The sequence below is a fragment of the Streptomyces albus subsp. albus genome, from assembly GCF_000719865.1.
GTDB classification, from domain to species: Bacteria; Actinomycetota; Actinomycetes; order Streptomycetales; family Streptomycetaceae; genus Streptomyces; species Streptomyces albus_E.
In genome coordinates this window covers 1-57,671 of sequence record NZ_JOID01000022.1, presented here as the reverse complement: position 1 = coordinate 57,671, position 57,671 = coordinate 1, and the positions used below count along the sequence as shown (strand labels likewise).

Genomic DNA, 57,671 nt, shown 5'->3' with positions numbered 1-57,671 from the left:
CGGCGCGGCGGGTCCGCGGTTCGGCGCGGCCGCTCTGCCTGCCCACGCAGACCCGTCGTTCCGCGCGGAAGCCCTTCATCCCCACCCCGGGCCGCGCGGGACCGCCGAGTGCGCGCAGGGCGGGGCGGAGTGTCACCGGCGCGCGGGCAGGGGAAGGGAAGACGCCGCACGGCGGGTGAGGACCGTTGTGCCAGGACCAGGCAGGGCCGGCGCCGGCCATCGCCCTCGCGCCGGGACCGGGCACCGACCCGGGTCTTGCCTCTGAGGGCTGTTCAAGGCTTCCGGCCTCCGGTGCGACCGGCGCTCCTGCGGCCGGCCGGCGGGGCCGCGGGCGTTCCCGGCAGACCAGGCGTGCCGGGACGCGTCGGCGGACACCCCCGGGCGGACGGCAGCCGGACGCCGTCCGCTCACACCCCGCCGGCGGCGAACCCCGCGTCGGGGCCTATGCGGCTGCGGACCGCCGTCTGGACCTCCGCCTCCTCGGCGGGGTCGGCGGCGAGCCGGCGCAGTTGCTCGACGACCCGGGTGTCCCCGATCGCGGCGTGCCGGGCGGCCAGTTCGCGGGTGGACTCCTCGCAGTCCCAGAGGCATTCGACGGCGAAGCCCGCCGCGAAGGAGGGGTCGGTGGCGGCGAGGGCCCGGGCGGCCCGGCCGCGGAGCTGGGAGGAGGAGGTCTCGCGGTAGACGTGCCGGAGGACGGGGGCGGCGCTGTCGATCCGCAGCCGGCCGGTGCCGTCCACGAGGTTCCACAGCTCGCGGGCGTCCGCTCCCCCGCTCCGCACCGTGCGGCGGAGCGCGGCCAGGACGAGCCCGGCGTCCCGCGCGCCTCCGCGGCAGGCGAGCATTCCGGCCGCGGCGTTGCCCACGGCGTCGTCGCGGTGCGCCCAGAGCCGGGCGCGTTCGAGGGCGGCGACGCTCCGCATCCGTTCGAAGGAGGCGAGGGCGGTCTCGGCGACGAGGCCGGACGGGCCGGCCGTGCCGGACAGGCCGGGCGGCTCGGAGGCGGCGAGGTCCAGCAGATCGAGGACGCCCGGGTCCTGCCGGTCGGCGAGGTGGTGGAGCGCGGCGCTGCGGGCGGCCTCGGGGCCGCTGCGGGCCGCTTCGAGGAGGAGCGGGCGGTCCTCGGGGCCGGCGACGGCGGCGAGACAGCGGGCGGCGGCCTCGTGCCGCGGCTGCCCGGGCTCCTCCTCGTAGCGGCGCTGGGCCCACTCCAGGACCTCGGGGACGCTCCAGCCGGGGCTGGGCCCGGCGGGCCTGAGCTGCCGCTGCCAGCGGTCGAAGGAGCCCCGTTCCCGCGCGGCGCGGACGCGGCCGGCGGTCCGGGGGCCCGCGGCGCCGTCCGCCCACAGCTGCCAGGGCCGGGGTTCCCAGGCGTCGCGCACGGCGGCGGTGAGGGCGGCGTCGCCCTCCGGGCCTTCGGGGAAGCGGGCGAGGACGGGGGCGCCCAGCGAGCGGAGCACGGCGTCGTCGGCGCGCAGGGCGAGTTCGTCCAGCGCCCAGCGCCAGTTGGTGCCGGCGGCGGTGTAGCGGCGGAGGAGGTCCACGGCGTCGGTGCGGCCGTAGCCGGCGAGGTGGCCGAGGAAGGCGAGGGCGAGGCCGGTGCGTTCCTCGGCGGTGTCCATCACGTCGTCGGCGTCGAAGAGGTGGTGTTCGATCTCGTCCAGGCCGCCGTCGAGCGCGAGGTGGAGCCGGGCGTAATAGAGGGAGCGGTTCTCCAGCTGCCAGTCGTGACGGGGGTCACGCACCACGCAGTGGTGCAGTGCGGCGAGCGCCTCGCCCCGGGGGGCCGCGAGGGCGTGCAGGGTCCCGTCGCCGCGGCCTCGCTGCAGGAGGCCGAGCAGGGTGCCGCTGGGCGCTATGTCTGGATCGAACATGAGGTCAGCATCCGGTGCGGGAGGTTCGCTGGCAACGGGATATTTCCGCTGACCGGCATTCTTGCCGGTGACCGCGGCCCCCATGCCCGGCGGGAGTGGGGTTTCCCGGCCCCGGGCGCACGCAGCTTACCCGGACGCGGCCGTTCCGCCGAGTCCGCGCCCGGGGAGGCACCGCGGCACCGGTGTCATATGCCGTCCGCACCACCGGGCCGGGTATCGCCGAATCCCTTACGGACCGTCGCTCGCTGTGCAACAGTCGTAACCGGCCCTCCCGGCAGATCCCAGACCTGTCCGTGCCGCGCCTGTATCGGAGTCCTTCATGCCGTCCCATGTGTCCGCGGAGCACCCGGCCGCCCAGCCGCCCGAGCCCGGCACGGTCGAGGCCCTGATCGCGCAGGCCCGGCGCCTGCGGGGAGAGGTCGACGCCGTACGGCGCACCACGGCCGCCGAGCCGGAGGACGAGCACCTGCGCTGGCAGCGCGCGCTGTGCGAACTCGCCGTCCACCATCTGGACGATCTGGGACGGCAGTTGGGACAGCTGCGGGACGGCCCGGCCCCGGAACCCGATGGCGCGGCCGCCGGCGCCGGGGCGACGGCCGGCCGCGTGGCGCTGCCGGCCGCGCCGCCCGAGGAGCCGGCTCACCGTCCGGCCGGCCGGGCGGGCAGCGCGGAGTGGAACCTCCTCACCGACGAGGCCGACTGGTCGGGCGAGCTGTACGAGCTCTTCGCCCGCTCCCCGGCGGAGGGTCCGCTCTCCCTGGACGAACTGCCCTCCTGGCTGGTGGAGGACGACCAGCCGCTGCTGACGGCGATGGTCACCGACTGCCTGGTGGACGGCCGTCCGATCGACGGCGAGTTCCGCATCGTGCGCGCCGACGGAGCGGTGCGCGCGGTCCACATGATGGGCAGCCCCGTCCTCGACGCCGACGGCCGCACCGCCTCCATGTGGGCGGTCCTCCGCGACGTCACCGAACTGCGCCGGAGCGAGCGCGAGGTGCGCGAGACGCGGGAGGCGCTGCTGCGCCGGCGGCAGATCGCACGCACCGAGCACCGCATGGCGGTGGAGCTGCAGGAGGCCGTGCTGCCGCCCTGGCGCGAGACCCAGCGCTTCCCGCCGGCCGCCGCCGGGGCACCGGATCTCGCCGCCCACTACCTCCCCTCGGCCACCAGCGCCCTGATCGGCGGCGACTGGTACGACGCCCTCCATCTGCCGGACGGCGGCGAGCTGTTGAGCGTCGGGGACCTCACCGGCCACGGCATCGCCGCGACCTCCGGCGTGGCCATGCTGCTCGGCGCGCTCCGCGGCATGGCGCTCGCCGGGGCCGGACCCGGCGCGCTGATGGAGCGGCTCAACCAGCTGCTGGACACCGCCGCCCAGCCTGCCCTGGGCAGCGCGCTGTGCTGCCGCTACGACCCGGCCGGCCGCACCCTGGAGTGGGCGCAGGCCGGCCACCCGGCGCCGCTGCTCTTCCGCGGCGGCACCGGCCGCGCGCTCCCCCGGCCGGAGGGCGTGCTCCTCGGGGCGACCAGCGGAGCCGTCTACGGGCAGGCGCGGGAGCCGCTGGAGCCCGGCGACGTGGTCGTCCTCCACACCGACGGACTGGCCCGGCGGGCCGACGGCCTGACCGACTCCCCCGACGGCGAACCGGGCGGCGCCCGGCGCCTGCTGGAGCTGGCGCCCCGGTTCTGCGCGGCGCGCAGCGCACGGGAGTGCGTACGCGTCGTGGTCGAGGAGTTCGGCGGCACGGAGCGCGAGGACGACGCCTGCGTCCTCGTGGCCAGGATCGGCGACGAGGAGGGGGAGCGGCGCGAGCCGTCCCCGGGCAGGCCGTAACGGCGGTCCCGGCGAGCCGGTGCGCCGTCACGCCGCGCCCCGTGAGCACCGTCCGCGGCGCGCGTCCCGTCAGGCCGCGGGGAGGGGTCGTACGGGCAGCGGTGTCAGACGCCCGCCGCCCGCCCGACGGCCCCGCGTGCCGACGCGCGGGACGACGGTGCCTTCGGCAGGGCCGCCTGGATCTCCGCGCGGAGGTCGTCGACCGTGGAGTGCCCGGCGTACTGCCCCGTCAGCCGGTACATCTCGCGCAGCCGGTCCCACGTCCGGTGCGAGGAGGTCTCCCCGATGCTGACCAGCGCCAACCGGGCGTAGCGGTCGGCCTGTTCGGGGTCGTCGGCGATGAAGCAGGCCGAGGCGAGCGAGATGTAGTCGAAGATCTGCGAGCGCTGGTGGCCCTTGCCGCGCAGCCGCAGGGCCTCCTTGGCGTGGCGCTTGGCGGTGACGGCGGCCGACGGGTCGTGATCGGCGAGGGTGCGGAACGCCAGGGCCTGCATGCCGTGCAGATCCGCCTCGTCGAACATCTGCATCCAGCTCGGCGGGGGCACGTCGCCCCGGTCGGAGGCGAACAGGTCCTCGGCCCGGCCGAGGGTGCGGCGCATCGCCTGCCCGCGGCCCATCGAGGCCTGTGCCCACGCCTCGATCGTGCAGAGCATGGCGCGGGTGCGCGGCAGGTTCTCCTCACCGGAGCCGGATCCGGCGAGCTTCATCAGGTCCAGCGCCTCGTCGGGCCGGCCGAGGTGGACCATCTGCCGGGCGGCCCGCGACAGCGCCTCCCCGGCGCGCGGCCGGTCGCCGCCCTCGCGTGCCGCGTGCGCGGCGATGACGAAGTACTTCTGCGCGGTGGGCTCCAGGCCGACGTCGTGGGACATCCAGCCGGCGAGCACCGCGAGGTTGGCCGCGACGCCCCACAGCCGGCGCTGGAGGTGTTCCGGGTGGCGGTAGGCGAGCATGCCGCCGACCTCGTTGAGCTGGCCGACCACGGCCTTGCGCTGCAGCCCGCCGCCGCGGGCCGCGTCCCAGGCGCGGAACACCTCGACCGAGCGCTCCAGCGCCTCGACCTCCTGTCTTCCGACGGGGGCCGCGTCGAACCGGTCGAAGCCGGCCGTCGCGGCGGTCGCCGGGCCGCCGGTGCGGGGCCCGGGGAGGGCCCTCGCGGGGTCGGTGTGCAGCCAGTCGCGCATGGCGACGGCGAGTGCTGATCCTGTGGTGAGCGCGGCGCCCGCGCCCACCAAGCCGCGTCGGTTGAGCATGAGGTCCATTCCCGTGAATTCGGTGAGAACCTCGGCGGTCCGCTCGGGCGCCCAGGGGAGTCCGTCGTCGGACTGCCGCTTCCTCCCCGCACGCCCGCGCCGGCCGAGTCCGAGGTCCTCGATGGTCACGACACGGCCGAGACGCTCGGTGAACAGGGTCGCCAGCACCTTCGGCACGGGATCGCGCGGCACCTCGCCGGTGTCGATCCAACGCCGCACCCGCGAGGTGTCGGTTGCCAGCTGGGGGTGGCCCATGGCCGCCGCCTGCCGGTTGACCAGCCTCGCGAGTTCGCCCTTGGACCAGCCGGTGAGGCCGAACAGGTCCGCGAGTCGGGTGTTGGGTTCCTTGGTCACGTCAAGCCCCCAGGTTCCTCGGCTGATCCGACACTAACGGCCCGTCAGGGGGTGGCGGGGCATTCGCCAGGCTTCGCCAGGGTCCGCCAGGTGGTGTGCCACCCGCGGTCGGGTGTCGGGTAGGAACCGCGCCACCCGTCCCGGTGGCCGGACCGCATTTCCCCAGGGTGCGGAGACCGGGCCCGGGCGGGCGGCGCAGGCTTGCCGTCGGCCCACGAAGGGATCCGTTCCGCCCATGTACGCAGCGCCGTCCTCCGTGTCCGCCCCGCCTCCGCCGTACCGCCCGCAGGCGGGTGGCGGCAGGCCGTACGCCGCCGGTGCCGTACCCGCCGGGGCCCTGCCGGCGGGGGGGCGGCCGCAGCGCGCGATGGGCGGGGGCGGCCGGACCCTCAGCGGGAGGATCGACTTGTCCGGCCCCCAGGGCACCCAGCTGCGCACCGCCATCGCGGCGGTGCACCGGATCTGCCCGGAGTTCCACCCGGTGCAGGTGCTGCGCCGCAGCGGGCGCTCGGTGCTGATCGTCGGCACGACGGGCCGTGCCACGGCGGTGGCGAAGTGCCTGCTGGACCACTCCCCCGCCTGGACGGAGCGGGCCCGGCAGGAAATAGCGGCATACCGGGCGTTCGTCCGGCACCGCCCGCCCGTGCGGGTGCCCCGGCTGGTCGCGGCGGACCCGGACAACTGCACGCTGGTCGTGGAGCGGATGGCGGGGCGGCCGGCGGCCCTGCAGCGGCACCCCGTGGAGGCCCCGCCGCGCGCCGACATCAAGACGGTGCTGCAGGCCGTCTGCCGGGTCAACCAGTGGCGCCCGCCGGCCGGGCTGTTCGGCGTTCCGCTGGACTACGCGGGCCGGCTGAACCGGTACCACGAACTGGGGCTGCTCACCGACCGGGACACCAGCGACCTGCAGAAGCTGCTGCACGGCCTGGCGCACGCGGCCGGCCGCCAGGGCGGCCAGGGGCAGGGCCAGTTCTGCCACGGCGACGCGCTGCTCTCCAACTTCCTGCTCTCACCGGCCGGTCCGGTGCTGCTCGACTGGGACCACGCCGGCTGGTACCTCCCCGGCTACGACCTGGCGACGCTGTGGACCGTCCTCGGTGAGGCGCCCGCGGCGCGCCGCCGGATCAGCAGGCTGGCGCAGGCCGCGGGGCCGGCCGCGCGGGACGCCTTCCTCGTCAATCTGATGCTGGTGCTCACCCGGGAGATCCGCACCTGCGAGACGGCCGTGCAGCGGATGATGCGCGATCCGGGACCGGTCCTGCCCGGGGCGACGGGCTCCCCCGGCGAGGCGCAGCGGCTGCTGCTGCGGCGCCTCCACGACGACTGCGGAATGGCCCGGCGGGCGGTACGGGCAGCGGTGGGCACCCGCTGAGGGGCGCCGTGCGGGGCGCGCCCCAGGGGGTGGGGCGCCCCGCACGGTGGGGACACGGACGCGGCCCGCGCGGTCCGCGCTCCCGTACGGTGCTCGTTGGTCACGGGAGCCCCGGTGACCGCCGCCCCTCCGCCCGGAGCCACGGGTCACTGGTCGCGGTGGTGCACCGCCGCGACGGCGAGGGCGGCCCCGGCGAGCGCCCAGGCGGCGTAAACGGTCCACGCCCCGCTCGTCGTCCAGGGGTACGGCCCCGGCGGAAAGCCCTCCACGGCGACCAGCCGGTTCCAGGCGCCGAGGGGCAGCGCGTGATCGAGAACGGCCGCCCAGCGGCGGTTCTCCTGGACGGCCGCGGGGAGCAGCAGAAGCACTGCGAAACAGGCGACCGCGGTGGCGGCTCCGTGCCGGATGAGAGCACCGAGCGCCAGACCCGCGAGCGCGGCCACCGGTGCCAGCAGCGCGGAGGCCGCGACGACGCGCGTCGCGCCCGGATGGCCGAGGGAGACCCCGGCGTCCCGGGCGTCCAGGATCGCCTGGGTCAGGAGGAACGAGCCTCCCGCGACGACCACTCCGAACAGAGTGGCCACCGCCGTGACGACGCACGCCTTGGCCGCCATGAGCGAGCGGCGGGCCGGGACCGCCGCGAAGGTGGCGCGGATCATTCCGGTGCCGTATTCGCCGGTGACCGCGGCGGCGCCGATGGCGCCGAGGGCGAGAAGCAGCACCAGGGCGGCGTTGGCGGTGAAGGCGTCGCGCAGCGGCATGCCGTCGGTCACGAAGCCCGCGCGGGCGTCCGGACCGGACGCGTCCCAGTAGCGGTAGTGGTCCCAGGCGGCGCCCGCGTTGAACGCCATGACGGCCACCGCGCCGGCCAACAGGCTCCAGGGGGTGGAGCGGAGCGACCACAGCTTGAGCCACTCGGCGGCCAAGAGGTCGCGGAACCGTCCCCGGGGCCCGGTCTCCGGCGTTCGGGCGGCTGCTGTGCTCGTCACCGTGGTCACCGGCTCTCCTCCGCGGGGTATTCGACGCTGCCGGCGGTGAGTTCCATGAACGCGTCCTCCAACGAGGGTTGCCGGGGAGTCAGTTCACTCAGCGGGATGCCGTGGCGGCAGGCGATCCCGCCGATTTGCTCCGCGGTCAGCCCGGTCACGCCGAGCACGCCGTCCTCCGGGCGCACGGCTGCTCCCTCGGCGGTCAGCAGGGCCTCCAGCCCGTGGGGGTCCGGAGTCCGGACGGCCACACCCCGGCGGGTGCCGCGTGCGGCGAACTCCCGCAGGCTCTCCGCCGCGATCAGCTCGCCCCGGCCGATGACGATCAGTTCATCGGCCGTGTGTTCCATCTCGGACATCAGGTGGCTGGAGACGAACACGGTGCGGCCTTCGGCGGCCAGTTCGCGGAACAGCCCGCGCACCCACGCCACCCCTTCCGGGTCGAGCCCGTTGAGCGGTTCGTCGAACAGCAGCACCGGTGGATCGCCGAGCAGCGCGGCGGCGATCCCGAGCCGCTGCCGCATGCCGAGGGAGAACCCGCCGATGCGGCGCCGGGCCGCGCCGGCGAGTCCGACCTGCTCCAGTACAGCCTCCACCCGGCGGCGCGGGATGCCGTTGCTCCGGGCCAGGACGGCGAGGTGCGCCCGCGCGCGGCGGCCGCCGTGCGCGTCGCCCGCGTCCAGCAGCGCCCCGGCCTGGCGCAGCCCGCGCGGGTGGTCCCGGAAGGGCCGGCCGCCGACGGTCACGGTTCCGCCGGTCGGCTCGTGCAGTCCCAGGATCATCCGGAGCGTGGTGCTCTTACCGGCGCCGTTCGGGCCCAGGAACCCGGTGACCCGTCCCGGTCTCACCGTGAAACTCAGGCCCTCCACGGCGGGGGTCCGGCCGTAGCGCTTCGTCAGTTCATTGGCTTCGATCACCCGCCCACCGTGCCGGGGCGCGCCCGCGCCTGTCGTCGGCCCCGGGCAGGCAGTCACCGCGGCGGATGCCGGCCACGGGTGTACGACCACGGGCCGATGACCGGCCGGGGCTCCGTCGTTAGCATCGCCCGTATGCCGGCCTCACCTTCCCGCACCGCCCGTGCCCGGACGCTCCTCTCCCCGGTTCTCCGGCGGTGGGGATGCCTGCCGTCCGGCGCCTGGGCGGGTCTGGCCTGGTGCGCGGGGACGGTCTTCGCGTTCCTGTCCCGCGTGCGGCTGCCCGGGGAGGCGGAGCCCACCGTCCTCCCCGGGGTCTACCTCTACCGCTGGGACGGCCTGACGGTGATGGCGCTGGCCACCGCCGTGACGCTGGCCGGTGCCGGTCTGCTACGCCGCCGGCCCACGGCGGCGCTCGTGCTGATGCTCGCCGGTGCCGTCATCGCGTCCACGGCGCTGAGCGTGGGGGAGATTCCCCTGGCACAGTTCCTCGCGGTGGATGTCGCGCTGTACGCCATCGCCGCGACCCGGCCGCGCCGGACCGGCATCGCGGCCACCGGCACGGCCCTCGGTGTGCTGGCCGGCTACCTGGCCGCCCGTGTGTCGTTCGGCTGGCCGGTGGGCACCTCGGCGGAGCTGTCCGTGGCGCTGACGGCCGTCGTGGCCTGGCTGCTCGGCGACGCGGCGCACCAGTCCCGGGAGCACGCGGACCGGGCCCGCGCCCAGGCCGCCGAGCAGGCCATCACGGCCGAACGGCTTCGCATCGCCCGGGAGTTGCATGACATGGTCGCGCACAGCATCGGCATCATCGCGCTGCAGGCCGGCGCGGCGAAGCGGGTCATCGAGACTCAGCCGGCGGGCGCGCGGGAGGCGCTTGCCGCCATCGAGACCTCCGGCCGGGAGACGCTGTCGGGGCTGCGCCGGATGCTGGGGGCCCTCCGCCAGTCCGGGCCCGGGTCCGGTGGGCCGGGCGGGCCGGCGCGCGTGCCGCAGCCCGGCCCCGGGCTGGGGCTGGCCGACGTCGGGCTGGGGCTGGCCGACGTCGGGCGGCTGGCCGCGGCCACGACGGCGGCCGGAGTACGGGTGGACGTGGAGTGGCGCGGTGAGCCGGGGCCGCTGCCGCCGGAGATCGACCGGTCCGCGTACCGCATCGTCCAGGAGGCGGTGACCAACGTCGTCCGCCACGCCGGCACCGGTTCCTGCCGGGTGACCGTCGGCCGGGCGCCGGACGGGCTGTCCATCGAGGTCACCGACGACGGAGCGGGCCGGCCCGGGGAGGCGGGCGGCACCGGGTGGGGTCTGACCGGGATGCGCGAGCGGGTCCGGCTGCTGGACGGCGAGTTCGCCGCCGGGCCGCGCCCGGGCGGCGGTTTCCGGGTGGCGGCCCGGCTGCCCGTCCCGGCGGGGGCGCGGTGACGGTCCGCGTGGTCCTCGCCGACGACCAGCCGCTCGTCCGGGCGGCGCTGCGGATGGTCCTCGCCGACGCACCGGATCTGGAGGCGGCCGGGGAGGCGGGCACCGGCGCCGAGGCCGTCCGGCTGGCGGCGGAACTCCGCCCGCACGTCGTCGTCATGGACATCCGGATGCCCGGCATGGACGGCATCGAGGCCACCCGGCTGATCACTTCGGGCTCCGGCGGCGCCCAGGTCATCGTGCTGACCACCTTCGACGACGACGAGTACGTCTACGGGGCGCTGCGCGCCGGCGCGTCGGGCTTCCTCGTCAAGGACATGGCGCTGGACGACATCCTCGCGGGGATACGCGCCGTAGCCGCCGGGAACGGGCTGATCGCTCCGGGGGTCACCCGGCGGCTGATCAGGGAGTTCGCGGACCGGCCCACGCCCGCCCCCGGCTCCGGGGCCGCCGGCGGTCCCGTACCGCCCGCGCTCGCGGGCATCACGGAACGGGAGCGCGAGGTCCTGACGCTCATCGGCAGCGGCCTGTCGAACGGCGAGATCGCGGCGCGTCTGGTCATTACCGGAGCGACCGTCAAGACCTATGTGACCCGGCTGCTCGCCAAACTCGGCGCCCGCGACCGGGTCCAGCTCGTGATCCTCGCCTATGAGACGGGACTGGTGGGGACGGGCCGGTGAGCGGTACGGGCCGCCGCGGCACGGCCGGCCGCCGGCGGGGCCGCTTCACCGTGCGGTGATGACGTAACGGTGTCCGGCGCGGGCCCGCAGCAGGGTGGCCCCGTCGTCCCGTCTGCGCGTCCCGGCCTCCCCTTTTGCGGGCAACTCCCGGACGGTGCAGGGGCCTTCGAGGAGGCTGCCGCGGAGCGGGATCTCCCCGGTGCGGCCGGTGGCCAGGACGACCGTGTGCGCCCTGCCGCCGGACCAGGCCAGGTCGACCGTGACGTCGCCGCGGGCGCGGAGGCCGTGGACGGAACCCTCGGGCCAGGCGGCGGGGAGGGCGGGCAGCAACTCGATCTCGCCGTGGTGGCTCTGCAGCAGCATCTCGGCGATCCCTGCGGTGGCCCCGAGGTTGCCGTCGAGCTGGAACGGCGGATGGGTGTCGAGGAGGTTGGGGAGGGTGGACTCCCGCAACTGCCCCGCGAGGAGGGCGTGGGCCCGGTCGCCGTCATGGAGCCGGGCCCAGAAGTTGATCTTCCAGGCCCTGCTCCAGCCGGTACCGCTGTCGCCGCGCGCCGCGAGCGAGGTGCGGGCCGCCGCGGCCCACCGGCTGCCGGGACGGATCCGCTGTCCGGGGTGGAGGGCGAAGAGGTGGGAGACGTGCCGGTGGCGGTCCTCCGGGTCGTCCAGGTCCTCCTTCCACTCCTGGAGCTGGCCCCAGGAGCCGGTGCGCAGCCCGGGGTCGAGGCGGTCGAGGGCCCGCCGCACGTCGTTCCGGAAGTCCGGGTCGTCGCCGAGGACACGGGCGGCCTCAAGGGTGTTCGACAGCAGGTCGTGGACGATCTGCTGGGCCATCGCGGTGCCCGCGGTGAAGCGTCCGTGTTCCGGCGAGTGGGCGGGCGAGACGACCAGGGTGCCGTCGGAGGGGTCGGTGCGCAGCTCGTGCAGCCAGAAGAGGGCGGCCTCCTTGAGCGCCGGATAGGCGGTGTCGCGGAGGTAGCCGGTGTCGGGAACGTAGCGGTAGCGGTCGTACAGGAGCTGGGTGAGCCAGGCGGCGGCCTCGGGGAACCAGAAGGCGGTGGGCCAGTCGTGGACGCCCGTGAAGCCGTACGGGTTGGTCTCGTTGTGCACAACCCAGCCCGGCGCGCCGAACATCTCCCGGGCCGTGGTCCGGCCGGGGGCGAGCAGGGACGTCACGAAGCGGTCGTACGGCTCGGCGGTCTCGGAGAGGTTGGCGGGGTGCGCGGGCCAGTAGGCCATCTGGAGATTGATGTTGGTGTGGTAGTCGGCCGCCCAGGGCGGTTCGGTGCTGTGGTTCCACACGCCCTGGAGGTTGGCGGGCAGCGAGCCGGGGCGGGAGGAGGCGATCAGCAGATAGCGGCCGTACTGGAAGACGAGCGCCTCCAGCGCACGGTCGGCCGCGGCGGCGCCGTCGCGGCCGGTTCCTTCGTCGCGGCCGGTTCCGGGGCGGTTCGGGCCGGGGCGGACCGCGCCGGGCTCCGCACCCGGGGCCTCGGTGACGTGGGGGCGGCCGGCCGCGCCGCCGAGAGGTCCGGGGCGGCCCGGGCCGGGACGGTACGGGCTGTGCTGATCGCCGCCGTCGACCGTGCCCCCGGGCCCGGACGCAGCGCCGCCGTCGACCGTGCCCCCGGGCCGGGCCGCTTCGCCGCCGGCCACGCCGTGGTGCGCCGCGACGTGGCCCGCGTCGCCCCGGGCCGGCAAGTGCCGGACGGCCGGAACGGAGGCCGTCGCGGCGTCGGCGGCCCCAGCCGCACCGGCGGACGGGCGGAGGCCGTCCGCCGCCGTGCCGCCCGTGTAGTCCCGGAGCAGCCGGTCCGTCGGCACGTCCTCCGGCAGCCGGCCTCCGAGGTCGAGGCGCACCCGGTCGAACAGCCGCCCGTGGTCGGCCATGTGTTCGGCGAGCAGGTCGTCAGGGCCACGGCGCACCGCCCCGTCGACGGCGGCGGTCACCCGCGGGTGCGGGTCGTCGCCCCGGTAGTGCGGGTGGGTGTCCGCGTAGTCGGTGCCCGCGGCGAGGACGAACCAGGCGCTGTCGGCGCCCTCGACGCGGACCCACCCGCCGTCGCCGTCGCCGTCGCTGAGGGTGCCGCCCTCGGCGGTCACCTGGAGCTGCGCCGCGAACCGCAGGCCGTTGTCGTGGAGGGTGCCGCGTACGGTGATCCGCCCGTCCGCGGCGGTGACGGTGACGTCCCGGTCGTCGCGCGGCGTGGTGACGCGCAGGGTGAAGCCGGTGTGGCCCGGCCGGTCCGCGTCGAACCGTCCGGCGATCACCCCGGCCGGGTGGGAGGCGAAGAACACGCGCCGGTGGGTGACACCCCGGTCGTCGGTGTGGCGGACGGTGGCCAGGGCGGTCCGGAGGTCGAGCGCGCGCCGGTAGGAGCGGGCGGGGCCGTCGTGCGCGCCGGGCGGCAGATCGATCCGGACGTCGCCGAAGGGCTGGTACGCCCCGTAGCCGCGGCGGGGCCGGCCGAGGAGCGCCGCGGCCTCCGCGGGGTCGAGGGACCCGGACTCCTCGATCCGGCGCCGGACCTCCTCCAGGGCACCGGGGCGCGGTGACGGCCCGTTGCCGTGGTCGTAGCCCTTGGCGGAACCGGGGCCGCCGGTCCACAGCGTCTTCTCGTTGAACTGGAGCCGCTCGGCGGGGACGGTCCCGAAGACCATCGCCCCGAGCGCGCCGTTGCCGATGGGCAGGGCCTCCCGCTCCCAGTCGGCGGCGGGACGGTCGTACCGGAGGACGGGGTCCGCTGCCGGTTCCCGGAGGCCGTCGGGGCTCGGGCCGTGCCGCACCGGATCTCCGGATGTGGAGGGTGGCTCCTGCGACTCCTGCGGCTCCTGCGGCCCGAACACGCCTGGGGACATGCCGGGCCACGCTAGGGGTCCGGGCGGTGGGTGACAACCGCGCGCGGCGCGGACGGGGCGGGCCGTCCCCTCGCGCCCGGGCCAGGTGGGCCGGACGGGCAGAGGAGCCGGACGGGCCGGACGGACGGACGAGGTGGACCGAGCGGACCGGGCGGCGAGAGGGCGGCCGCGCGGAGAGCGCGGCGGGGTCAGCCGGTCTGGAACATCTCCGCGGGCAGCGGCTTGAGGAGCCGGTAGAGGTCGTCCGTGATGGGCCGGTCCCAGCTCGCGATGGTGACGAGCACGCCGTCGCTGCGGTCGAACTGCGCGCAGGAGATGCGGCTTTCGGAGAACTTGAGCCGGCGCACGATGAGGAGGTTGTCCTCGTGCATCACCGGGGTGTCCTCGGTCTCCGTCACCCGCACGGACTCGTCGTTGCCGAGCGCTTCGAGGAGTTGGGCCACCTCGAACGGCACCTCGTCCTCCTCCGTCTCCCGGGCCGGGGAGCCCTCCGGAAGATTTCCGATGATCATCGCCGGGCCGCGGCCGCCGAACAGGTCGTAGCGGAGGAAGACCCCCTGGCAGCTTCCGTCCGGCGCGGGCAGCAGCCCGGCCCCGAGGTTGCCCGGCCAGTCACCGGGATCCATCGCGAGGACGTCGAAGTCCGGTCCGGTGGGCGTGGCTGCGCTGCGGCGGCGGAGGAAGGACATGCGGCCATGGTACGGGGCGGCCGCCCGCCCCGGCGCGGGTGGCCGGGGCGGGCGGCGCGCACCGGGGACGGGCGCGGCGGCCGGGCCGCCGGCCCCGGCCACGGCTTCCGCGAGCCGCCCGGACCGCCGCCCCCGGGCGCTCTCCCCGCCCGAACGGATGATGTGCCGGCCGGACGGCGAAGGGGCGGCGTCGGGCCGGCCGGACCACCGGGTAAGACGGAGGCGGACGGCTGTCCGGAAGGGCGCGTGTCGCCCGCCGCGCGCCCCGCACCGGGGACCCGGCCACCGGGCCGGGAACCCCCGAACCCCGGCCCACGGACCCCGGCGCGGTACGCCCGGGCGGAACACGGCTCACCCGCCCGCGCCGCCCTCCGGCGGGACGGCGCGGCGGCGGGCGTGGTGGCGGGCGACCCGGGCGCGGTTGCCGCAGGACGGTTTGCACCACTCCTGCCGGGGGTGCTCCTTGACGAAGTACCGCACGCAGCGCGGTGCCGGGCAGGCCCGCAGCAGTTCCCGGCCCGGCCCGGCGAGGAAGGCCATGGCGGCCTCGGCGAGGACGGCGGCGAGCCGGTCCGCCGGTCCCGGCCCCTGCCCGGCCTCCGCCACCCCGCGCTCCACCGGCCCGCGCTCCGCCGGCCCGCTCTCCGCCGCCCCGGTCAACCACTCCCGCACGACGACCGGTTGGCCGTCCGCCGGCCACAGCAGGCGGGGCACGGTCGGCACCCGGGCGGCGGCCGCCGCGAGGACGTCGAGCGCCGTCCCGGCCGCCGGCAGCCGGCCCGCGTCGGCGCGGCTCGGCGGCCCGGGCGCGACGGCGCGGGCGAAGAGCGCGCGGGCGGCCGTGCGCACCTCCCGTACGGCCCGCAGCGCCTCCTCGTCCGCCGTGTACCGCCGGATGTCCACGGCGCGGGACACCGCCGAGTCCTCCGGGCGTTCGCGCAGCCAGCGGGTGAGGCCGGCAGGGGTGTTCAGGTCGTCGGCGACCCCGCCGTGCCCGTCGTGGCGGATGGTGGCGGCGAGGTCGAGCACGAGCTGATCGTCCATGGTGCTAATGGTAATGTCCGTGTCCACCATTAACGGGAGGAGAGGCGTGACGACGACCAACCTTCGGGAACTCCTGCGCGGGCTGGGGGTGTTCGAGGGCGAACTGCCCCGGTTCGACCCCGCGGACACGCCGTCGTCGCCGCACGAGCTGTTCACCGACTGGCTGCTGGAGGCCGTGCGGGCCGGCGTCCCCGAGCCCCACGCGATGACGCTCTCGACGGCCGGGGCGGACGGCGCCCCGTCGGCCCGGGTGCTGATCCTCAAGAACGTGGACGCGTCGGGCTGGCAGTTCGCGTCGCACGCGCGCAGCCCCAAGGGCCGGGAGCTGGCCGCGCGTCCGTACGCTGCGCTCACCTTCTACTGGCAGCCGCAGGCGCGGCAGATCCGGGTGCGCGGGCCGGTGGTGGCGGAGTCCCCCGAGCGGAGCGCAGCGGACTTCCGCGCGCGGGGCGCGGGCGCCCGCGCGGAGGCTCTGCTCGGCCGGCAGAGCGAGCCGCTGGAGTCCCCGGCGGCGCGCGACGCGGCCGTGCGCGAGTCCCTGGCGCGGCTCGAGCGCGAACCGGGTCTCGCGGCGCCGGAATGGACGCTGTACACCGTGCGCGCCGAGGCGGTGGAGTTCTGGCAGGCCGACCGGGACCGGCGCCACACCCGGCTCAACTACCGCCGGGAGGCGGACGGATGGCGGAAGGAACTGCTGTGGCCCTGACCGGATCCGCGGCGGCCGGGCAGCCCGGACCGGCCGCGCACGAACCGCCCCTGGCCGCCGTCCTCGCCGGGCACGAGCGGCTGTCCGCGCTGCTGACCGGCCTGACGGACGACGACATCCGCGCCCCGAGCGCGCTGCCCGGCTGGTCCCGCGCCCATGTGCTGTCGCACATCGAAGGCATCGGCCGCGCCCTGGCCCGGCAGGCGCGGTGCGCCGTGCGGGGCGAACTGGTCGAGGTGTACGACGGCGGGCGGGCCGTCGGCCGCGACGCCGCGATCGAGGCGGGCTCGTCGCGCACGGCCGGGGAACTGCGGCGCGCCGTACGCGACGCTTTGGCCGAGGCGGAGAGCGCCTGGACGGCGCTCGGCCCCGGCGACTGGTCACTGCCGGTGCGCTACCGCGACGCGGACGCCCGGGCGGCCCTGCTGGCCTGGTGGCGCGAGCTGGAGATCCACACCGCCGACCTCCTGCTCGGCCCCGGCCCGCGCGACTGGCCGCGCGCCTTCTGCGGCCACGCGCTGGACTTCCTGGCGCCCCGCGCCCCCGCCGCCGGACTGACACTGGCGGCGACCGACGGCCCGGAGGAGCGCGTCCACGGCGCGGGATCGGCCGTGCCGGTCCGCGGCGCGCTGGGCGACCTCACGGCCTGGATGGCGGGCCGCGCCCCTTCCGGCCCGCTGGACGCCGGGGACGGCCCGCTGCCCGCCCTGGGCCCGTGGCCGTAGCGGAGCCGGCCGGTCCGGCCCCGGAGTCGCTGAACCTGTGGAACCGCGGACTCGGCACCGTTCCGGAAGAGGTCTGGGACCGTACGGCGCTGCGCGTCCTGATCCTCGCCGGCAACGGGCTGACCCGGCTCTCCCCCCGGATCGCGGGACTGCGCCGGCTGCACACCCTGGATCTCGGGCACAACGCCCTCACTGCCGTGCCGGAGGAGATCGGCGAGCTGACCGGCCTGACCCGCTTCCTGTACCTCCACGACAACCGGCTGGCGGAGCTGCCCCGTTCACTGACCCGGTTGACCGCGCTGCGCTACCTCAACGCCGGCGAAAACCCTCTCACCGCGCTTCCTCCGGATCTCGGTGACATGACCGCCCTGGTCGAACTGCGCGCACAGCACGGCGCGCTGACGGCGCTTCCGGAATCGACCGGAGCCCTGCGGAATCTGCGGGAGCTGTGGCTGCGCGGGAACCGGCTCACCGAACTGCCGGGCAGCCTCGGCGGTTTGCGGGAGCTGCGCGAACTCGGTCTGCGCGAGAACCGTCTCACCGCTCTCCCCGAGAGCATGGCGGGACTGCCGCTGCTGCGCCGCCTCGACCTGCGCTCCAATCCGCTGCGCGAGCTGCCGGAGTGGCTCACGGGGCTGCCGTCCCTGGAGAAGCTCGACCTGCGCTGGACCGGCGTCGGCGAACGCAGCCCGGTGGTACGAAAACTCACCGGGCGGGACTGCGCGGTCCTGCTCTGACCCGCGCGTCCTCTGCCGCGCCGCCGGTTCGGCGGGCTTCGCGCCCCGGCGGAACGGCGCCGTTCCGGGTCCGCTCGCGCCCCGCCTCCGCCGCGCCGCCGGCCCTGCCCCGCGGCTCTCAGCCGAGGTCGAACTCGCCGTCGCGGGCGCCCAGGACGAAGGCGCGCCACTCCCCCGGGGTGAAGACCAGCGCCGGGCCGTCGGTGTCACGGCGGTCGCGCATCGCCACGAAGCCCTCGACGAAGGCGATCTGGACGTCGCCCGTCCCCTGGTCGCTGGACTGCCAGACCGCGTTGCCGAGATCGAGCCGCGGCTTCCGGTGCTCCGTGGCCGCCCGCCGTGTGGGAGTGTCCGCCATGTCCCTGCCCCTCCCGGTCCGTTTCACCCGGTCAGCCTAACGACGACGGGCGGCGCCGGACAGGGTCCGGAGGGGCCCGCCCCGGCATCCCCGGCAGGCAGTGCGCACGGCGGCGCCGGGCCGCCCGCGAGGGGGCGGCCCGGCGCCCGGGACCGGCCGTGAGGTGTGCCCGCGGCGGCCGCGTTCCGCACCGGTGTGCGGGGCGGGGCCGCCGACCGGGTCAGTCCGCCGTCTTGCCGAACTCGTCGACGACCGCCTCGGAGAACGCCTTGAGGTCGTCCGGCTTGCGGCTGGTGATCAGCTTGTTGGGCCCGTCGGAGCAGACGTTGAGCTGTTCGTCGACCCAGGTGCCGCCCGCGTTCCCGATGTCCGTCCGCAGACTGGGCCAGGAGGTGAGGGTGCGTCCCCGCACCACCCCGGCCTCGATCAGGGTCCACGGTCCGTGGCAGATCGCCGCGACCGGCTTGCCCGCGTCGAAGAAGCTCTTGGCGAAGGCCACGGCCTTCCGGTCCAGCCGCAGGAAGTCGGGGTTGGCGACACCGCCCGGCAGCACCAGGCCGGCGTAGTCGGCGGCCGAGGCGTCCGAGACCGTCTTGTCCACGGGGAAGGTGTCGGCCTTGTCCAGGTGGTTGAACGCCTGGATCTCACCGGAGGAGGTGGAGACCAGCTCCGGAGTCCAGCCCGCGTCCTTCACCGCCTGCCACGGCTCCGTCAGCTCGATCTGCTCGACACCCTCCGTGGCCACGAGGAAGGCAACCTTCACGTTTCCCACGTCCTCTCAGCTGCTCGCGTCGCGTTGCGTGGTGCACTCGCCGCGTACCCGGGCGTATCCGGGCGAAACAGCCGGAGTGCGGGGTGGACGGAGGGGTCGGGAGGACGCGGCCGCCGGCGGGGCGCCAGGACCGTGCCGACGGCTCAGACCGCGCCGGGGCCCGTGATGGGCTTGCCGTCGAAGACGCCGAGCCGTTCCCGGTAGAGCTCGATCGGCACGCCGTTGGGGTCGCGGAAGTAGAGGCTCTCCTCGACGCCGCGGTCGGGGCCCGCGTACTCCACCTTCTCCCGGTCCAGTGCCGCGCGGGCCGCCGCGAACTGCTCGTCGCCCACGGAGAGGGCGAGGTGCTGGACGCCGCCGAGGGTCTCGGTGGCGGGCGGGTGTTCGTGGCCGGGGAAGTCGAAGAAGCCCAGCAGATTGCCGTGGCCGAGGTCGAAGAAGAAGTGCGTGGAGCCGCGGTAGTCGCGGTTCTCCACGATCTCGACGAGCGGGAAGCCCAGGAACTCCTGGTAGAAGCGGATCGTCTCCTCGACGTCGCGGCAGATGAACGCCACGTGGTGGATGCCGCGCGCCGTGGTCGGCGGCCGGCCGGCGGGCTCGCGCAGCCAGCGTTTCCGCAGGCGCTCGCGGCGGTCGCGGATGGCTTGGAGTTCAGCGCCCTCCGGCTGCGGCATACCGTTTCCCCTTCTCACCCGGGGGCCCGGACAGCGGGCCCGTCACCGTCAGTATGCGCACGGCCGCCCTTCCTCGCCGCCCGGCCGCGCACGGCCCGCTCGCCGCGGCCACCCGGAGCGGCGCGGATGCCGTCCGTCCCGGCGGGGTTGACAGTGACATGAACACGGGAAGAAAGTTTCACCTGGTGGCGGACCGTCCGGAAATTTCTTTCAGGAGGAGCTGCGATGGCCGACGACGCGGTGGACGGCGGCACGGTGGACGGCGGCCCGTCGGCCGGCGGACTCTCCCGGCGGCGGTTCGCGGGCGGCGCGCTGTCGCTCGGCGGGGCGCTGTTACTGGCCTCGGCGCCGGCCCAGGCCGCGCCGCTCTTCACCGAGGGCGGCGGCGCCCCCGTCCTGCGCCGGGGCTCCGCGCGGCGGGCGGGGCTGCTCCAGCCGCACCTCGACCGGCTGATGGAGGACGCCCGCGCCTTCCTCGGCCCGTCCCCGGAGCACCCCTGGTACGCCGGTGCCGTGGTCCTCGCCGGGCGCGGCCGGACGGTCGCCCTGCACGAGCCGATCGGCCACGCGGTCCGCTACGCGGCGTACGACGAGGAGTCCGATACCGGGGTGGAGTTCCCCCCGGACGAGCAGATCCCCATGTCCGCCGGGACGGTCTTCGATCTCGCCTCCCTGTCCAAGCTGTTCACCTCGATCCTCGCGGTACGGCAGATCGAGCGCGGGTCGCTGGATCTGGAGGCGCCCGTCGCCTCGTATCTGCCCCGGTTCGCCGGCGGCGGCAAGGAGGAGGTGACGGTCCGTCAGCTCCTCACCCACGCCTCCGGACTGCGCGCCTGGATCCCCCTCTACCGCGAGCCCACGCGGGAGGGGAAGCTTCAACTGCTCTGGGACGAGAGCCCCGTCCAGCCGCCCGGCACCGCCTACGCCTACTCCGACCTCAACCTGATCTCCCTTCAGCTGGTCCTGGAGGAGATCACCGGCCGGCCGCTGGACGCGCTGCTGCGGCGGGACGTCACCGGCCCCCTGGGCCTGCGCCGCACCCGCTACAACCCTCCCGCCTCCTGGCGCCCGCGGATCGCCGCGACGGAGGTCGCCCGGGCCCCGTGGAGCGGCCTGGACCGCGGACTGGTCTGGGGCGAGGTGCACGACGAGAACGCCTGGTCCCTCGGCGGCGTCGCCGGGCACGCCGGGGTGTTCTCCTGCGCCTGGGACCTGGCCGTGCTGTGCCGCACCCTGCTGAACGGCGGCGCGTACGGCGACGTCCGCATCCTGGAGCGGGAGTCGGTCGAGCTGATGTTCACCGACTACAACACCGCCTTCCCCGGTGACGAGCACGGCCTGGGCTTCGAGCTCTACCAGCACTGGTACATGGGCGCGATGGCCACCCCGCGCAGCGCCGGGCACACCGGCTTCACCGGCACCTCCCTCGTGCTCGACCCGGTGTCCGACTCCTTCCTCGTCCTGCTGGGCAACTCCGTTCATCCGGTGCGCACCTGGCGCTCCGGCAGCGCGCCGAGGGTGGCGGCGGCCACGCGTCTGGCGCGGGCCGTGCCGGTCCGTCCGGCCGCGGGCCGCACCGCGTGGTTCACCGGCATGGAGAACGGCGCGACGACCACCCTCACCCTGCCGGAGCTGACGCTCAGCGGCGCCGCGCCCCGGCTGGCCTTCTCCCTGTGGTGGGACACCGAGCCGAACGCCGACGTGCTGCGCCTGGAGGCGTCGGCGGACGGGGGCGGGACCTGGCGGCCGGTGCCGTTCACCACCGAGGGCCCCGGCGAGGAGGCCCCGCGGGAGCATCCCGGGGGCACGGCCGGCGGCTGGTCGGGGCGGGTCTGGCACCGGGCGTCCGCCGGCCTGGCGGAGTGGCGCGGCGGCCCCGTACGGCTGCGCTGGCGCTGCGAGACCGATGCCCGGTACTTGGGGCGGGGCGTGTACGCGGACGGGATCCGGGTGACGGACGGCCGCCGCAGGGTCTTCGACGGCTCCCGCCGGGCCGACGCGGGGCGGATCGAGGCGGTGGGCTGGACGCTCTCGGCCGACTGACCCGCTCCCGCCGCGGAGGGGCGCGCGGCCGCGGGGCGTCCGGCCGCCCGTACCGCTCCGGCGGTCCTTGTCCTTGTGCTCGCCGGCCGGGGCCTGCCGTTCAGCCGGCCCTGTCCCGCAGATCGAAGCGGCAGAAGACGCTCTTCCCGCCGCGCGCGCGGGGGGCCCACCAGATGGCGTCGGCAAGGGTGTTGACGAGAAACAGTCCCCGGCCGCGGTCGGCGAGCGGGAAGCCGGGCAGCGCGGCGGGGAGACGGTGCGGCGGGTCCTGCGCCGCCGCGGGAGGGGCGGGCGGACGGGGATCGCCGTCCGTGACCTCCAGGAACAGCCACTCCGGCCAGGCGCGCAGCGTGACGCCGATCCCCTGGTGCCCGTCGGCGCCCGGCCCGGGCCCGCCCGTCCCGTGCCCGTCCGGGGGCCCCGCGCGCGGCACGGCGTGCTCCACGGCGTTGCCGACGAGCTCCGACACGCACAGCGTCACGTCATCGGCCAGCGAGGACAGCCGCCACTCCCGGAGCGTCTCCGCGACGGCCCGGCGCGCCGCTCCCACCGACTCCGGGGCACCGGCGGCCAGGCCGATGCGCCGGCATCTCTCGGCCGGACGGACGACCGCCCGGGCGCCGTGCGGCTCCCGGGGTACGAGGGACGCCGTCGGCGCCGTGCACACCGGCGGCTCCCGTAACTCGCGCGAGTTCATCACTCTGCCCTTCGGTCACCGGCGGAGTGCGGCCCGCCGTCTCATGGCTACCAGTGAACGGCCGATACCGCGCGGGCGGCAGTGTCCACAGGGGGATCACGCACACAGAGGGGTGCACGGAAGGGCCCATGCGTGCAGGGCGTGAACCCCCCGAACCCCCAACGGAACGCGATGAGTTGAACACTGAACGTCATGAACGGGGCGGAGGTGCGGGACGGGAGGGGGCCGCGCCCCGGCCGGACGCCCCCGGGGCGGGAACCGGAATTCCGGACGACCGCCCCGCCGCACCGTGCCGCACCGCTCCGGGCCGCGCCGGGCGCCGGGTCTCCGCCCGGCCGTACCGGGCCGTGCCCCTCCGTGCGCCGCCGGAGGAGTCAACGGCGCACGGGTGCACGCAACTTGCGGCATGACCGGTCCCGTGCGCCCCCTTCGCCGTCCGCGCGCCGGAGAGGCTTCCGGACGGGCGGCAGCACAAGGCGGCCGGAGGACCGCGGTTCAGCGGCCCAGGGCCGCCATGGCCGCGTTGTGGCCGGGGATGCCGCTGACACCGCCGCCGCGCACCGCGCCCGCCCCGCACAGCAGCACATTGGCGTGCCGGGTCTCGACGCCCCAGCGGCCGGTGGTCTCGGTGGCGTACGGGAAGGCCAGGTCGCGGTGGAAGATGTGGCCCCGCGGCAGCCGGAGTTCGCGGTCGAGGTCGAGCGGGGTCTTCGCCTCGATGCAGGGCCTGCCCTCGGCGTCCGTGGCGAGGCAGTCGGCGAGCGGCTCGGCGAGGTGGGAGTCGAGTTGGGCGAGGGTGGCCCGGAGCAGGCGGTCCCGCACGGATTCCCCGGCCTCGGTCCCGTCCGCGCCGACGGGCTCCGCGGGGTCGCTCTCGAAGAGGCGGGCCGGGGTGTGCAGGCCGAAGAGGGTGAGGGTGTGGTGGCCGCTCGCCGCCTGCTCCGGGCCGAGGATCGAGGGGTCCGTCAGCGAGTGGCAGTAGATCTCGCTGGGCGGTGCCCCGGGGATCTCGCCCGCCGCCGCCTGCCGGTGGGCGTCGGCCAGTTGGCCGTAGCCTTCGGCGATGTGGAAGGTTCCGGCGAACGCCTCGCGCGGGTCGGCCCCGGGGTCCCGCAGCCGGGGCAGCCGGCGCAGCAGCATGTTGACCTTGAGCTGGCAGCCCTCCGCGCGTCCGTCCGGGGGCGGCTCCTCGCCGAGCAGCCCGGCCAGCTCCTCCGGCGAGGCGCCGACGAGGACGTGGCGCGCCGCCACCGTGCCCGTGCCGTCCGCGTGGCGGTACGTCACCTCGGCGCGCGTGCCGTCCGTCTCCAGCCGGGTCACCTCGTGGCCGGTGCGGAGTTCGGCGCCCGCCGCGCGGGCCGCCGCGGCGAGGGCGGTGGTGAGCGCGCCCATGCCGCCGACGGGCACGTTCCAGTCGCCGGTGCCGCCGCCGATGACGTGGTAGAGGAAGCAGCGGTTCTGGGCCAGGCCCGGGTCGTGGGCATCGGCGAAGGTGCCGATGAGGCCGTCGGTGAGGACGATGCCGCGCACCAGGTCGTCGGCGAAGTTCTCCTCGATGGTGACGCCGAGCGGCTGCTCGAACAGCGCCTGCCAGGCCGTCTCGTCGCCGATGCGGTCCCGGAGTGCGTCACGGGTGGGCAGGGGTTCGGTGAGGGTGGGGAACACCCGTTCGGCCAGTCGGCCCGTCATGCCGTAGAAGCGCTGCCAGGCCTCGAACTCGCGGTCGGATCCGGTGAGTTGGGCGAACGACGCGCGGGTGCGGGCGGTGCCGCCGCCGACGAGCAGCCCGGTGTGCCGGCCGTTCCGGACGGTGGGGGTGTACGAGGAGACGGAACGGCGCCGGACGGCGAAGTCCAGCCCGAGATCCCGGACGATCTTCTCCGGGAGCAGGCTGACGAGGTACGAATAGCGCGAGAGGCGCGCGTCCATTCCGGCGAAGGGCCGGGTGGAGACGGCCGCGCCGCCGACCCGTTCCAGCCGCTCCAGCAGCAGCACGCTGCGCCCGGCGCGGGCGAGGTAGGCGGCGGCCACCAGGGCATTGTGCCCGCCGCCGACGACGACGGCGTCGTACGCGCCCCGGGCCGGGGTCGCCGGCCCGGAGAGGGCGGAGGGCTCAGAAGGTGCGGCGGGTGCGGAAGGCCCGGCGGGCGCGGTGGGCTCCTGGGTGTTCCGGTCCGGTGCGGTGGGGTCCGGTGTGGTGGGCATGGCTCTTGTTACCACGCCCCGGGCCGGCTGCCACCGGTCGCGGGACACGGTGCGGGCTGGGAGGATCGCCGCAGGCGGGCCCGGTGCCGGCCCGGCCGCAGTGAGGTGGCGGATGCAGACCTTCCTCCCGTATCCGGGGTTCCTGGAGAGCGCCCGGGTGCTGGACGCCCGCCGGCTGGGCAAGCAGCGGGTCGAGACGATCCAGGTGCTGCGGGGCCTCACCGTGCCGGGCTACGGCTGGCGGCATCACCCGGCCGTCCGGATGTGGGCCGGCTACGAGGAGGCGCTGGTCCGGTACGGGCTGGACATGGTCCGCGTGTGGTGCGAGGACGGCCGCCGGGACACCTGTGCGACGACCCTGACCACCGATCTGACGCGGGCCACGGGGCGCGCGGCCGTCAGGTCGCAGGAGGAGCTCGGGGCGGCCGGTGAACTCCCGCCGTGGCTGGGGGACTCCGGCTTCCACCGGAGCCACCGCTCGGCACTGGTGCGGAAGGACCCGGAGCGGTACGGGCCGCTGTTCCCCGGGGTCCCGGACGATCTGCCGTACGTGTGGCCCGTCTCGGACCGGTACGAGTCGGCCACGGGCCCCGGACCGGAGTGAGCCGCTCCCCCGCCCGCCGGGGCGGCACCGTGCGGCACCGGGCCGTCACACGGGCCGCACCCCGCCCGTCACCGAGGGGGCCGGCCCGGCGAGGGGGCGGCGGGAACCACCGGTTCCGTGCCACGGTCCGCGGCACGGGCGGGCGGCCCTCCGTCCGCCGTTGCGGACCGCGCCCGGCGCGGGCACGACCGCACCGGCCGGACCCGCCCGTCCCGGAGGGAACCCGTCCCGGCGGGGGCGGCGCCGTGCCCGGCGCCGCGCGGAGTGTCCGGGTGCCGCGCCGGCCCGTCCCGGCCGCGGCCGCCCGCCGTCCGCTCCCGGCCCGGAAACCGCGCGACCCAGGACGCGCCTCGGACCGGGGATCCCCGAAGGCCGCGAGATCGCCTTCCCGGCAGGCACGGTCCGGCCCGGCGGGCGGCCGTCAGCCCGGGGCGGGGCCGCGGCCGCGGAGGCCGGCCAGGCGGCGGTAGATCTCCACAGCCTCCGCCGACCGCCCCAGCTGCTCCAGGCAGTGGGCCTCGTCGCCCCGGCTGGCCAGGGAGTCCGGATGGCCGGGGCCGAGGACGTTCTCCCGGTCCCGGGCGACCCGGCGGTAGACGGCGAGGGCGTCCTCCCAGCGGCCCAGCCAGCCCAGGCAGACGGCGATCTCCCGGCGGCTGGCGAGGGTGTCCGGATGCCCGGGTCCCAGGACCCGCTCGCGGACGGCGCACACCTCGCGGGCCTCCGCCAGCGCCTCTGGCCACCGGCCCAGCCGGCCGAGGTTGACGCCGACGCCGTGCCGGGCGCGCAGCGTGTCGGGGTCCTCCGGGCCGCCGGCCCGGGTGCGTTCGCCCACCAGTTCCCGGTACAGCTCCAGGGCCTCGGCGCCGCGGCCCAGCCGGCCCAGGCTGACGCCCTCCTCGTGACGCGCCGCGAGCGTGTCCGGGTGGAGCGGGCCGAGGACGCGCCGCCGGGCCGCGGCGATCTCCCGGTAGACGCGCAGCGCGTCCGCCCAGCGGCCGAGCAGGCCGAGGGCGTGCGCCACCTCGTAGCGGGTGATCAGGGTGTCCGGGTGGTCCGGGCCCAGGATGCGGGAGCGGGCGCCGGCGACCTCGGAGGCCGTCCGGTACGAGTCCGCGGCCCGGCCCAGCCGGCCCAGGGTGACGGCGAGGTTGTGGCGGCAGCGCAGGGTCTCGGGGTGGCCGGGGCCGTCGGTGCGTTCGCGGGCGGCGAGGACGGCGGCGTAGAGCTGGTGCGCCTCGAAGTGCCGGCCGAGCCGCCCGAGGACGTAGGCCTGGTCCTGCCGGACGAGGAGGGTCGCGGGGTGGTCCGGGCCGAGGGCGCGCTGCCGGAGCTCCGCGACCCGCTCGTACTCGCCGAGGGCCTCCCCCGGGCGTCCGGCGCGGAGCAGGGCGGTGGCCGCCTCGTAGCGGCCGGCGAGGGTGTCGGGGTGGTCGGGGCCGAGGAGCCGCTCGCGTTCGGCGGCCACGGCGCGGTGCGTTCCGGCGGCCTCCTCCCAGCGGCCCCGGCGGGCGAGGGCGAGCCCGGACGCGTGGCGGCGGGCGAGGTCGGCGACCGCGCCGGGCGGCGGGGCGGGCCGGCCCGGCGCCTGCGGGGGCGGGCCGGTGGCGGCGGGGCCCGGGTGGCCCGTCCAGGGGCCGGTGAGCCCGGTGGAGACGTCCGCGGAGGCGGCGCGCGCGAGGGCTCCGGCGGCCTTGGAGCCGGTGGTCATGCCGCGGGTCCAGGCCGGCAGCCGCGGCTCGTGGGGCTCGGTGAGCGGTACGGGGCTGCCGGCCGGGTGGGTGTAGCGGGCGGCGGCGAGCCGGTCACCCAGTTCGGCGGCGCCGGCGGGACGGTCGGCGGGGTCCTTCGCGAGCAGGTCGAGCACCAGCCGCTCGAACGGCTCGGGCAGGCCGGGCCGGTGGTCGCGGAGGGGGCGGGGCGCGGTGTCGCGGTGGCCGACGAGCACCGACCAGGCGTCCTCCTGGTCGAACGGCGGGGTGCCGGTGGCCAGTTCGTAGAGGACGCAGCCGAGGGAGTAGAGGTCGCTGCGGTGGTCGGCGGAGCCGCCGGAGATCTGCTCGGGCGACATGTAGTGCGGGGTGCCCATGGTGATCCCGGCGCTGGTCAGGCGGGAGGCGGGGTCCATGTCGCGGGCGAGCCGGGCGATGCCGAAGTCGCAGATCTTCACGGTGCCGTCGGCGAGCCGCACGATGTTGGCGGGCTTGAGGTCGCGGTGGACCACGCCCTGCCGGTGGGTGTAGGCGAGGGCGGCGGCGACCTGCTCGGTGATGTCCACCAGGCCCGCGAGCGGCAGCGGGTGGTTGCCGTTGTCCTCCAGCACCTGCCCGAGGTGGCGGCCGTCGAGGAGTTCCATGACGAGGTGGAGCACGCCGTCGTCCTCGCCGAAGTCGTGGACGACCGTGATCCCGCGGTGCTGGAGCGAGGCGGCCACCCGGGCCTCGCGGCGGAAGCGCTCGCGCAGCACGCGGGCGGAGTTCTCGTCGTGTTCGGGTCCGAGCGGCTTGAGGCACTTGACGGCGACCTGGCGGCCCAGCGCTTCGTCCAGGGCGCGCCACACCTCGCCCATGCCGCCGCGCCCGATGCGTTCGAGCAGTCTGTAGCGGCCGCGGACCAGCCCGGTCTTCTCCACTGCGATCGCCGCCCCCGTCGATTCGCGCCCTCCCCGGCGGACTCCAGTATGACGAGCTGTGTGTGAACTGTGTACGGCGCCGTACGGGTTCGCTGCGGGAGGCCGGAACCGTCCGTGGTGGCCGAGAGTCAACTCCCTTCGCCGTGCGGGGAATTGTCGCACGACGCCGGCTGCCGGCGAGGCACGCGATGTGGCGCACGGCACCCTGGCCGCCCGGGCCGGCGGGCCGCCCCCGGCGCTTCTGCCGCCCCGCCACCCCGGCGTTCCGGCGTTCCGGCGTTCCGGCGTCCGCACTCGGCGCCTTACGGGGCCGGACCCCCCGGCTCACGCTCCCCGGGCGCGGCAGGAGAGGCATGGCCGGCATGCGACGGCACCGGCGCGCGAACGGGCACGGGCGGCGGACCGGAGCACTCCGCGCACGGGGCACGGCACCCGGCGCGCGGCGCGCGGCGCGCGCCGGAAGTCCGCGGCCGGCACCCGCCGGCGGACGCGTACGCCCCCCGCACCCGACGGACCGGCACAGCCGCCGGGCGCACGACAGCCGGCACACGACGGCGGGCGGGCCCGGCGGGCCCGCCCGCGCCGTGTCGTGGTGCGCCCGGACGGCGGCCCGGGCGCCCGTCGGCTGGTTACGAACCGCTGCCGCGGTCCTTGGCCTCGCCGGCCACCGTGCGGCCCGATTCCCGGGCCCGGCCGGTGACGTGCCCGGCCTGCCCGCGGGCCTCCTCGCCGGTGTGCCGGGCGGCGCTCATGGCCGAGCGTGCCACCTCCTCGGCGGCGTGCCGGGCAGTCTCGCCCGCGCCCGCCTTCAGGCGTCCGGCGTACTCTCCGGCCGCCGCCTTGACGGGGCCGGTGGCGCCGCCGGTCCGTTCGGCGAACCGGGAGACCGTGCGCTTCTCGGCGTCGGAGTCGGGGAGCAGCGACGCGCCCAGCATCCCGGCGCCGAAGGCGATGACCCCGGCCGCCATCGGGTTGCCCTCGGTGCGGCGGGCCGCCTCGTGCGGCGCCTCGCGGGCCCGGTGGCCGGCCTGTTCGGCGGTCCTCCGGACGGATTCGGCGGCGTCGGCGGAGGTCTCCTGGACGGACTGGGCCGTCTGCCGGGTCCGCTCCCGCGCCTGTTCCCTGCCGTGCGAGGTGTTGCCCATCACGCGCTCCTTGCTGTGTGAGGCGCTGCCCATCACGCGCTCCCGGGCTCCGGTCACGGCCTGCCGCATCCGTTCCCGCCGCCGTTCCACGGCCCGGCGGGGGCTGGCGCGGTCGGCCAGCTCGTCGACGTCGTGGGCCAGTTCCCTGCGCGTGGATTCGATGCCCGCCCTTATCCGGTCGGGCGAGTCGGGTGACGTGCCCATTCCGCGTCCTCCTTCAAGGTCTCGATGGTCTGCTCCGGCGCGGGGGATATCTGCCGCGACCGGGCCCGGCCCACCAGGGCCAGCACACCGCCGGCGACCGCCCACAGGGCGGTGACGATCAGCGCGGCCCAGGCCGGGTCCATGACGTTGGCCAGGGCGAACACGGCGGTCAGCGAGAGGAAGAGGGCCACCATGTAGCCCGCGAACGCGGCGCCGCCGAACATCCCGGCCGCCTGGCCCGCCTTGGCTCCCTCCGCCTTGAGTTCCGCCTTGGCCAGGTCGATCTCCTGTCCGAGCAGCCTGCGGAAGTCGTCGGTCACCCGGGAGACCAGTTCGCCCACCGAGGGCTCGGCCTCCCCGGGCCGCCGTGCGGCGCGCTCGGCGGTGCCGGCCTCCAGGTCGCGGAGGACGTCCTCGCGGTCGCGTTCCGCGGCCGGGGCCGCTCCGGTTCCCCGTGCTGTGGTCAGGGTCATCTCAGCCCACCTCCGGCGGCCGGCCCGGCAGGCCCGGCCAGTCGGTCTCGCGTGCCGCCGTCCGCCCGGGGACGCCCGGGTCCCGTGTCTCGGGCCGGGTGGAGCGGGACGGTGCGGGGCTCTCCCCGGGCGGTCCGGTGCGGTACCCGGCCTCGGCGGACCGGTCGAGCATCGGGCCCGGCTTGTCCGCCCCGGGCTGCCCGCTCCCGCTCTCCGTCCCGGAGGACGAGGACTTGAGGTCCTTGGCGATCCGGCCGGCGGCGAGTCCCGCGGCGGCGGCCGTGCCGAGGAAGACCCCCGGCTTGCGCCGCGCGAAGGACTGGATCTCCTCGGCGATGCCACCGGCGCCGCGCTTCTCCAGGAAGTCCGCGGCGCGGTATCCGCCGTCCGACACCTTCTCGGCAACGGTCCGGGCCGGCGAGCCGGACGGGGCGTTGCCGGCCATGCCCTTCAGGTCGTCCGCCCACTGGCGGACGGTGCCGGCGGTGCGCCGGACCTGGCTGTCCGCCTCGCTCCGGGCGCGGTCGCGCAGGTCGCCGATGGCCGAACCGGCCTGTTCACGGGCCGTGTCCGCGACCGCCTTCGCCTCGTGTCCGGCGGTGGCGCGCATCTCTCCGGCGGCGTGTTTGGCTTCTCCGGCCGTGGCCGCGGCCTCCTGTTCGGCCGTCTCCCCGGTCTGCCGACCGGGTCCGGCACTCGCATGACTGGCACGTGCCGAGTCGCTCATGGGTGCCTCCCTTCACCTGTCGCCCCACAGGGCGTTCGACCCCCGTCAGCTCTCAGCCCGACGGGTAACCAGCCCCATATGGACAAAACCGGCAAATCCGCAAGGTAGAAGCGGTCGGCCGGTCATCACCACAGGTGAGGAACGGCCACCGCGCGCAGCGGCTCCGGGGGTTTCCGGCCTCGGGCGGCAGTCCGCCGGTCCGGGCGACGTGTGCGGCGGACCGCGAGCCGTCCACCGCACACCGCCGACCACGACCACAAGCACAAGCACAACCTCGAACCACCGGGATCGCCGACTTCCGGCGCGGTGGCGGCCCCGTTCAGCACACTGGTGGGGACGACCGGTGTCGAGCCGCCTGGGAGACCCGCATGAAGATGCTGATCAACGTTCCGGAAACCGTGGTCGCGGACGCGCTGCGCGGGATGGCCGCCGCGCATCCCGAACTGACCGTCGACGTCGAGAACCGCGTGATCGTCCGCCGGGAGGCGCCCGTCTCCGGGAAGGTCGGCCTGGTCTCGGGCGGCGGCTCGGGGCACGAACCGCTGCACGGCGGCTTCGTGGGCCACGGGATGCTGGACGCGGCCTGCCCGGGCGAGGTGTTCACCTCCCCCGTCCCGGACCAGATGGTGCGGGCCGCTGCCGCCGTGGACAGCGGCGCGGGGGTGCTGTTCATCGTGAAGAACTACACCGGGGACGTCCTCAACTTCGAGATGGCGGCCGAGCTCGCCGAGGACGAGGGCATCCAGGTGGCCAGTGTCCTGGTCAACGACGACGTGGCCGTGACCGACAGCCTCTACACCGCCGGCCGGCGCGGCACCGGGGCCACCCTGTTCGTCGAGAAGATCGCCGGGGCGGCGGCCGAGGAGGGCATGCCGCTGGAGCGGGTGGAGGCCCTCGCCCGGCGGGTCAACGAGTCCTCGCGCAGCTTCGGGGTGGCGCTCAGCGCCTGCACCACGCCCGCCAAGGGCGGCCCCACCTTCGATCTGCCGCCGGGCGAGCTGGAGTTGGGCATCGGCATCCACGGCGAGCCGGGCCGGGAGCGGCGCGCCATGATGACGTCCGGGGAGATCGCCGACTTCGCCGTGGACGCCGTCCTGGAGGACCTGGACCCCCGGGAGCCGGTGCTGCTCCTCGTCAACGGCATGGGGGCCACGCCGCTGCTGGAGCTCTACGGCTTCCACGCCGAGGTGAGCCGGGTGCTGCGGGAGCGCCGGGTGGACGTGGCCCGCACGCTGGTCGGCAACTACGTCACCTCGCTGGACATGGCGGGCTGTTCGGTGACGCTCTGCCGGGCGGACGAGGAACTGCTGCGGCTGTGGGACGCGCCGGTGGTGACTCCCGGCCTGCGCTGGGGGCGCTGAGCCGGCGCCGCGGCCGGGGCGGATCGCGCGGCGGTCCGGTAGCCCGTTCGCGTCCGTTCGCGCGCCTCCGAGGCACGAACCGGCTTGCCGGGGATGCGGAGCGGATGGCGCCGACCGGGCGGACGCCGCCGGGCCCGTCCCGGTGTGGGGCCCCGCCGGCGGTCCCCGCACCACACCCCTGCGGTGGACGTGACGCCGGGCGCGGAAGCCGGCCGCGCAGGAGAGCGTGAACCGATGTGACCGACCGAGCCCAAGGGATCGGCCCGTTCACGGCCGAGAGGTTGACGCAGCGTACGCGCGACGGCGGCGGCCGGTGGCGGGCACAGCGCCACCGGCCGCGGCCTGTTGTCGTCGCCGGCCGCCGGGCGGCCCGCTCCGGTCCCGGCCCGCGAGCCCGTTCAGGCCGCCGTGCCGAGGCTCCGGTGGGCCGGGGCCGTGACCGGGACCAGGATGACCGCGCAGTGGGAGCGGCGCAGCAGCGCCTGGACGACGGGGCTCAGCCGCGGGCCGAAGGGACCGGGCCTGCGGTGGGCGGGGACCACGACCACATCGGCCCGCCCGGTGGCCCACAGCAGTCCGCGTCTGCGGTCGTGGTCCCTGCGGCGCCCGGCGCGGGAGCGGGCCGGCCCGGGCGGGCCGGTCTGCCGTATGCGCAGGGCGGTGCCGCGCCGTTCGGCCTCGCGGAAGGCGTAGACGGCGGCCTCGGCGTCGGTGGCCTCGTCCGCGCCCAGCAGCACCCCCCGGCGCTCGGGGCGCCGCTCGTCGGGGAGCCGGTTGCCGCGGACGACGAGCAGCGGCCCGCGGGCGCCGGCCGCCACGCGCAGGCTGACCGAGCCGAGCAGCAGTCCGGCCGCGCCGCCGAGGCCGCGGTGGCCGACGACGGTGAGGACGGCGTTGCGGCCGCGCCGCACCAGGGCCCGCGCGGGATCGCCGACGACCGGGGTGCCGGTCACGGGCAGTTCGGGATGACGCTCCATCACCCGGCTGACGGCCGACTCCAGCACGGGTCCGGCCCGGTCCAGGGCGGGGACGGCGTGGACGATCTCCAGAAGGGCGCCGCAGTGCTCGGCCTCGCGGGCCGCCATGTCGAGGGCTCGCAAGGAGGCGGGCGAGTCGTCCACCCCCACCACTACATGCCGCGGGGTCATGTCCGTTCCTTCCGTGTGCGCGCGAACGTCCGGCGGACCGGGGCTGCCGGGGCCGCGGGGCGGTGGTCCGGCCGGCCTGCCTGCCCGTCCCGCCATGCGCCGACCGGTGCGTACCGCCCGGTCAGTACCGGACGCGGCCGGTGTGACCTGCGCCCCGAACCCGCGGTTACGGGCGCGGGAGCGCTCCCGTTCCCCGTACTCTCGCACCGCGCACGCGCCGTCCGGGAGGGGCTGACCGGCCCCAGCAGGGAGCGCGCGGCCCCGGGTTCGCGCCGGTCCATCGGGGCCGGGCGTCCCGGGACGACCGGGGCCATAGGGCCCTTCCCCGGGCGGGCCCGCTGTTCTTTGCTGAAGACGCACCGGCTGTACGCGGGGTACACCGGGCCGAGAGACAGGTGGACGACCATGGTGGAGGCCGGGAGTCGCACGGCGGACGGCCTGCGCGTACGGCGGATCGACGGCACCACCGTCGCCGAACTGCGCGGCGAGATCGACATCCTGACCGCCCCGGCCCTCTCCGTACGCCTCGACGCGCTCACCGCCTCCCCCGCCCCCGACCTGGTGGTCGACCTGCGGGCGGTGACGTTCCTGGACTGCCGGGGGCTGGCGATGCTGTGCCGCGCGCGCAACCGCGTCCTGTCCCGCGGCGGCCGGCTCCGCCTGGTCGCGAGCGACGGGCACATCCTGCGGGTGATGCGCCTGACGCGGCTCGCCCGGGTCTTCGACGTCAGCGCGGGCCTGGCCGAGGCCCTCGGGTCCCCGGCACCCGCCGGCCTCCCGGTGGCGGCGGCACGGGTGGAGGCCGCAACGGCGCCATGACCGCCCCGCGCGGTTCCCGCCGGACCGTCGTCATCGGGGCCGGGAACGACTTCCGGCGCGACGACGGCGTGGCCCGGCGGGTCGTCGACCGGCTTCGCCAACGCGCGGCGCGGCGGCCGTGGAACCGCCCGCCGCCCGCGTCGGCGCCGGAACCGGCGTCCGGACCGGCACGACGGCCGCGCTGAAGCGGCACGGCCGGGTCAGCCGGTGTCGAGGCCGTCGACCAGGCGGTTGAGGAAGCGGGTGAAGGTGGCCTCCGGGGCGAGGGGGCGGCCGGGGGCGGCCAGGGCCTCGGCGAGTTCGGGATGGCGGCCGTCCGCGGCGACGGCGGCGAGGTAGCGGGCTTCGGCCGCGGCCCGGTCCGGGGACCGCGCGGCCTCGGCCTGCGCGATCTCGTGCGCGGCGTGACCGGCCACGAAGGCCGTGAGCTGGGCGTAGATCTCCAGCCGCGCCGCGCCGTCCAGTCCGGTGGGCCGCAGGGCGGCCAGGGCGTGTTCCAGGAACGCCAGGGTGTTGGGGCCCGGGGTGCGGTGCGTGGAGAGGGCGGCGGGCAGCCAGGGATGCCGGAGCATGAGGGCGCGCTGCCGGTGGGCGATCCGCTTGAGGTCGGCGCGCCAGTCGCCGGTGGGCGCGTCCGGGACCGGCAGTTCACCGCTCGCGTGGTCGACCATCAGCTCCAACAGGGTCTCCTTGTCGGGCGCGTAGCTGTAGAGCGACATGACACCGGCTCCGACCCGGGCGGCGACCCTCCGCATGGTGACCGCTTCCAGCCCTTCCGCGTCCGCCAGGGCGACGGCGGCCGCGGTGATGGCCTCCCGGCTGAAGGCCGGTCTGCGGCCCCTGCGGGGGCGGTCGTTCAGCCAGAGCTGCTGGGGGTCGACGCCCGTGGCGCCGGCCCCTCCGTCACGGGTCACGGTCCTCGTGCTCCTCTCCCCGAACGCGGCGGCCCTTGTGGACGCCATCCAAGCATCCTCTATTCTCGTACAACGTACGAGAATAGAGGAGGGGAACGATGACACCCCGCACCCACAGCCCTGCCCCGAGGCCGGCCGGCTGGGCACCGCCTTCCGCGAAGCCTCCGCCGTCCGCACGGATGATGAGGGCGACTTGGCGCCGCCTCCCGGCCCGACGGCACGCCGCCGGGTGGGAGCCGGGGCTCACGGTGCCGGCCGCCGACGGCAGCCCGCTGGTCACGGATCACTACTTCCCGCGCGCCGAGGGCGACTTCCCCACCCTCCTGGTGCGCTCGCCCTACGGCAGGGGTCTGCCCTGGTCCCCCATGTACGGCCTGCTCTTCGCCGAACAGGGCTTCCATGTCGTCCTGCAGAGCTGCCGCGGCACCGGCGGCTCGGGCGGCGCGTTCCACCTGTGGCGCAACGAGGCCGCCGACGGCCGGGCGGCGGTGGCCTGGCTCCGGCGGCAGCCCTGGTTCAACGGCACCCTGGGCACGGTCGGCCCCAGCTACCTGGGCTACACACAGTGGGCCCTCGCCCTGGACCCGCCGCCGGAGCTGAAGGCGATGGTGGTGCAGGTGGGCCTGCACGATCCCCACGCCCTCTTCCACGCGGACGGTGCGCTCCGTCTGGAGAACACCCTCGCCGTCGGCGCCGGCATGACGTACCAGCACCGGGGGATGGTGCCGTTCGCCAAGGCGACACTGCGCCTGCGGCGCCGTCTGCGCGACGTCACCACCGCGCGGCCGCTGCGCGGTGCGCAGGTGTCCGCCCTCGGGTGCGAAGTGCCTTGGCTGGACGAGGTGATGACGCACCCGGAGCCGGACGACCCGTACTGGCAGGGCGCGTCGACGGCCGGGGCGGCGGAACGGCTGAGCGTGCCGACCGCCCTGATCACCGGATGGCACGACGCGCTGGCCGGCCAGACCTTCGAGCAGTACGGCCGACTGCGGCGGGCCGGATGCGAGACGGCCCTGCTGGCCGGACCCTGGACCCACACCTCCGCGCTGCAGCAGGGGTGGCCCGAGGTGTTCGCCGAGAGCCTCGCCTGGCTGCGCGCGCACCTGGAGTCGGACCCCTCCGGACTGCGGCCCACGGCGGTGCGCGCGCACGTCGGCGGCGGAGGCGGCCCGCGGGACCTCGACGCGTGGCCCCCGGCCCCGGCCGCCACCGCGTGGTTCCCCACCCCGGAGGGCCACCTCACCCGGCAGGCGCCCACCGACTCCCTCCCGCTGGCGTCGTTCCGCTACGACCCGGACGACCCCACGCCGTCCGTCGGCGGCCCGCTGCTCTCCCCCGCCGCCGGCCCCCGCGACAACGGCGCCCTGGAGGCCCGGGACGACGTGCTGACGTTCACCGGCCCCCCGCTCACCGAACCCCTGGAGATCCTGGGTCCGGTCTCCGCGCGGCTGAGCGTCTCCACCGACACCGGTCACGCCGATGTCTTCACCCGCCTGTGCGACGTGGACCCGCGAGGCCGTTCCGTCAACGTCTGCGACGGGCTGGGCCGGCTGCGGACGACCGGCCCGGCACCCGGGCGGGCCGACGTGGAGATGGGCCACACCGCCCACCGCTTCGCGGCCGGCCACCGCCTCCGCTGGCAGATCAGCGGCGGGGCCCATCCGCGCTACGCCCACAGCCCCGGCACCGGGGAGTCACCGGTGGACGCCACGGCCTTCACCCCCGTGCGGATCACCCTGCACACGGACTCCGCCCTGACGCTTCCCCACGGCGCCCCGCCCGTCCGGCCCCCGCAGGCAACGCGCCGGCCCCGCGGCCGGACGGCGGACGAACCAGGCGGTCCGGAGGCGCCTGCGGCGCGCTGAACCGGACGACGCGCGCCGTCGCCTCGCGCACGCGGGAAGGGTTCCGGCGCCCGGCCACGACCGGGACCGCTTCGGCCGTCATGCGCCGGACGTGCGGTCCTCGCCGTCGTCGAACCGCGCCAGCCGCGCCGTCACGTCGTCGGCGAAGCGTGCGAGGAGGCGGGCAAGGTCGTCACGGTCCCGCTGCGGCCAGTCGGTGAGCGCTTCGGTGAACCAGCCCAGCAGATAGGTCACGTACCGGTTGGCCGCTTCCTCACCCGGTCCGGTCGCTTCGATGAGGCGTGCGCGGCCGTCGTCCGGGTCGGTGACGCGGCGGACGAGTCCGCGCTTCTCCAGGATCTGGACCTGACGGGTCACGTGCGGGCCCACGACCTGCATGCGGTCGGCGATCTCCCCGATCCGCAACGGCTTGCCGGCCATGCGGAGCGTCATGAGCACGCTGATCGCGGGGCGGTCGCGGGTCAGGCCCGCCTCGTCGGTCGCGCGTTCGACGAGCCGGCCCTTCGTGATGGCCGTGCTGAGCTGGGCGATCCGGGGAAACACGGCCAGGAAGGCGGATTCCCGGTGCTCCGGTGCGAGCTCCCCGGAGGGCTCGGGGGACATGACATCTCCTTTTACATACCTGAGTTAGGTATCTGTTACGGTGGTACCGGTCACACGCCGGCAAGGGGCCCGTATGGGCCACATAAAGATACCTGAGGTACGCATCTTTCCGCTGCCGCGGTGCGGTGCGTACCGCTTGCGAGCCGGGGGCGCTCCCCGGTGGAGAGGTGAGAAGCGTGAACGACACGCCCCGACCCGACCGTCCCGCCCGACGCGCACAGCGCGTACTGATCTCCGGAGCGAGCATCGCGGGCCCCGCGCTCGCGTACTGGCTCGACCGGTACGGCTTCGAGGTCACCGTCGTCGAGAAGGCCCCCACGGTGCGCCGGGGCGGGTACGCGATCGACATACGCGGCACGGCCCGTGACGTCGTGGACCGCATGGGCCTGCTGCCGCGCCTGCGCCGGGCACACGTCGACAGCCGGCGGATCACCTTCGTGGACGCCGCCGGTGAGACGATCGGGTCCCTGCAGCCCGAACAGGTGACCGGCGGAGAGGCGGGCCTCGACCTCGAGATCCGCCGCGGAGACCTGGCCGACGCGCTCACCGCGTCGCTGCCGGAGCGGGTCGAGTTCCTGTTCGACGATTCGATCGCGACGCTGGACGACGACGGTGACGCCGTCCACGTCGTCTTCGACAGCGGCACGCGCCGCACCTTCGACCTGGTGATCGGCGCGGACGGCCTGCACTCGAACACGCGCCGGCTGGTCTTCGGCCCCGAGGAACCGTTCCACCGCTACCTCGGACGGGTCTTCGCCGTCTTCACCCTGCCGAACGAGTTCGGCCTCGCACATGAAGCGGTCATCTGGAACGAGCCGGGACGCAGCGCGGTCCTCTACGCCATCGAGTCGGCCGCCTCCGTGCACGGCTTCTTAACCTTCACGCACGAGGCCCCGCCCCCCGGCCTCCTCCGCGACCCCGAAGGCCTGCGGGAACTGATCGCGGCGCGCTACCCGGAGCAGGTGTGGCATCTGCCGCGCCTGCTGGAGGCGGTGCGGGAGGCGGACGACCTCTTCTTCGACACCGTGAGCCAGATCCACATGCCCGCCTGGTCCCACGGCCGCGTCGCCCTGACGGGGGATGCGGCACACGCCACCTCGTTCCTCTCCGGTCAGGGGTCGAGCGTCTCACTCGTCGGCGCCTACGTCCTGGCCGGCGAACTGGCCGTACACGCCCACCACACGGACGCCTTCACGGCGTACGAGCGCAGGATGCGGTCCTTCGCGGAGCGCAACCAGGCGCTCGCCGGCAGCGGCGGCACAGTGGTGACGCCGACGACGCGGGAGGAACTGGACGCCCGCAACGCCCTGCTGCGCGACCCCGCGGCAGCCGCGAGGGCGATGGCCTCGTCGCACGCCGAGGAGATGCGCGAGACTCACTCGTTCCTGGTTCTGCCCGACTACGCGGAGGCGCTCTGACCTCGGCTCGGCCCCATCGGAGGCTCCGCGGCCGTCCGCGCGCGCCGGCCCGCTTCCGGTGCCCGGCGCGGGCCCGGGCCGGCGGGCCGGGGGGGAACGGCACCGGCGGGCTCCGCGTCGGGCGGACACGACGGCCCGTCGCCCTGGCCGTCGTCGTCACGCCCGGCGCGCACGCCGCCCGCCCGGTGCCTGGTTAGCGGTGCAAGCTCCCCCCGGCCGGCCTCAGCCGGCGTCCGCTGCGCTCCGGCGGCGGAGGAACCACCACGCGCCGCCGCCGAGCGCGAGCACGCCCACGGCTCCGGCGGCCAGCGGGAGGACGGACGAGCCGCTGTCCTCCCCGGCCGCCGCGGTCCGCTCCGCCTCCTCTGCCCCGCCGTCCGCCGTGGCGGTGTCCTCCGCCACGGTGGCGGACGGCTCGGGGGCCGCTGCCGTCGCGGCCCCGGCCTGGTCATCGGAGTCCTCGGCACCGGAGTCCCCGGGGTCGACCGGCTCGGCCCCCGGGGCGGCCGGCTTCAGTTCGAGGACGGGGGCCGGCTGCCCGGAGTCGTGCCCGTCGCCGTGCCCGTCGCCGCCGTCCGAGATCTCGATCCAGCGCGCCACCGTGCCGTCCCCGTAGGTCTCCACGGTCTTGAAGGCCAGCTTCCGGGCGTCGGGGAGCTGCCGGACGGTGATCTGGTACTCGGCGTCGGTGCCCGCCTCGGTCTCGGGCCCGGCGACACGGTAGCCGCCGTCGGTGGCCTTCAGCTTCCAGCCCTTGGGGGCCTTCTTCAGCTCGACGGCGGAGGGTTCGATGCCGTCCGGCAGTTCGACGCGCAGCTCCGTGAAGCCGGCGGAGGGGTTCTCCGCCTCCGAGGTGAAGGTGAGGGTGACGTTCTCGGCCAGCGCCCGGGCTTCAGCGGCGGTGACGTGGGCGTGGGCCCGGGCGGGGCCGGCGGCCAGGACCGTGGCGCCGAGCGCGAGGGCCGCGGCCGCCGCGAGGCGCGGGAGGGCGTGCGGGCGCGGGTGAACGGACGGCGTGCGCGGGTGAACGGACATGCGGGAGCTCCTCGGGTGAACGGCCGGAGCCCGTCGGGGCGGCCGGCGCGGGGAAACGACAACCACGGTTGTGCTCCCGGTGCGGCGGCCCCCGGCGCACCACGGCGCTCGCCAGGAACTCCCGTGCCGGCGAGGGCGGTTCGACGGAGGCGGCGGTGTCCGCCGGCTCCGGTGCGCGGCCGGTGTCCCCCGCGGGGCACGGGTACCGGACGAGGAGTACGGCGAGAGCCTGCCCCGCGGCCCGCCGCACGGCACGGGCCGCGCGGGCCGCGCCGGCCGCCGCTGAGTCCGCGCGGTGCAGCAGCCAGGCCACCGCCAGCGCGGCGAGCACATGTGCCGCCGTCATGGCGGCCGGCGCCGGATGGCAGAGGTGGACACCAGCGGCCGCCGCCAGCCCGCCGCCGTCCGCTCCACCCGCGCCGTATGCCGCGGGGCCGCCGTCCGCGCCGTGCGCCGCGTGCCCGGCCGGCGCTCCGCAACCGGCGGCGAGCGACAGGGCGGTGTGCAGCACGGCCTGCGCCGCGAGGGTAGCCGCGACGACCACGGGCAGCGGACGGCGCCGGCGCGCCGTCGGCCGGACGACGGCGTACTGCGCGGCGGCCAGCAGCGCCACCGTCCCCCAGGGCACCGGCACCGGCAGCACGGCGTGGTGCCCGGCGACCGCCAGCACGGTGCCGGTCAGCGCAAACACCGCCGCGCGCAGCCGGCCGGACGGCCACCGCGCATGGCACGCGGCCGGGCCGCTGGACGGCCCGTCCGGCGGCTGCGGCTGATCGGCCGTCACGTGTCACTCGCTCCGCGGGTCGGGGGATCGTGCGCCGAGTCGGGGGATCGTGCGCCGAAAGGGATACGGCGGCCGGGCGGCGGCCGTTCAACCCGTCCGGTGTCACTTGGCATTCTCGCTGAGCATCCGGCGTCCCCGCCACGTACTCGTCACAGAACCCGAGCCCGACCCGCGAGCCCGGCCCCGGAGCCCAACCCCGGTCCCGAACCCCGTTTCCGGCCCCTGAGGACCGGGCGGACCGGGCGGACCGGGCGGGGCCGGCGAGGACGCGGGACGGCCGGGGGCGGCCGGGGGCGGCGCCCGGGACGGCTGCCGGGATGTGGCGAGAAACGGAGAGAGCGGCGTGAGCGAGAATCTCGGTGGGTGGCGGCGGGCACACGGCGGTGCGCCCCCGGTGGCAGGCGCCTCCCCCGCAACAGCCCCTGCCCGCAGGGCGCTACGGACGGGCGGCGGCACCCGTACGACGCCGGGGGCCAACGGCACCGGTGCGACGGCGGGGGCCCACGACGCCCGCGCCACGGCAAGGGCCCGCGACTCCCGCACGACAGCAGGCGCGGGCGGGACCCGGGCTACGGCGGTCACAGGCCGAACCCGTGCGGCGGCACCGGCCCGTGGTGCCCGTGTGGCGGGACCGACCGGCCGGGCCCGCGCGGCGGGGCCGGACCGCGCCGTCGCCTCGCCCGCAGCGGCAGGCACCGGCCCGGCCCGTACGGTCGCACCGGCGCATGGTGCCCGCGCGGCGCAACGGAGCGACAGTGCCCGCGCGGCACAACGGACCGGCCGTGCCCGCGCGGCGGAACGGCCCTTCCGTGCCCGTGTGACGCGGCCGGTCCGCGCCGTCACCCCGTCCTCGGCGATCACCCCGGCCGGCACCCGGTCCCGCGCCCGGCGGTTGTCCGCCCTGCTGGTCCTGGTCGGCACGGTCCTCGCGGTGCTGCTCGGCGGCGCCGGCCCCGCGTCCGCGCACGCCGCGCTCCGGTCCGCCGATCCGGCCGGGGACACGGTGCTCGAAACGGCCCCACGGCACGTGACCCTCACCTTCACGGAGAAGGTGAGCCTGACGAACCGCACGATCCGCGTCATCTCCCCCTCCAACACCCAGGTGGCGAAGGGGGATCCGCGGCACGTCGGGAACGACGGCACCGCGATCCGGATCGGCCTCCGCGACGGCCTCGCCCACGGCACGTACACCGTGGCCTGGCATGTGGTGTCCGCCGACAGCCACCCCGCCTCCGGCGCGTTCACCTTCTCCATCGGCGAGCCGTCCGGGACGGCCGCCGTCATTCCCTCCGACACGGCGGGGAACAAGACGACGGAACGGCTGTACGGCCTCGCCCGCTACGGCGCCTACGCGGGGCTGGCCCTGCTCGTCGGCGGCTGCGCCTTCGCACTGCTGTGCCTGCCGCGGCGCCCGGTGCCGCGCCCGCTGCGGCGGCTGGTGGCCGCGGGCTGGTCGGCCCTGGTGCTGTCCACCGTCGCGCTGATCCTGCTCCGCGGCCCGTACCAGAACGGCGACGGCCCGCTGCGGGCCCTCGACCTGTCGGCGCTGCCGGCGACCTTCGGCACCCGCCCGGGCACCGCCCTGTTGATCCGGCTGCTGCTGCTCGCGGTGGCCGGCGCCTGCCTGGCGCTGCCCGCCGCCGGTTTCCGCGGCGGGACGGCGAGGACGGCGGCGCGGACGTCCGGCGACGGCAGCGCCCGGCCGGACCTGGCTCCTGACGGTGCGGCGGATGGCACGGTCGAGCACGCCGCCGACGGGCCGCCGCGGAACCGGCGCCCGTCCGCTCCCGTCCTCGTGACGGCGGCCCTGCTGACGGCCGGGCTGGCCGCGACCTGGGTGACGGTCGAGCACGCCTCGGTCGGCCCGCAGGCCCCGCTCGCCATCACCGTGGCCGGTCTGCACCTGGTGGCGATGGCCGTGTGGGCGGGCGGACTGGCGGCGCTCTCCGCCACCGTCCTCCGGCGTGGCGCCGGGTCGCCGGCCGGGGGCGGGCAGGACACCGGGGACGCGCGCGCGGCCGGGCGCTTCTCCACGGTCGCGTTCGTCTCGGTGTGCGTCCTGGTCCTGACCGGTCTCGTCCAGTCCTGGCGCCAGGTCGGCGCCTGGGATCTGCTGCTGACCACCTTCTTCGGCAAGCTGCTGCTCACGAAGGCGGTCGTCGTGCTGCTCCTGCTGGTCGTGGCGGCCGCCTCGCGCCGGCTGACCGCGCGGCTGCGCCGGCCGGCCGCGCCGGCGACCGCCCCCGTGCCGCTGTCCTCCCGGAAGCCGGAGCCCGTGTCGGAGCACGAACCGGAACAGGACGCGGAGCAGGGCGCGGAGCCGGCACGGGTATCAGAGCGGAGGCCCGAGCCGGTGGCCGTGGGTGCGGGGGCGGGAGCGGGAGCCGCATCCGCGGGCTCCGGAGAGCCTCCCTCCCCACCGGCCGGCCCCACCCGGGGAGACGGCGGCCCGGGGAACAGCACCCCGGCGAACGCCGCGCGGACCGACGGCACGGCAGACGACGGCCCGGAAGACGAGGGAACAGAAGGCGCGGGTACGGAAGGCAAGGGCACTGAAGGCGAGGGCACACCGGACAAGACCGCCGCGAACGCCGGCACCGGAAGCCCTGTCCCGCACGGCTCCCCCGTCTCCCCCCTCTCCGCGCCCGGCGACGTCCCGCCGTCCCCCGGCGGCGACGGCCCGGTCCGGGAGGGCCTGCGCCGCTCCGTGATCGCCGAACTCGCCATCGGTGCCGCGATCCTGGCCGTCACCGTGGTACTGACCGGCACCCAGCCCGCCCGCGCGGTCCTCGACGCCAGCCAGGAGATCGCCGCCCGGGGCGCGGCGGTCGCCGTTGTGGACGTACCGCTGAGCGGCGGCGCGGAGGCCGGGGAGCCGGGGGTGGAGACCGTCGCGAACGTCACCGTCGATCCCGCGCGCGTCGGCACCAACCGGGTGCAGGTGCTCGTCCTCGCGAACGGAGGTCTCGTGGGCGTTCCGGAGGTGCGTGTCTCCTTCACGCTGGAGGAGAAGGGCATCGGCCCGCTGGAGGCGCGCCTGGAGGACGCCGGCGGCTACTGGCTCAACGACGACGTCCAACTGCCCCTGCCCGGCGAGTGGACCATGGCCGTCACCGTGCGCACCTCCGAGTTCGACCAGGTCACCAAGAAGACCACCGTGGAGGTCCGCCCGGCTCCGGGGACGGCGCCGGAGGGCGGGACGGGCTGAGCGCGGGCGGTCAGCGGATGAGCGTACGGACGGGACCGGGGGCCGCGCCCGGGCGCGCGACAGCCGATCCGGCGGCCGTCCCGGCACCTCCGGGTGCCGCCACGGTACGCCGAGGACGCCGTCGACGGGCCCCGGCGGCACAGGGCGGGCTCAGCTCCGCGCCGTCCCCGGCGGGGCCGCCGGGAGCCGGACCGTGACGCGGGTGCCGCCCTCCGGGCCCGAGGCCGCCTCCACGGTGCCGCCGTGTGCGGTGACCAGTTCCTTGACGACGGCCAGGCCGATCCCGCTCCCGCCGACATCCCGCGCGGCGCTTCCCCGCCACAACCGGTCGAAGACGTGCGGCAGTTCGGCGGCGGGGATGCCCGGGCCGTCGTCGGCGACCTCGATCACCGCCGTGCCGTCCACAGCGCCGTCGCGGGGCTCGGCCCGCGCGGTGACGGTCACCGTGTCGCCGGGGCGGCAGTAGCGGGCGGTGTTGCTGAGCAGGTTGCCCAGCGCCTGGTGGATCCGGTCGCCGTCGGCGTGGACGGGCAGCGGCCCGGCGGGCGGTCGGGTCCGCACGGTGAGGCCGGCGGCGCGCAGTTCGGGCTCGCGGTCGCGGACGGCGCCGAGCATCAGTCCGGTGAGGTCCAGGGTGGTCCGGCGCAGGGAGAGCCGGGCGGATTCGGCGGCGGAGAGTGCGGCGAGGTCGCCGACGATGCGGCCGAGGCGCAGTGTCTGGTCGTGGAGGGCGGCCAGCCGTTCGGGCGCGGGGTCGGCGTAGCCGTCGCGGAGCTCCTCCAGACCGGCCTGGAGGGCGGCGAGCGGGGTGCGGAGTTCGTGGGCGACGTCGGCGGCCAGCCGGCGCCGGGCCAGCTCGGCGCGGGTGACGTCGTCGGCCATGGTGTCGAACGCCCGGGAAAGCTCCCCCAGTTCACCCGGCGCGTCCACCCGGGAGCGGGCGGTGTGGTCCCCGGCGGCGAGGGCCCGGGCGGTGCGCGCGACGCGGACGACCGGGCCGGTGAGCCGGCGGGTGACGTACCAGCTGACGGCCAGGGCGAGAGCGAGGGCGCCGAGCGCGGCGGCAGCGATCCAGCCCCAGGCGATGTCCCGGCCCTCCGTCCCGCTCACAGTGGGAAAGCCGAGATGGACGGAGCCGACGGTGCGGCCGTCCGCCCGGACGTCGGCGGTGACGGCCCGGCCGGAGAAGGGCCCGGGCCCCGGCGTACCCGCACTGTCCATGCCCGCGCCGTCCATGCCCGCGCCGTCCATGCCCGCGCCGTCCATGTGACTGCCGGAGCCCGCTCCGCGGCCCCCGCCGCGTCCGCCCGGGGACAGCACCACGCGGCCGTCGGCGTCCCGTACGGTCAGCACCGCTTCGGCGCCGAGGGCGATGGTGCGGGCGGGGCCGAGGTCGGCGCCCTCCCAGCCGCCCGCGCGGCGGTAGGCGTCGGCGGCGGCGTCGGCCACCCGGTCGGCGACCCGCTGCCGGTCCGCCTGGCGTGCGGTGCCGATGCCCCGCTCCGTGCCGATGAGGGCGGCGGCCGTGAGCAGGGCGATCGAGGCCAGCGCGACGACGGCGAAGGCGGCGAACAGCCGCCGCCCGAGCGGTCCGGCACCCCGGCCGCCGCCCTTCCCGGACCGGGCGGCGCCGCCGGCCGCGGGCCGGGCCCCGGACCCAGACCCGGGCCCGGCCCCGCCGAGCTCGTCCCCGGAAACAGGGGCCGAACCGTGTCCCCGCATGGGAGCAGACCCACCACCGTCGTGCCCGGCCCCGGACACACGGGCCGAACCGTGCCCCGGCCCGGACGCAGCCCCGGCCCCGCCGTCCCCGGCCCCGGAGACGGGAGCCGAACCAGGCCGGGGCACGGGCCCCGGCCAGGGCTCCGGCTCCGCCCCCCGCTCCGCGTCAGGTGTCACGTCTCAGCCCCAGCCGGTACCCGACCCCCGTGACCGTCTCCACGACCTCCGTGCCGGCGGCCCCGAGCTTGTGCCGGAGGTTCTTCACATGCGAGTCGATCGTGCGCTCGTACCCGGAGAACTCATAGCCGCGCACCCGGTTGACCAGCTCGTAGCGCGAGTACACCCGGCCGGGGACGGAGGCCAGGGCGGTCAGCAGCCCCCACTCGGTGGGGGTCAGCTCCACCTTGACGCCGTCCATCTGCGCCTCGTGCCGGTCCTCGTCGATCACCAGGCGCCCGTGTCCGTACGAGGCCGCCGCGTCGGACCGGCCGCTCTCGTGCCGGGCCCGGCTGAGCACGGCCTGCACCCGCAGCACGACCTCGGTGGGGCTGAACGGCTTGGTGACGTAGTCGTCGGCGCCCAGCCGGAGCCCGCGGATGCGGTCCTCCACCGCGTCGCGCGCGGTGAGCACGACCACCGGGGTGCCGCCCCGCTCCCTGGCCTCGCGCAGCACCTCACTGCCGTCGACGTCGGGAAGCCCGAGGTCCAGCACGGCGATGTCGACGCCCCTTTCGCCGAGGAGGCGGATCGCCTCGGCGCCGGATCCGGTCGTCACGACCGCGTACCCGGCGCGCTCCATGTAGCGGCGCAGCAGCTCGCGGATCTCCTTCTCGTCCTCGACGACGAGCACAGTGGTGGCCATGGCCCCACGTATACGTCCCGCCTCCCCGGGCTGCCAGGGCCGAACGACCCTCCCTCCGCCACTTGGCGGCCCCGGCGCCGCGATCCCCGTCTCCATACCGTCTCCATGGCGCCGCCACACCGTCTGCCGCGCCCGGGACGACGGTGGGATCACCGGGACGGAAGGGTTCCGCCACCGGAGATCCGAGGAGGAACGCCATGAAGCGCAGCGTCAAGCTCGCCACCGCCGTCGCCGGTGCGGTCGTGATCGGTGGCACCCTGGCCGCCGGGCCGGTGATCGCCGCGGCGAACGACGGACCGGGCGCGTCCGGCGGAACCACCTCGCAGAACGCGCAGCCGGGCCCGCGGCACCAGGGCGGCCCGGGATCGGGCCAGGGCATGGGCATGGGCCAGGGCATGGAGAAGAGGCAGGGCAGCCAGGGCATGGGGATGCGGGACGGATCGTGCCTCGGGGCCGGTTCCGTGACCGCGGACCAGGGCACCCTGACCGAGGAGCAGAAGGAGAACCTCGCCTGGGCGGCCGAAGAGGAGAAGCTCGCGCACGACCTGTACACGGCCTTCGGCGAGAAGTACGACACCCGGGTCTTCGACCGGATCGCCGCGTCCGAGACGAACCACCTCGAAGCCGTCCGGACGCTGCTCGACCGCTACGACGTGGCCGACCCGACCACGGGCAAGGCTGCGGGCGAGTTCGCCGACAAGACGGTCCAGGCGACGTACGACCGCCTGCTCGCGCAGGGCGAGAAGAACGAGGAGGGCGCCCTCAAGGCCGGCGTCACGGTGGAGACCGAGGACATCGAGGGCCTCACCAAGGCCATCCCCGGACTCGACGACGCCCCCGACGCCCAGCAGGTCTACGAGAACCTGCTGTCCGGCTCGGAACGCCACCTGGCGGCGTTCAACCGCTGGCTCGGCTGACCGGGAACGGCTGATCGGGCCGGCGAACGAACCGAGGGCCGGGGCAATCGCCCCGGCCCTCACACCCGTCGGCCGACCGGCCCGTGACCCGGCCCGCTCAGCATCGGAGCGCATGGCGCGACAGGGGTCATTCCCCGGCGCGGCCTCTCGCCGAGGGGCAAGGTCCGGGCAAGCAGCGGGCAGCGGCCCGTGGACCGGCGCCCGGCAGGGGCGCGAGCCGCCGATCCGCAGGCGGGAAGACGTGTACCCAGCGGACGGGGGGGACCGCTGGGTACACGGGCCGCCGGGGAGCTGTCCGCTTCTCGCGGGCCCTGATCGCACGGTGCGCGGACTCCGCTCCGCTTCTCCGTGCCCGGCGCTTCCCTCGGTGCCGTCCTCAGGACACCACGCCCCGGCGCCCGCCGACAGGGCCGACCGGCCCTCCGGGAGAGCCGGTTGGGACTTGCCCGCGCGGCACACCGCACGGCCGCGGGTCGGCGGCCACACCGCACGGCGGGGCCGGCCCGTCGAGGCGCCGTCACGCCACGCGGCCGCCCGCCGTGTGGTCCGCCCTGCGCGCGGCCTCCGCCGCGTACGCGTGCCCGGTGTCGGCGTCCTGCCCGGCCCGGGCCCGGCGCCCGGCCCGGGCTCCGGCCGCGCCCGCCCCGTACTCGTACGGTCCCGGGACCGGGAAGTACGCCTCCAGGAACGGGGTGAGCAGCGCCCGCTGCGCCTCCACGTCCTCCTCGCCGGACACGGTGTCGTTGAGGCAGAAGACGGTCCGGTCCCGCCGCGCCAGCAGCCGGTCCAGCCGCACCCCCACTGCCGGGTCGGAGATGTCGAGGTACGCGTAGCGGAGCTGCCCCGGCACGGCCCGCGCGGTGAGGAACGCGTAGTAGTGGTGGAGGGAGGAGACAACCGACAGGTCGTCGAGGCCGCGGAAGGGCCGGCTCGCGGTGGCGCGGTGCCGCTCCGGGAAGCGCTCCTCGATCTCGTACAGGACGGAGCGCCGCAGCGCGTGCGGGGTGTGCTTCATCTTGTGGCTGATCAACGTGGAGGAGATCTCCTCGATCAGCGTCCGGTTGTTCTTGCCCGCCGCGGAGACGGGGACGTCGCGCTCGGTAGGGGCGCCGGGCGGGATCAGCGCCGGCGAGGGAAAGAACCGGGTGAGTCCGTTGGCGTGGAAGAAGTCCTGCGGGCGGGTGGGGCGGCCGAGGAAGACGTCGTCGTTGAAGTAGAGGAAGTGTTCCGACAGGCCGTCGATGTGGTGCAACTGGCTCTCGATGGCGTGGGAGTTGAAGGTGGGCAGCAGCCCGGGGTCGCCGAAGATCTCCCGGTGGTCGACGATCCGCAGCCCCGGCACCTCGCCGTCCAGCCAGGACGGCACCTGGTGGTCGGTGACGAGGTAGACGTTCCGCACCCACGGGGCGTAGAGGTGCAGGGAGCGCAGGGAGTAGCGCAGTTCGTCCCGGCTGGCGTAGCGGGCGGCGTTGGCGGACTCCTCGTGGTAGGCGTGCCCGGCGGCCCGTGCGCGGCGGGCGAGCCATGCGGGGTCGTGGCCGTCGACCCAGGTGTAGACGGCGTCCACCGGGAAGCGGACGTCCTCGGGGGCCGGCCGGGCGAACTCCCTGCGGGTGCGCACCGGCGGCAGCGGCCGCGCCGGTGGGGCGAGCGCGGTGAAGAGGGATTCGGAGACCTCGACGGGGGTGTCCGCGCGGGGCACCACTTCGGCGGTCCGGTTGTGGCGCGGCGCGGTCAGGGTGGCCCCGCTCTCCTCGCCGGCGGCCCAGAACTCCACGTCGCAGCCGTACTTGGGCCCGAGGACGACGCGGCCCCGCGGGTCGCCGTGGTACCAAGTCAGCCGGATGACGTCGGCCTCCGCGACCGCGCGCCAGGTCGCGGCGCGGAAGCCGGGGGCGGTGCGCCGCAGGCGCTCCCCCGCTTCCACGGCGGTGACGTAGCCCGGGGCGGCGGCGCAGGCGCGCGCCAGGGCGCGGTGGGCGCGCGGGCGGTCGGCGGCCGCGACGGCGACGACCGCGCAGGTGTCCCGGCGGCCCCGGACGCAGAAGTGGTCGACCCCGGCCGCGTCGAGGGCCTCGCGGACCCGGGCCGAGTTCGCGTTGCGCGCCCCGAGCGGGGTCGGGTCGGGCGTGACGAGCACGGCTCTCGGTGCGCCGCCGACCATGCGCAGCGCCCGGTCCGGCCCCCGGAACGCGTCCGGGTGGCGGCGCACCGCGTAAGCCGCGCGGATCCGGCCGCCCAGGGCGCCGGGGGACGGCACCGTGGTGAGCAGCCGCTTGGCGCGGGCCCGCGCGGCGGGGGACGTCCGGGCCACGACGGCCCGTCTGAGGCGCACGGGGACGGAGCGCCGGTAGATCCGGACGGGCCAGGACACCTCGGGGTTGCGGCCGGTGACCGGGGCGGTGGTCGCGGGAGGTATGTGCGGGGTGTCCGGGACCTCTTGGGCGTCGGAGTCGTCCGGCACGTCGGCTGCGTCCGCCGCGTCCGCCGTATCTGCCGCCTCCGCCGCCGGATGCGCGGTGTCCGGCGTGGTGTCCGGCGTGGTGATGGCACCGTCTCGGCGTGTCCTGTCCCAAGGTGTCGTATCGATGTCACGCACGGCAGCCAACTCCCCTGTCAGGGGCCCGAGTCCGGCCTCGGCGGCCGGGCCCCGGGCCCGCTCGGTGGCCTCCCGTGGAGGCCGTTCCCTCCGACGTCCCGCTGCGGGTGCCCTCCCGCCGGACGCTTGATGCCCACCGGCGAGCGATGAACTGCCATGCGACGAAGGGGAATTGGAGTACGCGTCGGCCGGGGGACGGCAAGCCCGCCGGCCACGGGCGGGACCCCGCCGGACGGACCGCGCCGGACCGCGAACCGGGGCGCGTACCGGACCGCGACCGGCGCGGGCGGTACCGGAGCGCGTACCGGGCGCGGGAGCCGCGGACCGGTGGAACGCGTGTACCCAGCGGACGGGGTACCGCTGGGTACACGGGCCGCCGAGGGGCTGTCCGCTTCTCGCGGGCCCGGATTGCGCGGTGCGCGGCTCGGTGTCCGCTGCTCCGCGTCTGGTGTTCTCCTCGGTGCCACCCCCAGAACATCATGTTCCGGCGCCGGTCAACAGGGCCGACCGGTCCCGTCCCCGGGCCCACCGGCCCGCAGCCGCGTACTCCGCGACCGCGCGCCGCGCGCCGCCGTACGCGGCCTCAGCGGACCGTTGCGATGAGGCGCCGGAGTGCGGCCTGGGCCGGCGGGCCCCAGGTGGGCTTGCCGCCGGGGTCGCCCTGGATGCCCGCTTGTCCGACGAGGATGCCCATGAGGGCCTGCAGCACCGCCCAGCCCCGGGCGCGCCGCAGGGTCGCGGCGTCCGCGGCCGGCTGGTAGGCGGCGTGGAAGCGGTCGGTGGCGCCGTCCGGCAGGAGCAGCCAGGGGGCGGCGAGATCGCAGGCCGGGTCGCCCGCGCAGAGGTCGCCGAAGTCGACCACGCCGCAGAGGGTGCCGTCCAGGGTGAGGACATTGGCCGGGTGCAGATCGCCGTGGAGCCAGAGGGGCGGGCCCGCCCAGCCGGGCGCGGCGACGGCGTCGTCCCAGACCGCGCGGACGGCGCCCGGGTCCGTGACGAGCCCCTGCTCGGTGGCCGAGGCCAGCTGCCGGGCGAACTGCTCGGCGCGGTCCGCCAGCGGACCCCCGCGGCCGTGGCCGCCGACGGGAGCGTTGCCGGGGGCCGGCCGGTGAAGAGCCGTCAGGAAGCCGGCGAGGGCGTCGGCCGCCTCCGGGGCACGCGTGGCGGGGGCACGGTCGCCGGACACGCCCGGCACCCAGGTCGTGACGAGCCACGGGCGCGGAAATCGTCCGGAGGGCTCACCGAGGCGCTGGGGAACGGGCACCGGCAGCGGGAGGCGCGGGGCGAGAGCGGGCAGCCAGGCGTACTCCTTGCGCAGCAGTTCGTCCGCCTCCCGCGTCGCCCAGGGCAGCCGGACGGCGAGATCGCTGCCGAGCCGCCACAACTGGTTGTCCCAGCCGCGCGCGCCGAGGCGCACGGGACGGTCGGCCAGGTCGGGGTGCTGCTCGCGCAGCAGGTCCCGGACCAGGTCGGCGGTGATTTCGATCTTGGCGTACGTCATGGGAGGCAACGGTAACCGGAGCCGTCCGCTCCCTCATCCGCCCGGTCCGGCGGTCCTGCCGTGACGCCCCGGCGGACGTTGTACTCGTCGCCGGCGGGAGACCGCGAGCGTCGAGCTGCCCGTCACGACGGAAAGCGTTTGACGCCCCCGGCGTCCGGCGGTCGGATGGCCGTTCATGAGCACTAGGCAGACGCATCCCGGCACGCGGCCCGTCGACGACGAACTCGTACGGCGGCTGGTCGCCGCGGGTCTCCCGGTGCGGCGGGTGCCGTCCGGCGGCACGGTCAACGCCATGTACGGCTGGGCGACGGCATGGTCGTACGCCTTCCGCTGACGGAGGGCGGGGCCGCCGACGTGTCGCCGGAGCAGGAGTGGCTGCCCCGGCTCGCGCCCGGGCTGCCCACGGCCGTCCCCGGGGTGCTCGGCGCCGGGCGGCCCACCGAGGGCTATCCGTGGCCGTGTTCGGTGTACCGGCGGCTGGAAGGAGAGATCCCCGATCAGGCAGCGTTCAATCATCAGCGAGGTCCACGCACACACCGAATTCCTCAAACATGGAAATTACCGATCCCGTGAACTCGCCTCCCAGCGCTCCACGGGAGACCAGAGAATCACTCCACTCGAGACGGAACGGACTGCCCCCATCCCTCTTCATCGTCCTAAGGCAGTCGTAGAGGGCGTCAAGGTTCGATCCGAAATACCCGCCCGGCCCATTGACCGCCTCCCCAATAGCGCAGTAGAACGCATCCCTGGTAACCGCCACGGCACCGTCGAGGCGCACCATTTCGGCGGTCTGGTATCGGGTCGCCCTCAGACCAGATGAAAACCATGCCGTCTGGACTACATGCAGCCAGCTTGCGTGATATTCAGAGGGGTATTGAACCCACTCGCCAGGCGCGTCCGGCCTGTTGGCCGACCACATTCTCCAGATTTCCCCCGCCCACGGGTATTCGCAAGCACTCCCATGGAACGAATATTTAACATCAGGATACCCTTCCCCACCTTCCTGAATATTCGGACTCTCCAGGGCCTCACGAGTGATTCTTCCGATGTAGTACGACCCAATCGACTCCATCTGCCGACCGACAACCTCGAGTACCGCTGATTCGGTTACCCTTTTAACCTTCTTAACGTAGCGGGTGCCGGCGAATACAACCGTCTGTCGCGGTTCCTCGTCGGCACCGATGAAGAACCCCCGCAGGTCCTCCGCCATCAAGAGGATATCCTGGGAGTCCTTGTCGACGAGTCGGTACAGAATTCCATGCATAGCTTCAGACACCATGTGACGCACCCAGATTCCCCACTGTTCAACCTACGCGAAAGGATCCACGTCAAGTCACGGCCCAAGCGGGCCGAAGCCGCGTGACGCACCGGCGGCGCTCAAGGTACACCACGCGGCTTCGGCGCAACAGGTTCTACTTTTTACGCCACCCCCAGTCAGGGAAATGCGGGGCCGTGAAGCGCTGGATCTTCACGTAATGGGTTGAAGTCCACCCGATCGCCTCAACGCCGTTGGAAAACGTCTTCACGACAATGCGTTCGTCGCTTTTTCCCCCGGGAACCCGGTACTCCTTGGCCCCTTTCCACCACGGATACTCTCTTCCCTCGTACACGTCATGGGACGTGAGCATGCCCTGTTTGTAAAGATCGTACGCCGATGCAATCTCAGGCGACATCCCCGACGGCAGTTTGTCCGACAACCGACCATTCGGGCAGTGCTTTTTTGATGCCAAGGCCGGCGTGTTTCCGAACACCAGGTCCGCGGCTCCTGGACCGACAACTGCTGCCCTGCGGACGTTTGGCTCCGACTTGCTCCGAGCCTGGACCGCAGCGACACCCGAAAATCGATCAGCGGCAAGAAGAGGAACTCTGCCCGATGCGAAAGCCTTCGGTCCGCAGCCTGTCTTTCCAAGCCACTTCAGCTTAAGAGCGGCCAGCACGAGACCGGACAGGCAGGACGGATCCTTGTCCTGTAGACACTTCTCGATCTCTTCAGCGCCGATGTACCAGAGGATCAGACGTTCCGTGAAAGTACTTTCCGTACAGGCGTACCCGCCCGCTCCGTCGCCCGCGCAGACCAGAACCGTACCCGGCGTCAGATCCCCGTGCTCCATGTACTTGTCGCGGTACTCGATGAACCGTTTGCGGATCAGTTCGCGAAGCTCATCGTCCGAGAGCGGCTTGCTGACACCATCGGCCTTCGCTTCTTCCCTGACCTGCTCCTTGAACTCCGCGAGCAACTTCTCGGCCGCGATCTTCCGAGCTTCGAACGCGGCCTTCGCGGCCGCTGCGGCATCCTTGCCGGCGGAAGTGGCAGAGACACTCGCCTGATAGGCCGCCATGTTGGCCTGGTAGGCGTAGCCGGACGCGATGGTTGCGGATCTCTGCGCCCGTTCTGCGGAGCGCGTCGCAGCTTGCGCGTCGCTGCGCGCGGCCGCGGCGGCGTCGCGGGCTTTCTTGGCGGACTCGGCGGCACGGTTGGCCGACTCGGCCGCCTGGTCGGCGGACTTGTCCGCCTGCTGGGCGTGCTTGGACGCCTTCTTCGCGGATTCCTGCGCCTCGTTCGCCCAGGTGACCGCTTCGGCGGCGTCCTCGCGCGCTTCCGCCGCGACGGCCTGTGCCTCGGCGGCGCCCTTGTGGGCGAGCGCCGCCGACCGGTCGGCGGCCGCCAGAAGGGTGTCGATCTCGGCGATGTGCGCGGCCGCGTTGGCGTCCCGCTGCTGCGCCTTGTACTGACCGATCTCCAGGAAGGCCCGCAGGTACGACGGTGGTCCCGACAGAGCGGCCTGCGCCGCCGCCTTTACCTCGGGGCCGCCGTTGGCCAGGGCCTGGGCGACGGCCACGCGGTCGTCTTCCTCCCGGGCGTTGTGCTGCCCGGTGGTCAGGAACCGGTGCAGGTCGTCCGCGGTGCCGTCCAGAGCTTCGGAAGCCGCGGCCTTCACGCCCGGCCCGCCCTTGTCCATGATCTGCGCGACGGCGACGCGGTCGTCGTGCTCCTTGCCCGGGTAGGCACGGGTGCGCAGGAATTCCCGGACCTCGTCGACCGGCTTGTCCAGCACGGCCAGGGCGGCCTCCTGCTGGGCGGGCTTGTCGGTGGTGGCGGCGATGTGCGCGACGCTGGCGCGGTCGTCCTGCGCCAGGGCCAGATCCAGCCCGTCGCGTACGAACGCGGTGACGTCCGCCTCGGTGCCCACGAGAGCCGTTTCGGCGGCTTCGCGGACCCAGGTCCCGCCACGGGTCATCAGGTTGACCGCGGCCTGCCTGCCCTTGGCGACCGTGACCTCGGGCTCCGTCGCTGCGGCGGCTTCCTCCCAGAGCTTCCGCGTCTCGGTGTCGAGCTGCTGGATCCGCCCCGCTTCCCACCGGGCGACGGCGACTCGCTCGTCGTAGGCCTTCTTGGCCTCCTCGGCCGCCAGGACGTTCTCTTCCTCCTGCTCGGCCAGGCGTTCCGCGTCGGCGTCGCGGGCCAACTGGGCCACGGTCTTGGCCTGGGTAGACGCTGCCTGCGCGTTGTTGGCGGCCTCCGTGGCGGCGTTGGCCGCCACGGAGGATTCCTTGGCGGCGTCCACGGCCTTGCCGGCCTCGTCGGCGGCCTTGTCCGCCGCCTCGGCCGCGGCCTCGGCATGGTCCGCGGCCTTGTTGGCGGCCGTGCGCGACTGCCGTGCGGCCGTGGCGGCCTGGTTGGCGTTGGTCTGCGCGGCGTTGGCCGCGCGCGTGGCCTGCCCGGCCAGGCGCCTGGCCCGGGCCGCCGCCGCTTCGGCCTCCTCCACCTTGGCTCCGGCCTCGCCCGCCCAGCGGCCGGCCTCGGCTGCCGCGGCCGCCGCCGCGGCCGCGTTGGCGCCCGCGCTGGCGGCCGCACCGGCCGCCTTCGCCGCGTTCTCGGCGGCCAGACCGGCTTTGTCGGCGGCGTCCGCCGCCTTCCGCGCCCCCTTTGCGGCATTCCTCGCGTTCTCGGCCGCTTCCCGGGCCTGCTTCGCCCGGGTGGCGTCACCGGCCGCCGCGGCGGCCGCGGACCGGGCCGAGGAAGCCGCGCTCCCGGCCCTGCTGGCCGCGAAAGCCGCCTGCGCCGCAGCTGTGGCGGCCACCCGCGCCGCCCTGTTCGCCCCCGCGGCAGCGGACACCGCCGTACGGGCCGACTGCGCCGCCCGGTCGGCCGCGGCCGCCGCCCGTGACGCGGCCGCCGCGGCCTTCCCGGCCGAGGACTTGGCCGCCTCCGCCTCCCGGGCCGCGACCTGCGCCGCCTCCTTTGCCCGCTGCGTGGCCTGCTGCGCCTTGGCCGCCTCCTCCTTGGCCTTCTCGGTCAGCTGCGTGGCCTGCTTCTGGGCGCAGTCGGCGAGCTTGGCCAGCTGGGAGACGGTGAGCGTCTCCTGGTCCCGCGCGGACGCGACCTGCCACCCGTGGTCCAGGAACTCCTGGACGTCCTCCGGGGTACCGTCCAGCGCCTGCTGAGCGAGCTTCTTGACGTTCGGGCCGCCCGCCGTCATCAATTGGGCGACCTGGACACGGTTGTCGACTTCACGCGCCTCGAACTGGTCCTCGGTGATGAACCGGCGCCAGTCATCGGACGAGCCGTCCAGCGCCTTATTCGCGGCCTCTTTCACGCCCGGCCCGCCCGCGGCCATGATCTGCGTCACCTCGACGCGCAGATCATCGTCGTACGGGCCGACGAGCCCTCCGTCGAGGAACGCCTTCAGCTCCTCGACACCGCCGTCCAGCGCGGCGTTGGCCGCCTCGCGGACGCCCGGCCCGCCCATGGCCATGATCTGGGCGACCTGAACGCGGAGATCGTGTTCCCAGATGACCGGCAGATCCTCGGCCATGAAGGCCTGGACGTCCTCGTCCGACCCCGCCATGGCGGCCTCGGCCGCCCTCCGCACGCCCGGGCCGCCGTACTTCCACGCCTCGACGACGTCCGACCGGTCGTACTCCGGTGGCTCCTCCGCCGCCGCGGGCCGTAAGTCCAGGCTCACGACCATCACCAGGGCCAGGAGCGTGGCCACGACACCACGCAGACCCGGCAGGATTCGGGATCTCGTCAGCAACGCCCTGCCCCCTTACCGCGACACGAGGATGCGCGTACCGCTACCGCTACCGCGGTGCGATTCCGGTTACTTTTCAGCACAGTTGGCTTCCCTCCAGCGGAGAAACTCGTCCGGACGGTTGGTGATGACGCCGTCGACGCCCCAGGCCGTCGCGTCCTTCCATTCGCTTTCGCTGTCGATCGTCCAGACGAAGACCTGGACGCCGGCCGACTTCAGTTGCTTCACCGCCGCGCTCCGTACCGCGAGGCCGCTGAACTTCACGGCGTATCCGCTGAGCGAGAACGCGCGGGCCGTCGCGACGGGGTCCGCGTCGAGCTGGGAGCGCAACAGCGCGACCCGGGTCTTGTACGGTGACGCGGCCGCGTCCCGGACGATGTCCTCGTCGAAGGACTGGAGCAGGGTGCGCTCGGTCATCCCGGCGCCGGAGACGAGTTCCAGGGCGCGGTCGACGTACTCGGTCGGCTGCGGGCCCTTGATTTCGAGGAGGAGCCGGGCGGGCCTGTCCTTGAGCGCGGTCAGCGCCTGTTCCAGGGTGGGGACGCGGCCGCCGCCGTCCACGGTCAGCCGGGATATCTCCTCGCCGGTCAGTTCGTCGACGCGGCCCGTGCCATTGGTGGTCCGGTCGACGGTCGCGTCGTGCAGGACGACCGCCCGGCCGTCCTTGCTGAACCGCACATCCGTCTCGACCCAGTCCGCGCCGCCGTCGGCCGCGGCCTCCAGCGAGGCGACGGTGTTCTCCGGGGCGGTCTCCGGAGCGCCGCGGTGGCCGATGGCGTAGGTGTCGGCGCAGTACACCGCGGAGGTCTGCTCCGAGATGCGGAGGTCGTCGACGGTGCCGGCGGCGTTCTCCCGGAAGGAGCCCTTGTAGAAGAGCCGGCCGATCTGGAGTGCGCTGTTGGCCCGCCACGGAGTGGTGAACTCGGCGGCCGGCTGCGCCTTGCCGTTCACGAACAACTGGACCGTTTTCGCTGACGCGTCGTACTCGCCGGCCAGATGCGTCCACACCCCGGTCTCTGCCGCGGCCGAGCTCAGCGAACGCACGATCGTCGTGTCGTCGGTGTCCTTCGCATGGCGGTTGAACACCCACTTGTCGAAGGACTTCGAGTAATACAGCTGGAAACCGCTGGCCCGCTCGCCCGCCTGCGACACGAACGTGTAGTTCCCGTCCTTGTTCTCCAGCTTCACCCACGCCGACACCGAGAACGACTTCGTCGTGTCCACCACCGGACCCGCCGTCGCCGCATACCCCGACGAACCGTCCAGCCTCAGCCCCGTACCGGTCCTGCCCGCCACGCCGAGCCGCGCACCGCGCCCGGCCACCGACGCGGCCATCCCGGCGCCCGACCCACCCCCGGCATGCGTCTCCCCTGCGCTCTCGTCGAGCGGGAACGACGCCAACTCCTGCAAGTGGGCGGGAAGTTCACCGTCGGCCATCGACGCGGCGTCGGCCTCCGTCACCACCGACTGGACGACCCGCACCTCGTCGAGGTCCGCCGCCGCGTACTCCTGCCAGGCACCGTGCCAGCGCAGCCGCCCCAGTTGCAGAGCGCCCGAGGCCCGCCACGGGGTCGTGAACTCCGCCGACTCCTGGAGCCGGCCGTTCACGTGCAAGGACACCGACTGCTCGGCGGCATCGTATGAGCCGGTCAGATGGGTCCACACGCCCGGCTGCGCGGCGGCCTTGCTCTTCGCGCGGACGATCACCGGACTGTCGGTGTCCGCAGCGTGCCGGTTGAACACCCACTTGTCGTAGTGCTTCGAGTAGTACAGCTGGAAACCGCTGGCGCGCGCGCCGGCCTGGGAGAGGAACGTGTAGTTCCCGTCCTTGTCGTCCAGCTTCACCCACGCCGACACCGAGAACGACTTCGTCGTGTCCACCACCGGACCCGCCGTCGCCGCATACCC

Annotated in this window: 42 protein-coding genes and 1 pseudogene; 16 read left to right on the top strand and 27 right to left on the bottom strand. The window is 75.4% G+C overall.

The features are described from left to right. Positions 1-407: 407 nt before the first annotated feature. Entirely contained in the window at positions 408-1,874 is a 1,467-nt protein-coding gene (locus IF83_RS0122200) for a hypothetical protein (RefSeq protein ID WP_030546841.1), read from the bottom strand. Between the two features lie 319 nt (positions 1,875-2,193). Between IF83_RS0122200 and IF83_RS0122195 the strand changes: the two genes are divergently transcribed. After that, complete coding sequence (locus IF83_RS0122195; RefSeq protein ID WP_051723131.1) at positions 2,194-3,708, top strand: PP2C family protein-serine/threonine phosphatase; 1,515 nt, start codon at positions 2,194-2,196, stop codon at positions 3,706-3,708. Between the two features lie 104 nt (positions 3,709-3,812). On the opposite strand, the gene IF83_RS0122190 is transcribed toward IF83_RS0122195, so the two are convergent. After that, positions 3,813-5,312, bottom strand: a complete 1,500-nt coding sequence (locus IF83_RS0122190; RefSeq protein WP_030546837.1) for a DNA-binding protein NsdB — start codon at positions 5,310-5,312, stop codon at positions 3,813-3,815. A 235-nt stretch (positions 5,313-5,547) separates the two neighbouring features. Between IF83_RS0122190 and IF83_RS0122185 the strand changes: the two genes are divergently transcribed. Further along, complete coding sequence (locus IF83_RS0122185; RefSeq protein WP_030546835.1) at positions 5,548-6,684, top strand: aminoglycoside phosphotransferase family protein; 1,137 nt, start codon at positions 5,548-5,550, stop codon at positions 6,682-6,684. Positions 6,685-6,830: 146 nt separating this feature from the next. Here the strand turns inward: IF83_RS0122185 and IF83_RS0122180 are convergent, their stop codons facing one another. Both IF83_RS0122180 and IF83_RS0122175 read right to left on the bottom strand, forming a co-directional pair. Then, positions 6,831-7,682: an ABC transporter permease gene (locus tag IF83_RS0122180; RefSeq protein WP_030546833.1), complete on the bottom strand. Its 852-nt coding sequence runs from the start codon at positions 7,680-7,682 to the stop codon at positions 6,831-6,833. After that, positions 7,679-8,587 (bottom strand): ABC transporter ATP-binding protein, encoded by a 909-nt coding sequence (locus IF83_RS0122175; RefSeq protein WP_030546831.1) that lies wholly within the window; start codon positions 8,585-8,587, stop codon positions 7,679-7,681. Before IF83_RS0122175 ends, IF83_RS0122180 begins: the two co-directional genes overlap by 4 nt. A gap of 132 nt (positions 8,588-8,719) precedes the next feature. On the opposite strand from IF83_RS0122175, the gene IF83_RS0122170 reads away from it, so the two are divergent. Both IF83_RS0122170 and IF83_RS0122165 read left to right on the top strand, forming a co-directional pair. Then, on the top strand, positions 8,720-10,000 hold the full coding sequence (locus IF83_RS0122170) for a sensor histidine kinase (RefSeq protein WP_037680857.1): 1,281 nt from the start codon (positions 8,720-8,722) through the stop codon (positions 9,998-10,000). Further along, a complete protein-coding gene (locus IF83_RS0122165) occupies positions 9,997-10,677 on the top strand; it encodes a response regulator (protein ID WP_030546827.1) in 681 nt (226 codons plus the stop codon). Before IF83_RS0122170 ends, IF83_RS0122165 begins: the two co-directional genes overlap by 4 nt. Before the next feature lie 45 nt (positions 10,678-10,722). Here the strand turns inward: IF83_RS0122165 and IF83_RS34965 are convergent, their stop codons facing one another. From IF83_RS34965 to IF83_RS0122145, 3 genes are all read right to left on the bottom strand, one after another. Further along, entirely contained in the window at positions 10,723-13,536 is a 2,814-nt protein-coding gene (locus IF83_RS34965) for a glycoside hydrolase family 95 protein (RefSeq protein WP_244177167.1), read from the bottom strand. A gap of 188 nt (positions 13,537-13,724) precedes the next feature. After that, positions 13,725-14,225 (bottom strand): hypothetical protein, encoded by a 501-nt coding sequence (locus IF83_RS0122150; protein WP_030546825.1) that lies wholly within the window; start codon positions 14,223-14,225, stop codon positions 13,725-13,727. 351 nt (positions 14,226-14,576) lie between these two features. Then, a complete protein-coding gene (locus IF83_RS0122145) occupies positions 14,577-15,269 on the bottom strand; it encodes an ABATE domain-containing protein (protein WP_107046844.1) in 693 nt (230 codons plus the stop codon). 46 nt (positions 15,270-15,315) lie between these two features. On the opposite strand from IF83_RS0122145, the gene IF83_RS0122140 reads away from it, so the two are divergent. Genes IF83_RS0122140 through IF83_RS0122130 form a run of 3 tightly spaced genes read left to right on the top strand, consistent with a single transcriptional unit; the run spans position 15,316 to position 17,437 of the window. Continuing rightward, on the top strand, positions 15,316-15,975 hold the full coding sequence (locus IF83_RS0122140; protein WP_030546821.1) for a pyridoxine/pyridoxamine 5'-phosphate oxidase: 660 nt from the start codon (positions 15,316-15,318) through the stop codon (positions 15,973-15,975). Next, entirely contained in the window at positions 15,966-16,700 is a 735-nt protein-coding gene (locus IF83_RS0122135; protein ID WP_244177166.1) for a maleylpyruvate isomerase family mycothiol-dependent enzyme, read from the top strand. The genes IF83_RS0122140 and IF83_RS0122135 overlap by 10 nt, the downstream gene beginning before the upstream one ends. 29 nt (positions 16,701-16,729) lie before the next feature. Next, the gene (locus IF83_RS0122130) at positions 16,730-17,437 is read left to right on the top strand and encodes a leucine-rich repeat domain-containing protein (RefSeq protein ID WP_030546817.1); all 708 of its coding nucleotides are present in this window, start codon (positions 16,730-16,732) and stop codon (positions 17,435-17,437) included. Between the two features lie 118 nt (positions 17,438-17,555). Here the strand turns inward: IF83_RS0122130 and IF83_RS0122125 are convergent, their stop codons facing one another. The 3 genes from IF83_RS0122125 to IF83_RS0122115 form a co-directional block, all read right to left on the bottom strand. Next, positions 17,556-17,795, bottom strand: a complete 240-nt coding sequence (locus tag IF83_RS0122125) for a DUF397 domain-containing protein (RefSeq protein ID WP_030546815.1) — start codon at positions 17,793-17,795, stop codon at positions 17,556-17,558. A 220-nt stretch (positions 17,796-18,015) separates the two neighbouring features. Then, the gene (locus IF83_RS0122120; protein WP_030546813.1) at positions 18,016-18,558 is read right to left on the bottom strand and encodes a type 1 glutamine amidotransferase domain-containing protein; all 543 of its coding nucleotides are present in this window, start codon (positions 18,556-18,558) and stop codon (positions 18,016-18,018) included. Between the two features lie 152 nt (positions 18,559-18,710). After that, the gene (locus tag IF83_RS0122115) at positions 18,711-19,241 is read right to left on the bottom strand and encodes a VOC family protein (protein ID WP_051723126.1); all 531 of its coding nucleotides are present in this window, start codon (positions 19,239-19,241) and stop codon (positions 18,711-18,713) included. A 225-nt stretch (positions 19,242-19,466) separates the two neighbouring features. Between IF83_RS0122115 and IF83_RS0122110 the strand changes: the two genes are divergently transcribed. Beyond that, positions 19,467-21,284, top strand: coding sequence for a serine hydrolase domain-containing protein (locus IF83_RS0122110; protein ID WP_051723123.1), 1,818 nt, complete (start codon positions 19,467-19,469; stop codon positions 21,282-21,284). Between the two features lie 100 nt (positions 21,285-21,384). On the opposite strand, the gene IF83_RS0122105 is transcribed toward IF83_RS0122110, so the two are convergent. Both IF83_RS0122105 and IF83_RS0122100 read right to left on the bottom strand, forming a co-directional pair. Continuing rightward, positions 21,385-21,981, bottom strand: coding sequence for an ATP-binding protein (locus IF83_RS0122105; RefSeq protein ID WP_078843742.1), 597 nt, complete (start codon positions 21,979-21,981; stop codon positions 21,385-21,387). Between the two features lie 495 nt (positions 21,982-22,476). After that, on the bottom strand, positions 22,477-24,186 hold the full coding sequence (locus tag IF83_RS0122100; RefSeq protein WP_078843741.1) for a phytoene desaturase family protein: 1,710 nt from the start codon (positions 24,184-24,186) through the stop codon (positions 22,477-22,479). A 112-nt stretch (positions 24,187-24,298) separates the two neighbouring features. Here IF83_RS0122100 and IF83_RS0122095 point away from each other — a divergent pair, with 112 nt between their 5' ends. Beyond that, positions 24,299-24,790 (top strand): MSMEG_6728 family protein, encoded by a 492-nt coding sequence (locus tag IF83_RS0122095; RefSeq protein WP_030546805.1) that lies wholly within the window; start codon positions 24,299-24,301, stop codon positions 24,788-24,790. Between the two features lie 421 nt (positions 24,791-25,211). Here IF83_RS0122095 and IF83_RS0122090 read toward each other — a convergent pair whose 3' ends face one another. The 4 genes from IF83_RS0122090 to IF83_RS0122070 form a co-directional block, all read right to left on the bottom strand. Next, positions 25,212-27,422, bottom strand: coding sequence for a serine/threonine-protein kinase (locus IF83_RS0122090; protein ID WP_030546803.1), 2,211 nt, complete (start codon positions 27,420-27,422; stop codon positions 25,212-25,214). A gap of 629 nt (positions 27,423-28,051) precedes the next feature. After that, on the bottom strand, positions 28,052-28,771 hold the full coding sequence (locus IF83_RS0122080) for a DUF3618 domain-containing protein (RefSeq protein WP_030546801.1): 720 nt from the start codon (positions 28,769-28,771) through the stop codon (positions 28,052-28,054). After that, positions 28,738-29,244: a phage holin family protein gene (locus IF83_RS0122075; RefSeq protein ID WP_078843739.1), complete on the bottom strand. Its 507-nt coding sequence runs from the start codon at positions 29,242-29,244 to the stop codon at positions 28,738-28,740. Before IF83_RS0122075 ends, IF83_RS0122080 begins: the two co-directional genes overlap by 34 nt. Before the next feature lies 1 nt (position 29,245). Then, on the bottom strand, positions 29,246-29,971 hold the full coding sequence (locus IF83_RS0122070; protein WP_051723120.1) for a hypothetical protein: 726 nt from the start codon (positions 29,969-29,971) through the stop codon (positions 29,246-29,248). A 368-nt stretch (positions 29,972-30,339) separates the two neighbouring features. On the opposite strand from IF83_RS0122070, the gene dhaK reads away from it, so the two are divergent. Continuing rightward, a complete protein-coding gene (gene dhaK, locus IF83_RS0122065) occupies positions 30,340-31,332 on the top strand; it encodes a dihydroxyacetone kinase subunit DhaK (protein ID WP_030546795.1) in 993 nt (330 codons plus the stop codon). 398 nt (positions 31,333-31,730) lie between these two features. Here dhaK and IF83_RS0122060 read toward each other — a convergent pair whose 3' ends face one another. Further along, positions 31,731-32,480 carry a universal stress protein gene (locus IF83_RS0122060; protein ID WP_051723117.1) on the bottom strand — a complete coding sequence of 250 codons (750 nt, stop codon included), beginning with the start codon at positions 32,478-32,480 and terminating at the stop codon, positions 31,731-31,733. Between the two features lie 405 nt (positions 32,481-32,885). Between IF83_RS0122060 and IF83_RS30560 the strand changes: the two genes are divergently transcribed. Next, positions 32,886-33,299 carry an STAS domain-containing protein gene (locus IF83_RS30560; RefSeq protein ID WP_051723114.1) on the top strand — a complete coding sequence of 138 codons (414 nt, stop codon included), beginning with the start codon at positions 32,886-32,888 and terminating at the stop codon, positions 33,297-33,299. A gap of 200 nt (positions 33,300-33,499) precedes the next feature. Here IF83_RS30560 and IF83_RS0122045 read toward each other — a convergent pair whose 3' ends face one another. Then, complete coding sequence (locus tag IF83_RS0122045) at positions 33,500-34,261, bottom strand: TetR/AcrR family transcriptional regulator C-terminal domain-containing protein (RefSeq protein WP_394297363.1); 762 nt, start codon at positions 34,259-34,261, stop codon at positions 33,500-33,502. 134 nt (positions 34,262-34,395) lie between these two features. Between IF83_RS0122045 and IF83_RS0122040 the strand changes: the two genes are divergently transcribed. Beyond that, entirely contained in the window at positions 34,396-36,078 is a 1,683-nt protein-coding gene (locus IF83_RS0122040; protein WP_244177173.1) for a CocE/NonD family hydrolase, read from the top strand. A gap of 78 nt (positions 36,079-36,156) precedes the next feature. On the opposite strand, the gene IF83_RS0122035 is transcribed toward IF83_RS0122040, so the two are convergent. Then, entirely contained in the window at positions 36,157-36,681 is a 525-nt protein-coding gene (locus IF83_RS0122035) for a MarR family winged helix-turn-helix transcriptional regulator (protein ID WP_030546788.1), read from the bottom strand. 176 nt (positions 36,682-36,857) lie between these two features. Between IF83_RS0122035 and IF83_RS0122030 the strand changes: the two genes are divergently transcribed. Beyond that, positions 36,858-38,099 (top strand): FAD-dependent monooxygenase, encoded by a 1,242-nt coding sequence (locus IF83_RS0122030; protein ID WP_030546787.1) that lies wholly within the window; start codon positions 36,858-36,860, stop codon positions 38,097-38,099. 222 nt (positions 38,100-38,321) lie between these two features. On the opposite strand, the gene IF83_RS0122025 is transcribed toward IF83_RS0122030, so the two are convergent. After that, positions 38,322-39,134, bottom strand: coding sequence for a DUF1775 domain-containing protein (locus IF83_RS0122025; RefSeq protein ID WP_030546786.1), 813 nt, complete (start codon positions 39,132-39,134; stop codon positions 38,322-38,324). Between the two features lie 1,601 nt (positions 39,135-40,735). Between IF83_RS0122025 and IF83_RS0122015 the strand changes: the two genes are divergently transcribed. Then, entirely contained in the window at positions 40,736-43,126 is a 2,391-nt protein-coding gene (locus IF83_RS0122015; protein ID WP_051723112.1) for a copper resistance protein CopC, read from the top strand. Positions 43,127-43,276: 150 nt separating this feature from the next. On the opposite strand, the gene IF83_RS0122010 is transcribed toward IF83_RS0122015, so the two are convergent. Then, on the bottom strand, positions 43,277-44,848 hold the full coding sequence (locus tag IF83_RS0122010; RefSeq protein ID WP_078843733.1) for a sensor histidine kinase: 1,572 nt from the start codon (positions 44,846-44,848) through the stop codon (positions 43,277-43,279). Positions 44,849-45,014: 166 nt separating this feature from the next. Next, the gene (locus IF83_RS0122005) at positions 45,015-45,710 is read right to left on the bottom strand and encodes a response regulator transcription factor (protein WP_030546778.1); all 696 of its coding nucleotides are present in this window, start codon (positions 45,708-45,710) and stop codon (positions 45,015-45,017) included. Positions 45,711-45,907: 197 nt separating this feature from the next. On the opposite strand from IF83_RS0122005, the gene IF83_RS0122000 reads away from it, so the two are divergent. Further along, a complete protein-coding gene (locus IF83_RS0122000) occupies positions 45,908-46,627 on the top strand; it encodes a ferritin-like domain-containing protein (protein ID WP_030546776.1) in 720 nt (239 codons plus the stop codon). 517 nt (positions 46,628-47,144) lie between these two features. Here IF83_RS0122000 and IF83_RS0121995 read toward each other — a convergent pair. Further along, positions 47,145-49,091 carry a stealth family protein gene (locus IF83_RS0121995; RefSeq protein WP_078843732.1) on the bottom strand — a complete coding sequence of 649 codons (1,947 nt, stop codon included), beginning with the start codon at positions 49,089-49,091 and terminating at the stop codon, positions 47,145-47,147. Positions 49,092-49,809: 718 nt separating this feature from the next. Continuing rightward, positions 49,810-50,727, bottom strand: a complete 918-nt coding sequence (locus IF83_RS0121990; RefSeq protein ID WP_030546772.1) for an aminoglycoside phosphotransferase family protein — start codon at positions 50,725-50,727, stop codon at positions 49,810-49,812. A 175-nt stretch (positions 50,728-50,902) separates the two neighbouring features. Here IF83_RS0121990 and IF83_RS32445 point away from each other — a divergent pair. Further along, positions 50,903-51,240 (top strand): annotated as a pseudogene (locus IF83_RS32445) (phosphotransferase); the annotation flags it as partial. Here the strand turns inward: IF83_RS32445 and IF83_RS0121980 are convergent. The 3 genes from IF83_RS0121980 to IF83_RS31335 form a co-directional block, all read right to left on the bottom strand. Next, positions 51,236-51,991, bottom strand: coding sequence for a barstar family protein (locus tag IF83_RS0121980; RefSeq protein WP_244177165.1), 756 nt, complete (start codon positions 51,989-51,991; stop codon positions 51,236-51,238). The pseudogene IF83_RS32445 and the gene IF83_RS0121980 overlap by 5 nt on opposite strands. A 148-nt stretch (positions 51,992-52,139) precedes the next feature. Further along, a complete protein-coding gene (locus IF83_RS35350) occupies positions 52,140-55,766 on the bottom strand; it encodes an ALF repeat-containing protein (protein ID WP_279617225.1) in 3,627 nt (1,208 codons plus the stop codon). 66 nt (positions 55,767-55,832) lie between these two features. Next, positions 55,833-57,671, bottom strand: a 1,839-nt coding sequence (locus IF83_RS31335; RefSeq protein ID WP_279617224.1) for a glycerophosphodiester phosphodiesterase family protein, incomplete at its 5' end; no start/stop codon positions are given.

Coding starts and splice junctions, on each gene's coding strand:
- IF83_RS0122200 (WP_030546841.1), bottom strand. CDS start 1,874: ATGTTCGATCCAGACATAGCGCCCAGCGGCACCCTGCTCGGCCTCCTG.
- IF83_RS0122125 (WP_030546815.1), bottom strand. CDS start 17,795: ATGGCGGACACTCCCACACGGCGGGCGGCCACGGAGCACCGGAAGCCG.
- IF83_RS0122010 (WP_078843733.1), bottom strand. CDS start 44,848: ATGCGGGGACACGGTTCGGCCCCTGTTTCCGGGGACGAGCTCGGCGGG.
- IF83_RS0122045 (WP_394297363.1), bottom strand. CDS start 34,261: ATGGCGTCCACAAGGGCCGCCGCGTTCGGGGAGAGGAGCACGAGGACC.
- IF83_RS34965 (WP_244177167.1), bottom strand. CDS start 13,536: ATGTCCCCAGGCGTGTTCGGGCCGCAGGAGCCGCAGGAGTCGCAGGAG.
- IF83_RS0122080 (WP_030546801.1), bottom strand. CDS start 28,771: ATGGGCACGTCACCCGACTCGCCCGACCGGATAAGGGCGGGCATCGAA.
- IF83_RS0122100 (WP_078843741.1), bottom strand. CDS start 24,186: ATGCCCACCACACCGGACCCCACCGCACCGGACCGGAACACCCAGGAG.
- IF83_RS0122000 (WP_030546776.1), top strand. CDS start 45,908: ATGAAGCGCAGCGTCAAGCTCGCCACCGCCGTCGCCGGTGCGGTCGTG.
- dhaK (WP_030546795.1), top strand. CDS start 30,340: ATGAAGATGCTGATCAACGTTCCGGAAACCGTGGTCGCGGACGCGCTG.
- IF83_RS0122005 (WP_030546778.1), bottom strand. CDS start 45,710: ATGGCCACCACTGTGCTCGTCGTCGAGGACGAGAAGGAGATCCGCGAG.
- IF83_RS0122035 (WP_030546788.1), bottom strand. CDS start 36,681: ATGTCCCCCGAGCCCTCCGGGGAGCTCGCACCGGAGCACCGGGAATCC.
- IF83_RS0121980 (WP_244177165.1), bottom strand. CDS start 51,991: ATGCATGGAATTCTGTACCGACTCGTCGACAAGGACTCCCAGGATATC.
- IF83_RS30560 (WP_051723114.1), top strand. CDS start 32,886: ATGGTGGAGGCCGGGAGTCGCACGGCGGACGGCCTGCGCGTACGGCGG.
- IF83_RS0122195 (WP_051723131.1), top strand. CDS start 2,194: ATGCCGTCCCATGTGTCCGCGGAGCACCCGGCCGCCCAGCCGCCCGAG.
- IF83_RS0122070 (WP_051723120.1), bottom strand. CDS start 29,971: ATGAGCGACTCGGCACGTGCCAGTCATGCGAGTGCCGGACCCGGTCGG.
- IF83_RS0122025 (WP_030546786.1), bottom strand. CDS start 39,134: ATGTCCGTTCACCCGCGCACGCCGTCCGTTCACCCGCGCCCGCACGCC.
- IF83_RS0122170 (WP_037680857.1), top strand. CDS start 8,720: ATGCCGGCCTCACCTTCCCGCACCGCCCGTGCCCGGACGCTCCTCTCC.
- IF83_RS0122150 (WP_030546825.1), bottom strand. CDS start 14,225: ATGTCCTTCCTCCGCCGCCGCAGCGCAGCCACGCCCACCGGACCGGAC.
- IF83_RS0122075 (WP_078843739.1), bottom strand. CDS start 29,244: ATGACCCTGACCACAGCACGGGGAACCGGAGCGGCCCCGGCCGCGGAA.
- IF83_RS0122060 (WP_051723117.1), bottom strand. CDS start 32,480: ATGACCCCGCGGCATGTAGTGGTGGGGGTGGACGACTCGCCCGCCTCC.
- IF83_RS0122110 (WP_051723123.1), top strand. CDS start 19,467: ATGGCCGACGACGCGGTGGACGGCGGCACGGTGGACGGCGGCCCGTCG.
- IF83_RS0122040 (WP_244177173.1), top strand. CDS start 34,396: ATGAGGGCGACTTGGCGCCGCCTCCCGGCCCGACGGCACGCCGCCGGG.
- IF83_RS0121990 (WP_030546772.1), bottom strand. CDS start 50,727: ATGACGTACGCCAAGATCGAAATCACCGCCGACCTGGTCCGGGACCTG.
- IF83_RS0122145 (WP_107046844.1), bottom strand. CDS start 15,269: ATGGACGATCAGCTCGTGCTCGACCTCGCCGCCACCATCCGCCACGAC.
- IF83_RS0122185 (WP_030546835.1), top strand. CDS start 5,548: ATGTACGCAGCGCCGTCCTCCGTGTCCGCCCCGCCTCCGCCGTACCGC.
- IF83_RS0122105 (WP_078843742.1), bottom strand. CDS start 21,981: ATGAACTCGCGCGAGTTACGGGAGCCGCCGGTGTGCACGGCGCCGACG.
- IF83_RS0122095 (WP_030546805.1), top strand. CDS start 24,299: ATGCAGACCTTCCTCCCGTATCCGGGGTTCCTGGAGAGCGCCCGGGTG.
- IF83_RS0122115 (WP_051723126.1), bottom strand. CDS start 19,241: ATGCCGCAGCCGGAGGGCGCTGAACTCCAAGCCATCCGCGACCGCCGC.